The organism is Amycolatopsis anabasis, assembly GCF_009765355.1.
GTDB lineage: Bacteria > Actinomycetota > Actinomycetes > Mycobacteriales > Pseudonocardiaceae > Amycolatopsis > Amycolatopsis anabasis.
Window position 1 is genome coordinate 322347 of record NZ_VTHK01000003.1, and the last position, 57671, is coordinate 380017.

Annotated in this window: 50 protein-coding genes and 8 tRNA genes (1 of these 58 only partly in view); 29 read left to right on the forward strand and 29 right to left on the reverse strand. The window is 70.9% G+C overall.

All coding sequences use genetic code 11. The features are described 5' to 3' along the window. Both FXO23_RS05600 and FXO23_RS05605 read left to right on the forward strand, forming a co-directional pair. Positions 1-952, forward strand: the 3' portion of a protein-coding gene (locus FXO23_RS05600) for a FecCD family ABC transporter permease (protein ID WP_158881422.1). Its footprint begins 83 nt before the window's first position; 952 of the gene's 1035 nt are visible here — the last part of the coding sequence; the start codon falls outside the window, past its left edge; it ends in the stop codon at positions 950-952. Between the two features lie 5 nt (positions 953-957). Continuing rightward, entirely contained in the window at positions 958-1956 is a 999-nt protein-coding gene (locus FXO23_RS05605) for a FecCD family ABC transporter permease (RefSeq protein WP_246256934.1), read from the forward strand. Here the strand turns inward: FXO23_RS05605 and FXO23_RS05610 are convergent. Together FXO23_RS05610 and FXO23_RS05615 are read right to left on the reverse strand one after the other, a co-directional pair. Continuing rightward, positions 1944-3251, reverse strand: coding sequence for a salicylate synthase (locus tag FXO23_RS05610; RefSeq protein ID WP_281356475.1), 1308 nt, complete (start codon positions 3249-3251; stop codon positions 1944-1946). The genes FXO23_RS05605 and FXO23_RS05610 overlap by 13 nt on opposite strands. A gap of 17 nt (positions 3252-3268) precedes the next feature. Next, a complete protein-coding gene (locus FXO23_RS05615) occupies positions 3269-4600 on the reverse strand; it encodes a lysine N(6)-hydroxylase/L-ornithine N(5)-oxygenase family protein (protein WP_158881426.1) in 1332 nt (443 codons plus the stop codon). A gap of 107 nt (positions 4601-4707) precedes the next feature. On the opposite strand from FXO23_RS05615, the gene FXO23_RS05620 reads away from it, so the two are divergent. Beyond that, complete coding sequence (locus FXO23_RS05620; protein WP_158881428.1) at positions 4708-5646, forward strand: methionyl-tRNA formyltransferase; 939 nt, start codon at positions 4708-4710, stop codon at positions 5644-5646. Between the two features lie 4 nt (positions 5647-5650). Here the strand turns inward: FXO23_RS05620 and FXO23_RS05625 are convergent, their stop codons facing one another. The 11 genes from FXO23_RS05625 to FXO23_RS05675 form a co-directional block, all read right to left on the reverse strand. Then, positions 5651-7078: a hypothetical protein gene (locus tag FXO23_RS05625; protein ID WP_158881430.1), complete on the reverse strand. Its 1428-nt coding sequence runs from the start codon at positions 7076-7078 to the stop codon at positions 5651-5653. A gap of 18 nt (positions 7079-7096) precedes the next feature. Next, the gene (locus tag FXO23_RS05630; protein ID WP_246256968.1) at positions 7097-7555 is read right to left on the reverse strand and encodes a DUF3558 family protein; all 459 of its coding nucleotides are present in this window, start codon (positions 7553-7555) and stop codon (positions 7097-7099) included. A 77-nt stretch (positions 7556-7632) separates the two neighbouring features. Then, the gene (locus FXO23_RS05635; RefSeq protein ID WP_158881432.1) at positions 7633-8070 is read right to left on the reverse strand and encodes a hypothetical protein; all 438 of its coding nucleotides are present in this window, start codon (positions 8068-8070) and stop codon (positions 7633-7635) included. Positions 8071-8163: 93 nt separating this feature from the next. Next, complete coding sequence (locus FXO23_RS05640; RefSeq protein WP_158881434.1) at positions 8164-8910, reverse strand: ESX secretion-associated protein EspG; 747 nt, start codon at positions 8908-8910, stop codon at positions 8164-8166. Positions 8911-9134: 224 nt separating this feature from the next. After that, positions 9135-9206, reverse strand: a tRNA-Arg gene (locus FXO23_RS05645). Positions 9207-9216: 10 nt separating this feature from the next. Next, positions 9217-9289 (reverse strand) — tRNA-Gln (locus FXO23_RS05650). 7 nt (positions 9290-9296) lie between these two features. Further along, positions 9297-9367: transfer RNA gene (locus FXO23_RS05655), tRNA-Gln, on the reverse strand. A gap of 9 nt (positions 9368-9376) precedes the next feature. Beyond that, positions 9377-9450, reverse strand: a tRNA-Leu gene (locus tag FXO23_RS05660). 40 nt (positions 9451-9490) lie between these two features. After that, positions 9491-9562 (reverse strand) — tRNA-Glu (locus FXO23_RS05665). Between the two features lie 78 nt (positions 9563-9640). Continuing rightward, positions 9641-9713 (reverse strand) — tRNA-Glu (locus tag FXO23_RS05670). 13 nt (positions 9714-9726) lie between these two features. Then, positions 9727-9800: transfer RNA gene (locus FXO23_RS05675), tRNA-Arg, on the reverse strand. Between the two features lie 373 nt (positions 9801-10173). On the opposite strand from FXO23_RS05675, the gene FXO23_RS05680 reads away from it, so the two are divergent. After that, positions 10174-10518 (forward strand): hypothetical protein, encoded by a 345-nt coding sequence (locus FXO23_RS05680; protein WP_158881436.1) that lies wholly within the window; start codon positions 10174-10176, stop codon positions 10516-10518. Positions 10519-10578: 60 nt separating this feature from the next. Here the strand turns inward: FXO23_RS05680 and FXO23_RS05685 are convergent. After that, a tRNA-Tyr gene (locus tag FXO23_RS05685) sits at positions 10579-10660 on the reverse strand. A gap of 206 nt (positions 10661-10866) precedes the next feature. On the opposite strand from FXO23_RS05685, the gene FXO23_RS05690 reads away from it, so the two are divergent. Then, positions 10867-11358 carry a YajQ family cyclic di-GMP-binding protein gene (locus FXO23_RS05690; protein WP_158881438.1) on the forward strand — a complete coding sequence of 164 codons (492 nt, stop codon included), beginning with the start codon at positions 10867-10869 and terminating at the stop codon, positions 11356-11358. 6 nt (positions 11359-11364) lie between these two features. Here the strand turns inward: FXO23_RS05690 and FXO23_RS05695 are convergent, their stop codons facing one another. Next, positions 11365-13989, reverse strand: a complete 2625-nt coding sequence (locus FXO23_RS05695; protein ID WP_158881440.1) for a glycoside hydrolase family 84 protein — start codon at positions 13987-13989, stop codon at positions 11365-11367. A 185-nt stretch (positions 13990-14174) separates the two neighbouring features. Here FXO23_RS05695 and FXO23_RS05700 point away from each other — a divergent pair, with 185 nt between their 5' ends. Beyond that, a complete protein-coding gene (locus tag FXO23_RS05700) occupies positions 14175-15335 on the forward strand; it encodes a sialidase family protein (RefSeq protein WP_158881442.1) in 1161 nt (386 codons plus the stop codon). On the opposite strand, the gene FXO23_RS05705 is transcribed toward FXO23_RS05700, so the two are convergent. After that, positions 15336-15929, reverse strand: a complete 594-nt coding sequence (locus FXO23_RS05705) for a TetR/AcrR family transcriptional regulator (RefSeq protein ID WP_158881444.1) — start codon at positions 15927-15929, stop codon at positions 15336-15338. 6 nt (positions 15930-15935) lie between these two features. Further along, positions 15936-16799, reverse strand: a complete 864-nt coding sequence (locus tag FXO23_RS05710) for an alpha/beta fold hydrolase (RefSeq protein WP_158881446.1) — start codon at positions 16797-16799, stop codon at positions 15936-15938. A 107-nt stretch (positions 16800-16906) separates the two neighbouring features. Here FXO23_RS05710 and rfbA point away from each other — a divergent pair, with 107 nt between their 5' ends. After that, complete coding sequence (gene rfbA, locus FXO23_RS05715) at positions 16907-17788, forward strand: glucose-1-phosphate thymidylyltransferase RfbA (protein WP_158881448.1); 882 nt, start codon at positions 16907-16909, stop codon at positions 17786-17788. Between the two features lie 3 nt (positions 17789-17791). Here the strand turns inward: rfbA and FXO23_RS05720 are convergent, their stop codons facing one another. The 3 genes from FXO23_RS05720 to htpX are packed head-to-tail and all read right to left on the reverse strand — an operon-like array spanning position 17792 to position 21133. Then, positions 17792-19114 carry an NtaA/DmoA family FMN-dependent monooxygenase gene (locus tag FXO23_RS05720; protein ID WP_158881450.1) on the reverse strand — a complete coding sequence of 441 codons (1323 nt, stop codon included), beginning with the start codon at positions 19112-19114 and terminating at the stop codon, positions 17792-17794. After that, complete coding sequence (locus FXO23_RS05725; RefSeq protein WP_158881452.1) at positions 19111-20214, reverse strand: LLM class flavin-dependent oxidoreductase; 1104 nt, start codon at positions 20212-20214, stop codon at positions 19111-19113. Before FXO23_RS05725 ends, FXO23_RS05720 begins: the two co-directional genes overlap by 4 nt. Positions 20215-20269: 55 nt before the next feature. After that, the gene (gene htpX / locus FXO23_RS05730) at positions 20270-21133 is read right to left on the reverse strand and encodes a zinc metalloprotease HtpX (protein WP_158881454.1); all 864 of its coding nucleotides are present in this window, start codon (positions 21131-21133) and stop codon (positions 20270-20272) included. Between the two features lie 202 nt (positions 21134-21335). Between htpX and FXO23_RS05735 the strand changes: the two genes are divergently transcribed. The 12 genes from FXO23_RS05735 (at position 21336) to FXO23_RS05790 (ending at position 37420) form a co-directional block, all read left to right on the forward strand. Continuing rightward, the gene (locus FXO23_RS05735) at positions 21336-22307 is read left to right on the forward strand and encodes a YncE family protein (protein WP_179956691.1); all 972 of its coding nucleotides are present in this window, start codon (positions 21336-21338) and stop codon (positions 22305-22307) included. 125 nt (positions 22308-22432) lie between these two features. Further along, entirely contained in the window at positions 22433-23617 is a 1185-nt protein-coding gene (locus FXO23_RS05740; protein WP_158881456.1) for a BtrH N-terminal domain-containing protein, read from the forward strand. Positions 23618-23701: 84 nt separating this feature from the next. Beyond that, positions 23702-24751 (forward strand): Gfo/Idh/MocA family protein, encoded by a 1050-nt coding sequence (locus FXO23_RS05745; protein ID WP_158881458.1) that lies wholly within the window; start codon positions 23702-23704, stop codon positions 24749-24751. After that, positions 24748-25737 carry an NAD-dependent epimerase/dehydratase family protein gene (locus FXO23_RS05750; RefSeq protein WP_158881460.1) on the forward strand — a complete coding sequence of 330 codons (990 nt, stop codon included), beginning with the start codon at positions 24748-24750 and terminating at the stop codon, positions 25735-25737. The genes FXO23_RS05745 and FXO23_RS05750 overlap by 4 nt, the downstream gene beginning before the upstream one ends. Before the next feature lie 192 nt (positions 25738-25929). Next, a complete protein-coding gene (locus FXO23_RS05755) occupies positions 25930-29976 on the forward strand; it encodes a DUF4082 domain-containing protein (RefSeq protein ID WP_179956692.1) in 4047 nt (1348 codons plus the stop codon). Next, the gene (locus tag FXO23_RS05760; RefSeq protein WP_158881462.1) at positions 29969-31141 is read left to right on the forward strand and encodes a glycosyltransferase; all 1173 of its coding nucleotides are present in this window, start codon (positions 29969-29971) and stop codon (positions 31139-31141) included. The genes FXO23_RS05755 and FXO23_RS05760 overlap by 8 nt, the downstream gene beginning before the upstream one ends. 32 nt (positions 31142-31173) lie before the next feature. Continuing rightward, positions 31174-32307, forward strand: a complete 1134-nt coding sequence (locus FXO23_RS05765) for a DegT/DnrJ/EryC1/StrS family aminotransferase (protein ID WP_246256936.1) — start codon at positions 31174-31176, stop codon at positions 32305-32307. Continuing rightward, positions 32304-32942: a NeuD/PglB/VioB family sugar acetyltransferase gene (locus FXO23_RS05770; RefSeq protein WP_158881464.1), complete on the forward strand. Its 639-nt coding sequence runs from the start codon at positions 32304-32306 to the stop codon at positions 32940-32942. Before FXO23_RS05765 ends, FXO23_RS05770 begins: the two co-directional genes overlap by 4 nt. Further along, positions 32939-34192, forward strand: a complete 1254-nt coding sequence (locus tag FXO23_RS05775) for a glycosyltransferase family 4 protein (protein ID WP_158881466.1) — start codon at positions 32939-32941, stop codon at positions 34190-34192. Before FXO23_RS05770 ends, FXO23_RS05775 begins: the two co-directional genes overlap by 4 nt. Positions 34193-34195: 3 nt before the next feature. Continuing rightward, the gene (locus FXO23_RS05780; RefSeq protein WP_158881468.1) at positions 34196-35284 is read left to right on the forward strand and encodes a DegT/DnrJ/EryC1/StrS family aminotransferase; all 1089 of its coding nucleotides are present in this window, start codon (positions 34196-34198) and stop codon (positions 35282-35284) included. Next, positions 35284-35856, forward strand: a complete 573-nt coding sequence (locus FXO23_RS05785) for an acyltransferase (RefSeq protein ID WP_158881470.1) — start codon at positions 35284-35286, stop codon at positions 35854-35856. The genes FXO23_RS05780 and FXO23_RS05785 overlap by 1 nt, the downstream gene beginning before the upstream one ends. Positions 35857-35944: 88 nt before the next feature. Beyond that, positions 35945-37420 carry an alpha/beta hydrolase gene (locus FXO23_RS05790; RefSeq protein WP_158881472.1) on the forward strand — a complete coding sequence of 492 codons (1476 nt, stop codon included), beginning with the start codon at positions 35945-35947 and terminating at the stop codon, positions 37418-37420. A 386-nt stretch (positions 37421-37806) separates the two neighbouring features. Here FXO23_RS05790 and FXO23_RS05795 read toward each other — a convergent pair whose 3' ends face one another. Continuing rightward, positions 37807-38655 carry an SAM-dependent methyltransferase gene (locus FXO23_RS05795; protein WP_158881474.1) on the reverse strand — a complete coding sequence of 283 codons (849 nt, stop codon included), beginning with the start codon at positions 38653-38655 and terminating at the stop codon, positions 37807-37809. A gap of 169 nt (positions 38656-38824) precedes the next feature. Beyond that, positions 38825-39511, reverse strand: a complete 687-nt coding sequence (locus FXO23_RS05800; protein WP_158881476.1) for a glycoside hydrolase family 75 protein — start codon at positions 39509-39511, stop codon at positions 38825-38827. A gap of 218 nt (positions 39512-39729) precedes the next feature. On the opposite strand from FXO23_RS05800, the gene FXO23_RS05805 reads away from it, so the two are divergent. After that, positions 39730-40551 carry a class I SAM-dependent methyltransferase gene (locus tag FXO23_RS05805; protein ID WP_158881478.1) on the forward strand — a complete coding sequence of 274 codons (822 nt, stop codon included), beginning with the start codon at positions 39730-39732 and terminating at the stop codon, positions 40549-40551. Here the strand turns inward: FXO23_RS05805 and FXO23_RS05810 are convergent. The 4 genes from FXO23_RS05810 to FXO23_RS05825 form a co-directional block, all read right to left on the reverse strand. Then, on the reverse strand, positions 40535-41965 hold the full coding sequence (locus tag FXO23_RS05810; RefSeq protein ID WP_158881480.1) for a lipopolysaccharide biosynthesis protein: 1431 nt from the start codon (positions 41963-41965) through the stop codon (positions 40535-40537). The genes FXO23_RS05805 and FXO23_RS05810 overlap by 17 nt on opposite strands. Beyond that, positions 41962-43173 carry an ArnT family glycosyltransferase gene (locus tag FXO23_RS05815; protein WP_158881482.1) on the reverse strand — a complete coding sequence of 404 codons (1212 nt, stop codon included), beginning with the start codon at positions 43171-43173 and terminating at the stop codon, positions 41962-41964. The genes FXO23_RS05810 and FXO23_RS05815 overlap by 4 nt, the downstream gene beginning before the upstream one ends. After that, entirely contained in the window at positions 43170-44486 is a 1317-nt protein-coding gene (locus FXO23_RS05820) for an O-antigen ligase family protein (RefSeq protein WP_158881484.1), read from the reverse strand. The genes FXO23_RS05815 and FXO23_RS05820 overlap by 4 nt, the downstream gene beginning before the upstream one ends. A 167-nt stretch (positions 44487-44653) precedes the next feature. Next, positions 44654-45430, reverse strand: coding sequence for a YveK family protein (locus FXO23_RS05825; RefSeq protein ID WP_158881486.1), 777 nt, complete (start codon positions 45428-45430; stop codon positions 44654-44656). Between the two features lie 225 nt (positions 45431-45655). On the opposite strand from FXO23_RS05825, the gene FXO23_RS05830 reads away from it, so the two are divergent. From FXO23_RS05830 to FXO23_RS05870, 9 genes are all read left to right on the forward strand, one after another. Then, entirely contained in the window at positions 45656-46891 is a 1236-nt protein-coding gene (locus FXO23_RS05830) for an MFS transporter (RefSeq protein WP_158881663.1), read from the forward strand. Beyond that, positions 46888-47862, forward strand: a complete 975-nt coding sequence (locus tag FXO23_RS05835; protein ID WP_158881488.1) for a hypothetical protein — start codon at positions 46888-46890, stop codon at positions 47860-47862. Before FXO23_RS05830 ends, FXO23_RS05835 begins: the two co-directional genes overlap by 4 nt. 14 nt (positions 47863-47876) lie before the next feature. After that, entirely contained in the window at positions 47877-48833 is a 957-nt protein-coding gene (locus FXO23_RS05840; protein WP_158881490.1) for a right-handed parallel beta-helix repeat-containing protein, read from the forward strand. After that, positions 48830-49690: a glycosyltransferase family 2 protein gene (locus FXO23_RS05845; protein ID WP_158881492.1), complete on the forward strand. Its 861-nt coding sequence runs from the start codon at positions 48830-48832 to the stop codon at positions 49688-49690. The genes FXO23_RS05840 and FXO23_RS05845 overlap by 4 nt, the downstream gene beginning before the upstream one ends. Positions 49691-50032: 342 nt before the next feature. Then, positions 50033-51280 (forward strand): glycosyltransferase family 4 protein, encoded by a 1248-nt coding sequence (locus FXO23_RS05850; RefSeq protein WP_158881494.1) that lies wholly within the window; start codon positions 50033-50035, stop codon positions 51278-51280. 2 nt (positions 51281-51282) lie between these two features. Further along, the gene (locus FXO23_RS05855) at positions 51283-52599 is read left to right on the forward strand and encodes a UDP-glucose dehydrogenase family protein (protein ID WP_158881496.1); all 1317 of its coding nucleotides are present in this window, start codon (positions 51283-51285) and stop codon (positions 52597-52599) included. Between the two features lie 150 nt (positions 52600-52749). Continuing rightward, positions 52750-53232, forward strand: coding sequence for an RrF2 family transcriptional regulator (locus FXO23_RS05860; RefSeq protein WP_158881498.1), 483 nt, complete (start codon positions 52750-52752; stop codon positions 53230-53232). A gap of 80 nt (positions 53233-53312) precedes the next feature. After that, positions 53313-53720 (forward strand): RidA family protein, encoded by a 408-nt coding sequence (locus tag FXO23_RS05865; RefSeq protein ID WP_158881500.1) that lies wholly within the window; start codon positions 53313-53315, stop codon positions 53718-53720. 11 nt (positions 53721-53731) lie between these two features. After that, on the forward strand, positions 53732-54913 hold the full coding sequence (locus FXO23_RS05870) for an MFS transporter (RefSeq protein ID WP_158881502.1): 1182 nt from the start codon (positions 53732-53734) through the stop codon (positions 54911-54913). A gap of 43 nt (positions 54914-54956) precedes the next feature. Here the strand turns inward: FXO23_RS05870 and FXO23_RS05875 are convergent, their stop codons facing one another. From FXO23_RS05875 to FXO23_RS05885, 3 genes are all read right to left on the reverse strand, one after another. Next, entirely contained in the window at positions 54957-55997 is a 1041-nt protein-coding gene (locus FXO23_RS05875) for a GNAT family N-acetyltransferase (protein ID WP_158881504.1), read from the reverse strand. A 4-nt stretch (positions 55998-56001) separates the two neighbouring features. Beyond that, positions 56002-56925: a glycosyltransferase family 2 protein gene (locus tag FXO23_RS05880; protein ID WP_158881507.1), complete on the reverse strand. Its 924-nt coding sequence runs from the start codon at positions 56923-56925 to the stop codon at positions 56002-56004. A gap of 64 nt (positions 56926-56989) precedes the next feature. Then, positions 56990-57652, reverse strand: coding sequence for a polysaccharide deacetylase family protein (locus tag FXO23_RS05885; RefSeq protein ID WP_246256940.1), 663 nt, complete (start codon positions 57650-57652; stop codon positions 56990-56992). Between the last annotated feature and the right edge of the window lie 19 nt (positions 57653-57671).

The following is a 57671-nucleotide window of genomic DNA, read 5'->3' on the forward strand; positions in this document are numbered from 1 at the left end:
GGTGCTGATCGCGGTGTCGCTGGTCAGCATCGCCGTCGGCGCGCGGTCCGTATCACTGTCCACTGTGGTCGATGTGCTGTTCTCCGGCGGCCACTCGGACGCCGCCTACGTGGTCTGGGACCTGCGGGTTCCGCGCACGCTGATCGGGATCGCGGTCGGCGCCGCACTGGGTGTCGCCGGGGCGCTCATGCAGTCGCTGACCCGCAACCCGCTCGCCGATCCCGGCCTTTTGGGGGTCAACGCGGGCGCGTCCTCGGCCGCGGCGCTCGCGGTCAGCGTGTTCGGGCTGACCGATCTGCGCGCGTTCATCTGGTTCGCGTTCGCCGGGGCGGCGGTCGCGGGCGCGGTGCTGTACCTGATCGCCAGCGGCGGGCGGGGCGGCGCGTCCCCGGTGCGGCTCGCGCTGGCCGGGACCGCGGTGTCCGCCGCGCTCACCGGGATCACCCAGGGCGCGATGCTGCTGGATTCCCGGACGCTGGACCAGTTGCGGTTCTGGACGGTCGGTTCGCTGAACCGGATCGACGGGGCGACGCTGGCCCGGGTGGCCCCGTTCCTCGGCGCCGGGCTGATCCTCGCGCTGCTGCTCGCGCGCCCGCTCAACGCGATGGCGCTGGGCGACGACGCGGGCCGCGCGCTCGGCGCGCACCTCGGACGCACCCGAGTGCTGACCCTGGTCGCCATCACCCTCCTGGCCGGGGCGGCGACCGCAGCGGTCGGGCCGCTGGTGTTCGTCGGGCTCGCGGTGCCGCACATGGTCCGCGCGATCACCGGCCCGGACCAGCGCTGGGTGCTGCCCTACTGCGTGGTGCTCGCGCCGGTGCTGCTGCTCGCCGCGGACGTGCTCGGCCGGGTCGTGGCGAAACAGGAGATCGACGTGGGTGTGATCACCGCGCTGCTCGGCGCGCCGCTGTTCATCGTGCTGGTCCGCCGGAACCGGGCGGCGAAACCGTGACGGTCGTGCCGATCCGCCGCGTGCCGCGGCCGTTGCTGGTGAGCGTTTTCCTGGTCGCCGCGCTCGCCGTGGTCGCGGTGATAACCCTGGGCACCGGCCAGATTTCCGTGGCACCGCTGGACGTCGTGCGGACGCTGCTGGGCAACGGCAGCAAGCTGACCGATTTCGCGGTGCTCGAACTGCGGCTGCCGCGCGCGGTGACGGCCGTCCTGGTCGGCGCGGCACTCGGCATCAGCGGCGCGGTTTTCCAGAGCCTGTCCCGGAATCCGCTGGGCAGCCCGGACATCATCGGCTTCAACTACGGCGCGACCACCGGCGGGCTGATGGTCATCCTGCTGGCCGGGGGCAGCGCGGCCACGGTGTCGCTCGGCGCGCTCGGCGGCGGGCTGGTCACCGCGCTGCTGGTGTACCTGCTCGCCTGGCAACGCGGCGTGCGCGGGTACCGGCTGGTGCTCGTCGGCGTGGGCGTCAGCGCGATCCTGCAGTCGATCAACTTCTACCTGATCGTGAACGCCAACCTCGCCGACGCCTCGCGCGCCACCGTGTGGATCACCGGCAGCCTCAACAACCGCGGCTGGGAGCACGCCGTTCCGGTCGGGATCGCGCTGGCGGTCGTGCTGCCCGCGGTGCTGCTCGGCGGGAAGTGGCTGCGGATCCTGGAAATGGGCGACGAGCCCGCGCGTTCGCTGGGCGTCCCGGTCGAGGGCGCCCGGCTGTACCTGCTGATCACCGGGACCGCGGCGTGCGCGGTGGCGACCGCGGCGGCCGGGCCGATCGCGTTCGTCGCGCTCACCGCGCCGCAACTGGCCAAACGGCTCACCCGGTCGACCGGTCCCAACGTCCTGCCCGCCGCGTGGATGGGCGCGCTGCTCGTGCTGGCCGCGGACTTCGCCGCGCAGCGGGTCGGCGGTTCGGCCACGCTGCCGGTCGGGGTGGCCACCGCCGCGCTGGGCGGCGCCTACCTCGGCTGGTTGCTGTGGCGGCAGCGCGCTCAGTCGGCCTGAACCACAAAGGGCGCCACGCTGGAGAGTTTCTCGCAGGTCTCCTCGTACTCCCGGTCCGGCGTGGACTCCGCGACGATCCCCGCACCGGCGCGCAACCAGCCGCGCCCGTCGCGGGCGTAGACCGCGCGCAGCACGAGCGCCGCGTCGAGCGAACCGTCGTGCGAAGCGGCGACCACCGCGCCCGAGTACAGGCCGCGCGGCTCGTCCAGGCGGAAGATCGCGTCCAGCGACTCGCGTTTCGGGATGCCCGAGGCGGTGACCGCCGGGAACAGCGCCTCCAGCGCGTCCCACGCCGTGCGCCCCTCGTCCAGGGTGCCGCTGACCAGCGAGGCGAGGTGCTGCACGCTGCCGCGTTCGGAGATGCCCATGAAGTCGCCGACCCCGACCGAACCCGGGCGGCACACCCGGCGCAGCTCGTCCTGCGCGGTGCGCACCGAGACGGCGTGCTCGAAGATCTCCTTCGGATCGGATTCGAGTTCGCTGCGCGCGGCGGCGTCGGCCTCCGGGCCGCGGCCGAACGCGCGGGTCCCGGCGAGCGGCTGGGTGGTGACCTTGCGGTCCGCGCCGACCGTCACCACCACCTCCGGGCTGAAACCCGCCGCCTCGAGCCCGCCCTGGCGGAGCAGGAACGACCGCGCCGGGGTGTTGCCGCGGCGGCCGAGGACGTAGGTCGACACCAGGTCCGGCGGGTACGGGATCGGCACGGTCCGGGACAGGATGACCTTCTGGTACTCGCCCTTGTGGATCTCCTTGACCGCCTGCGCCACGCGTTCGCGGTAGTCGGCGCCGCCGGTGCGGATGTCGATCGGCGTGGCGGCGCACTCGCGGTTTTCCGGCTGTGCCAGGAGTTCGCGCACGCGCGCGGGAACGGCTCCGGCACCCCGGATCACCGCGCCCGCGGTGTCCAGGCGCACCTCGAGCCGCGGGATCATCAGCCGCGCCAGCTCGCCCCGGGGTGATTCGGCGCCGAGCGCGGCGAGCGCGGGGACCACCCCGGCGAAGCCGAATTCCACGCGGCCGTAGGCGTTCCAGCCGGTGATCGGCAAGGAATCGAGCGCCCGGTGCAGCGCCGCGCCCGGCGAACCGGACCACGGGGTCACGGATTCGGCGCCGTCGAAGCGGATCCGCACGTGCTCGGCGTCCAGCGACACGCTCGCCAGCTCACCGGCGGCGAAGACCCACCGGCCCGCGGTCTCGTACGCCAGGTGGTCACCGAAGTCACCGGCGCGGGCCAGCCGCGCCACCGCGAGCAGCGGATCGAGTGCCGCGCCGAAAGATTCCTCTTCGTAGGACACCAGGACTCCTCGCCGCTCTACTGGATTCCGTTGCCGCTCACGGCGTATTCACGCGGCGGCGCGACCTCGGCGCCGCGCCGGTCGAGGATCGACGCCAGGATCTCGCCGACCCGGATCGCGGTGTTGGACAGCAGGGAGGAGGTGATCCCGTGCGAATGCTCGGTGCCGCCCTGCAGGTAGAGCCCGCCGCGCACCTCGGGATCGGTGCGCAGCCGGTAGTCGCGTTCGATGCGCAGGCGTCCTTGCTCGTCGCGGCGGCACTTCCGGCCGAGCTCACCGAGCAGGTCGGTCGGATCGGCCGGGAGGTAACCGGTCGCGTAGACCACGACCTCGGCGTCCAGCACGGTTTTCTCGCCGGTGGTCAGGGATTCGATGGTCGCGCGCACCCCGTCGCCGGTCTCGGTGACGTCCATCGGCCGGGAGGTGTTGAACATCCGCAGGCGCTGGGCGCCGCGCACCCGCTCGGAGTACACGCGCCGGTACAGATCGTCGATCAGGTCGAGGTCGACGGCCGAGTAGTTGGTGTTGCCGTGGTAGTTCATCAGGCGCTGCTTGATGTCCTCGGGCGCGCCGTAGTACGCGTCGACCGCCTCCGGGTCGAAGATCCGGTTCGCGAACGAACTGTCGTCCGAGGGGCTGAAGCCGTAGCGGGCGAACACCGAACACACCTCGGCGCGCGGGTAGCGGTCGTGCAGGAACGCGGTGACCTCGGCGGCGCTCTGCCCGGCGCCGACCACGACCACTCGGGACGGATCCCGTTCGTCCAGCCGCTCGACCCGGTGCAGCAGTTCGCTGTTGTGCCAGATCCGCTCGCTCGGAGTAATCCCCTCGGGCAGGTTCGGCCGGAGGCCGGTGCCCAGCGCCAGGTTGCGCGCGTGCAGCGTCTCGCCCGCGGCGGTGCGCACCGCGAAGCAGGCGAAGTCACCGTCTTCGAACACCGGCTCGATCGCGGTGACGTCCTGGCCGTAGGTGACCAGGTCGTCCACTTTGGCGGCGGCCCACTCGAAGTAGTCGTGGAACTCGATGCGCAGCGGGAACAGGTTCTTGTGGTTGATGAAGTCGACCAGCCGGCCCTGACTGTGCAGGTAGTTCAGGAAGCTGAACTCGCTGGTCGGGTTCCGCATGGTCGCCAGGTCCTTGAGGAAGGACACCTGCATGGTCGCGTTCTCCAGCAGCATGCCGCGGTGCCAGCCGAACCGGGGCTGGCGCTCGAGGAACCGGGCCGTGACTGGCGTGCCGCCGCTCGCGTTGTGCTCGGTCAGCGCGATCGCGAGCGCGAGGTTCGAGGGGCCGAAGCCGACTCCGACGAGGTCGTGAACCGCGGGCGATGCGGGAAGTGCAAGCGACATACCTGTCCGATCCGTCGACGCGTGGGCAGAGGTGACCCTAACCTAACTTAGGGGAGGCTCAACTACTACATTCGATCGTGACGTTCATCCCTATGCGAGGAGGACCCATGCGGGTCGCGATGTTCGGCTACCAGACCTGGGGCCACCGCACGCTGCGGGCGCTGCTGGACTCGGAACACGAGGTGGTGCTGGTCGTCACGCATCCGAAGAGCGAGCACGCCTACGAGAAGATCTGGTCCGATTCGGTCGCCGAACTGGCCGAGGCGCACGGCGTGCCGGTGCTGATCCGCAACCGTCCCGACGATCAGGAACTGCTGTCCCGGCTCAAGGAAGCCGATCCGGACCTGATCGTCGCGAACAACTGGCGCACCTGGCTGCCGCCGGAGATCTACTCGCTGCCGCGGCTGGGCACGCTGAACGTGCACGACTCGCTGCTGCCCGCCTACGCCGGTTTCTCGCCGCTGATCTGGGCTTTGATCAACGGCGAGCCCGAGGTGGGCGTGACCGCGCACATGATGGACGAGGGGCTGGACGCCGGTGACATCGTGCTGCAGCGCGCGGTGCCGGTCGGTCCGCGCGACACGACCACGGACCTGTTCCACAAGACCGTCGACCTGATCGGCCCGATCACCGTGGACGCGCTGACGCTGCTCGCCTCGGGCGAGGCGAAACTCACCCCGCAGGACCGGTCCAAGGCCAGCTTCTTCCACAAACGGTCCATTGAGGACAGTCGGATCGACTGGACCTGGCCCGCCGAGGACCTCGACCGGCTCGTCCGCGCGCAGTCCGACCCGTACCCGAACGCGTTCACGGTCCACAAGGGCGAGCGGTTGCGCGTGGTCCGGGCTTCGGTGTCGAAGGGGCGCTACGGCGGCACACCCGGCCGGATCTTCATCCGCGAAGGCGACGGCGTGGTGATCGTCGCCGGCGCGGACGCGCGGCGGGGCCGCAACCACGGGCTGCTGCTCGAGCGGGTCCGCACCGAGGACGGTACGGAGTACCCGGCGACCGAGTACTTCCGCACCATGGGCGGGTATCTGGGGTAGGCGCTTACTGGCCGATCACCGGCGGGGTGGTCCGGTCCAGGCCCTCGGTGCCGAAGAACTCGTTGGGATCGTTCTCCTGGAGGAACCCGGCGCGCTTGTGCTCCTTGTCCTCCTCCTTGCCCTTGCCGCCCGCACCCGCGGCGCCGGCGGGCATCCCCGCGGCGCCCTTGGCCCCGGCCGCCGCCCCGCCCTTGGCCGCCACCTCGGCGGCCCCGCGGGCGCCGGGCGCGCCCGATCCGGTGCCCTTGCCCGCGTTCGGGCCCTCGGGTGTCCCGGGCTGGGCGCCGGGTTTGGCGCCGGGTTTGGCGCCACCGGCGAACCCGGAGATCCGCCCGCCCGCGGAGCGCGCCGCGCTGCCGGGGAACCCGCGCCGGTTGCCCTCGCGAACCTGCTCACTGCCCAACTGTCCGAGCCCGGGCGCGGGGACGCCCAGCGCGGCAGCGGGCCCGAGCCCGGGTGCCGGGGTCCTCGTCCAGCCCGGAGGGTTCTGGTAACCGGGCGGCGTGATGCCCGGAACCTGACCCCGGCCGGAGTCCACGCCCGGCCGGAGGTCGTTCGGGCGCCCCGGCGGGACGTCGCCGCCGATGAACCCCGGCGGCGTCACCGAACTGGTGCCCGGCGGTTTGGCGATGCCCGGATCCACCGAGGAAACCTGCGTCCGCCCGTCGATCGGCGTCTCGACCGCCCCGGAGAACGGGAGTTTGGGTGGCTGCGCGAACGAAGGCTGGGTGGACCCGGTGCTGAACAAGGTCTGATCCCGGCCACTGACCACCGCGGCGGCCTGATCGTGCGCCTGCCGCTGGAGCTGCGCCTGCTGGTTCATATCGGACCAGGTGCTCAGCGCGTCGAAGACCTTGCCACCCGCCATCTGCTCCTTGGCGAGATCCATGGACTCGTTGACACTCCGCCCGGCAGGCGGCGGCATCTGCTTCTGCGCCTCGACGAGCGCCGCGGACTGCTGGGAAAACCGGTTGGAGGCAAGGAAAGCGGAGTCACCGGAAGAGTCGGTCCACTTGGCCAACTCCCCGAAGAACCCGTGCGCCTGCTCGGCGGCCGGCCCCTGCCAGAGCGATTCCTCCTTCGCCGCGGCCTGCGTGAAGTTGAAGGACAATTCCTTCTGCGCGTTACCGAGATCGTTGAGGATCATCCCCTGCTCGTCCACGGCGTTCGGATCCACACCGTCGCGCACAAAGGAAACGAGCTGCTGATGCGGCACGGCACGATAATCCGCGTCCGACGGGTCAAGCCCCTCCCGAAATCCTTGGGCGAACGGCGACCCCACCTGAGCTTCGAGCCGCTGCCCTTCTTCGACCGAGTAACTACCCGCCACTCGGCCCGGGTCGCCACCGAACACGTTTCCGGACTCATCGGCATAGACCTCGGCTTCGTAGCGTCGGCGGCCGTACTTGGTCGGTCCATAAGGGTCAGTCATGGTCGAACCCTCCCCTGGTCACTGAACCTTCGGCAGTTTCGGTTCGAGCTTTTCCGCATATTGCTTGGCAATGGGGCATCCGTCGTCATGCACACCGGCGGTTACCCCAATGACGGCCCTCGCGTGCTCGGCGACCTCGATGGCGATGTCACAGTTACCGCCCGCCTTCGCCGACTGCAATGCGCGCCGACCGTTGATGTCGGTACTCGTCGCGTTAGGGTCGGTCTTGGTGAACTCCGCCAAACCTTGAACCGGATCGAGAGCAAGTCCGACGGCCCAGGCATCGATTTTCCCAGTATTGCATTCGTTGCGGGAAGTCTTGTTCACTCCCGGGTCAAAGCCCTGACCGGCGAGCAGATCATCGAGCACCTCGCAGGCATTCATTTCAGCAAAGACATCCTGGTTACCAGCGCTGGACGCCGCAGGCGTCGCAGCGGGCAGCGCCGTGCCAACCTGTTTGCTCGAACACCCCGCCATAGCCAGCACCGCACACACGGCAACAGACGCTCCAAGACAGTGGAGGGTACGGGCGCTGGTCATAATCACCTAGTCCTTTAGTCCTTGAAAACACCGAGGCGCTTGGTAGCGGCTTCGTCTGCGGCGTTGTAGTTCTTCTTCGCGGTCTCAATCGCTTCGCGAATGGCGTCCAGCCCTTCCCGGAACTTGAGCATCACCTGCACCAGGGACTGCTCATCCGAGTCCATCGCGGTCAACACATGACTGGCGACCGTCTGCGCGTACTGATCATTGCCCAGCATCGGCGCTTGCTGAAGCTGCCCCAATCTCTTCGAGATGTCCTGGTGCTGCTTCTCCGCCGCTTTCAAAGCGTTCAGGAAGTGGGCGCCGCCTTCTTCGCTGATGGCCCAGCCGCCGGCCTTGGCTTTGCCGAGGAGGTCCTTGGCCCCGTCGGCGAACGCGTTCACCTGCTTGGCATCGCCCAACCCGCCGACGACCGACTGCAGGAACGCGCTGCCCGAGTCTCCGTCCGCCACGTCATTCCTCCCCGAATGCCCGAATCCGCGTTACCAGATGTATACCTACGGTAGCAACGGCGCGGTGGCCGCGTCTGCCGTTTCGCACAGTGTTCAGCCTCCGAGCGCGCGGTTGAGCCGTTCCCGCAGCCACTGCGCGATCCGGGACCGGTCGGCCGGGGTGAACGTGTGCCGCCGGGCGCCGTCGGGCAGGTCCTCGGTCGCCACGAAGAACCGGCCCTCGGTGGTGTCGAACCAGTTCAAGGCCGCCACCGGGACCTCCTTACCGCGCCGCACCTGGGTGTCGGGCTCGCGCACCGAGCATTCGATCACGCCGTAGCGCAGCATGGGGGCCGCGAAGAAGTGCTCCACCGGCCGCATCGCTTGCATCCGGGGGTCGTCGGCGGGTTCGTCCACCCACGGGGTCGGCTCCGCCGGGCCGGTCTCCTTGGGCACCAGCACAGTGACCGGGCCGCCGAGCCGGGCGCGCCAGTCCGGCAGCACGGCGACCATTTCCGGCACGACGTGCTCCGGCCGCATCCGGTCGATCACCAGCCGCTCGCCGCGCTGGCTGCACAGGAAACCGAGGTCGCCCAGCCAGCCGCCGCGGTAGAGATAACGCGAATCGGTTTCCAGTACCTCCGCGACCTGGGTGAGCAGCACCCGCGGTGCGGACCAGGCCTTGAGCAGCTTCGCCAGGTCCTCGCGGGCCCCGTTCTGATCGGCAAGCCCGTCTTCGCGGAGCCGCCGCCAGGTGCGCGCCCGCTGCTCGGCGCGCTCGGTGAACGTCGGGCTCACGTACGGGATCTCGTACGGGTAGACCAACCGGCCGAGCCCGAGATCCTCGTCCAGAATGTCCATTTCTTCCAGAGTCGCACCGAACGACGCCAACCCGGAAACCCCCTGCCACCCACTCAAGAACCTGTCACGATCGGTAATCGGGACAGGACTCGACGGTAGCGCAATCCCCCGGCGAGGTCAGCCCCTCGGCCCAGTGGAGCTTCCCGGTCGCGCACCCTGGTGTCGAACCAGGCACCCCGGGGACATGAATCCCGGGTGGCCGCCGGACCGTGCGCGGTGGATCGTGCCCCTGCCAGGAGTCGAACCCGGATCTCCGGCTCCGGAAGCCGGCGTCGTGTCCGTTGGACCACAAGGGCGGAGTTCGTGCTGCCCGTCGAGGGTTCGAACCTCGGTCTCCGGACTCAGAATCCGGCGTCAGTGCCAGCTTGACCAACGGGCATCGGCGGCTCCCGGTCCAGGATTCGAACCTGGCTCCCCGGATCCAAAGTCCGGGATGCTGCCGCTACACCAACCGGGACTGCCGAAGTACCCCTGCCAGGAGTCGAACCTGGACTGGCCGGATCCTGAATCCGGTGCCTCTACCAGTTGGGCTACAGGGGCGGGTGGAGCCGGCACCCCCACGCGCGGGGGTGCCGGGGCGCAGCGCGTGCGGGGATCGAACCCGCGTCCCCGGATCGAGAGTCCGGTATCCGTTCCACTGGACCAACGCGCCCGGCGTCGGGAACCCCCGAGTCGAACGGGGTGTCTCCTGATCCCAAATCAGGCGGGTTGCCGTCTCCCTCGTTCCCGGCAGCGCAGACGGGATTCGAACCCGTGTCCCCGGGGCGAAAACCCGGAATCCTCGGCCACTGGACGACTGCGCCTCGCTCGTGTCAGCACCCCCGCGAGGATTTGAACCTCGGACCTCGGCGTTCGTAGCGCCGCGCTCTGTCCCACTGAGCTACGGGGGTCTGTGAAACCGCTCCACTGTGTAGTTCTCAAACAACCGCACCCGAAAAAGGGCGCGCGTGATCACCGCGAAAAGAATGGTTTTCCGGCACGGCGAATAAAGAAAGCCGCCCTGATCGGTTTCCCGACGGGCGGCTCCCTGATGTGCTGACGCGTTACGTCACACTCGGGGAGCCGAGCCCCTCAAGTCGCTGTTCTTGCAGGCGGAAGCCCCACGACCGCCCCATCATCGGGACGCGCGGCAGCGCCGCCACAGCCACCGGCTGTCGCGGGATCCGCACCCACCGCGTCGCGTTCATGGTCACTTCCCCTTCAATCGCGTGAACTGATACCAGTGTGCGTCACCGGCGATTCCTCGTCAACGCATTAATTGGGGTGATCGAGCCAATCGTCGGTCTCGCGGAATCGACCGAGTCCGACGGCATCGAACTCGTCGTGATGGTCGCGCTTGTCGACGCCGAGTCGCCGGAGCGCTTGGGAGATCGGACTGCCGTCGGCCGGCGGCGGCTCATTCTCGGCGAGGTGGAGCGGACCGAGGACAACGTGCCCGCCATCCCATACCTGCGCGGTCTCCGAGCTTGCCCCGCCGAAGTACTCGGCTTCGAGGTAGGCGACCGCGTCGGACAACGCGTCGGTTATCGGGAGCAGCGACAACTGCTGACCAAGAGGCACGATGTGCGCGGCCCCGTAGCCGCGGCCAGGTTCTGCAAAACCTGGTGAGCGGCTACGACCGCCTCGAGGCAGTACCTGAACCGTTCCGATTCGGTCGCTGGTTGTGGGTGGCAGGTGAGGGATTCGAACCCCCGAAGGCTGAGCCGTCTGATTTACAGTCAGATCCCTTTGGCCGCTTGGGTAACCTGCCGGGGCCGGACGAACCGGCCGACGAAGAGAGTACCTAACGCCGTGGCGGGGGCTGCAACCGGTATACCCGGCCGGGGGCGGCAGGGCCTTCCGGAGCCTTCCGCCGGGGACAGCTGCACGCGCCGGGGCACGCTTTTCGTCCCGGTGCCGATCGACAGGGCTAGGGTTGGGCAACCTGAACGAGCCGAGTGCGAGGTGTGAGGACACGTGGCGGATCCCTCTTTCGACGTGGTGAGCAAGGTCGACCGGCAGGAGGTGGACAACGCGCTGAACCAGGCCGGTAAGGAGCTCTCCACCCGCTTCGACTTCCGCGGCGTCAACGCCAAGGTCGCCTGGGCGGGTGAGGAAGCCATCACCATCGAGGCGGAGACCGAGGAGCGGGCGCTCGCGGCGGTCGAGGTGTTCAAGGAGAAGCTGATCAAGCGGGGCATCTCGCTCAAGGCGTTCGAGGCCGGGGAGCCCGCGGTTTCCGGGAAGATCTACAAGGTCAACGGCAAGATCATCCAGGGCATCGCCTCGGACAAGGCCAAGCAGATCGCCAAGTACATCCGCGACGAGGGCCCGAAGGGCGTCCAGGCGCAGATCCAGGGCGACCAGTTGCGGGTGTCCGGCAAGAAGAAGGACCACCTGCAGGACGTCATCGCGCTGCTGAAGAACAAGGACTTCGAGATCGCGCTGCAGTTCACCAACTACCGGTGAGCTTGGTCACCGGCTCAGCGGCACCACCTCGTGGATCCGCGGCGCCGGTGAGCCGGGGCGCCACAGCAGCCGGATCGAGCTGGTGACCGCGCCGCGGACCGGCAGCTCGGTGTAGCCGTCGCGCAGCCTGCCGATCGTGCGCCACCGGCCGTCGGCGAGTGCCTGCACGTCCGCCGCGCCGGAACCGAGCACCACCACGCGGTCCACGGGCCGGGTCGCGGTCACCACGAGCGCGTCGCCCGCCCGCGGGGTGGCCGCGGCGGTGTACACCGTGTCCGCGTCGCCGTCCGCGGCGGCGGGCAGGACCGAACCCGGGGCGGGCGCCGGGCCGCCGGTCACGGTAGCGCGGTGCTCGTCGGCCGTGGTCACCGTGAAGTCCCGGACGACCAGCCAGTTCGCCTGCTCCCCGGTCACCCGGATCCGGAGGTGGCGCGCCTGGGTGCCGGGCGGCAGGTCGGCGGCGACCTCCGGGCCGGTGACCTCGGCCACCTGGGTCCACTGGCGCCCGTCGGCGGACCGTTCGAGCACCCCCGCGTGCACGTAGTCGCCGGGGCTGCCGGGCTTGGCCATGGTCACCTCGACCCGGGTCACCGGCCGCACCGCGCCGAGGTCCACGCCCACCTGGTCACCCGGTTTCGGCGCGCGATCGCTCCAGTAGAACGTCGCCGGGTTCCGGTCGGTCATCCCCGCGGGCGGGTGGTCCTGGTAGGTCCCCATCGACGTGGTCGCCAGCACCCGGGGTGGCAGCCCGAACCCCTGGTCGACGGTGGCCAGGGCCCGGTCGAAGAACGGTTCGCACACGTCCACGCACACCTGCGGTTTCTTCGGCCCGTTCGCGGTCGGCGTGGTGATCGCGTCGGCCCGGGCGCGGGTGGCGACGAGTGCGGCGCGCTCGGCCCAGGCGGTGGCGCCGTCCCCGGCGCGCTGGGCGAGCAGCATGCGCACCGCGTGCCGCCCGGCCTGCCCGTAGAACCCGAGTTTGTCCAGCCAGGGCCCGACCTCGTCGAGGAACGCCGGGTTGGCCGCCATCCCGCGACGCAGTTCGTCCGGGTTCGCGGCCAGCCGCCGCAGGTACGCGTCGAGCCTGCCCGCCGCCTGCTCCGGCGCCGCCCAGAACCGGTCGAGCAGCGGGCGCAGCACCGGCGAGTCCTGGTCCTTCGCGCCGGTGTCCAACCGCTCCAGGACCCCGGCGAAGTTGTTCTCCGCGAACACCTTCAGCGCGCCCGCGCCCGGCCCGCCGAGATCGGCGACCGCGGCCGCCCAGGACGCGTCCGGGTCGTACCCGCTCGGGTTCCACAGGAAGTCGGCCGAGGTGAACTCGGCGATCTTGGACGCCTCCGCCTGCACCATCGGGTTCGCGGTCACCCCGGCCAGGGCGCCAGTGATCCCGGGTTCTCGGCCGACGTACGGCCCGAGCAGGAGCCGCGGGGTGACGTAGTCGTTGACCGGGTAGTTGTCCCAGACCAGGATGTCGTGCCCGAAGACCTGCTTCGCTTGGCGCGCCTGCGCTTCGGTGATCCGCGGGGCGATCACGCCGACCCCGGTCCATTCGACGAGCACCGCGGGATCGAGCTGCTCGCGCAGGGCCTTCTTGTATCCGGTGTCGGCGAGGTCGTAGTACTCGGTCGGGACCATCTGCAGCCGTTCGATCCCGGGATGGGTGGCGACGAAGTCCCCCTGGACCCGGTTGAGCAGGAACGACTGGGCGGCGCCCGCCGCGGCGCCGCCGGTGCCGAACTTCGCCTTGTCGGCGTCACAGTTCCACGTCGTGTACGAGATGTCGTCCAGCGGGATCGCGAAGGACCGCACGCCGATGTCCCACAGCGACTGGAACTTCGCGACCAGCGCGCGCTCGTCGTTGTCGGCGGAATAGCAGACCGACAGCCCCGGCGAGAGGGCGTAGGTGAACTCGACGTGGTTGGCGGCCGCGCGGCCGGCCAGTTCCTTGATCTCGGCGAGCTTGTCCGCCGGGTAGGCGTCCCGCCACCGCTCGCGCAGGTACGGATCGTCCTTGGGCGAGTAGACGTAGATGTTCTGCTTGGTGCGGCCGTAGAAGTCGAGCTGGGACAACCGGTCCGCGTGCGACCAGGGGGCGCCGTAGAAGCCCTCGATGACCCCGCGCAACGGCGTGGCCGGCCAGTCGCGCACGCTCACCGCGGGCACCTTGCGGCCGGTGACCAATTGGCGCAGGGTCTGCGCGGCGTAGAACGTGCCGGTGGCGTCCACTCCGGACAGTGCGAGCACGCCGCGCCCGGCGGCGAGCGCGTAGCCCCCGGCGGGCAGGCCGTCGGGTCCGCGGGCGCCGAGGCGCTCGAGCGCGCCCGCGGTCGCCGGGTTCTCCCGGGGCCCGCCGAGGTAGACGGTCAGCGCGGCCTCGCCCGGTACGAACCGTTCCGCCCCCGCGGCCTTCAGGACCTGTTCGACGACGGCCCGCGTGGCCGGATCGGTCCCCTCGCCGAGCACCTCGCCCACGGTCTTCGGCACGGTGACCGCACCGCGCTTCGGCTGCACCTCCTGCGGCGTCGGCCAGACCTTCGGCACCGTGACGGTCTCCGCACTCGCGGTGACCGGTATGGTGAGCGCCCCCGTCACCGCCAGCAGAGCCGCGAGAAAAAGCCTGGTAGATCGCATCCGCGCGCCCATCCGCCGCCTCCGAATCAGGTACCGGATCTTGCACGCTAACACTCGATCGAGTTAATGGACTAGACCAAAAAGAGGGTAATTCCCGCACTTGGAATGCCGCAAAACGAGTGAAAAACCACCCAAATCTGTCACCCCATGGTGTAATCACGACGTTGCCGTACGGGAGGAAGAGCATGCGCCGCCTGGGAACCAGCCTCGCGCTGCTGATGTCGTTGCTGGCGGTCGCCGGTCTGGTCGCGCCCGCCTCGGCGGCCCCGGCCACCGAACGCAAGCTGCTGACCGAGGGCATGGGGTCCTATCCGCGGCTGATCCGCCTCGAGCACTCCGGGCTGCGCAACGGCCGGATCGTCGCCGCGATCACCAGCGAAGACGCCCGCGGCCGGTTCGCGCCGATCTTCCAGAGCACCGACGAGGGCCGCAGCTTCAAGCAGATCGGCGAGGTCCGGGATCCCGAAGGCGGCCCCAACGGGATGTGCTGCGGCACGCTGTACGAGCTGCCGCGGCAGGTGGGGCGCCTGCGCGCGGGCACCCTGCTGTGGGCGGCCAGCTACGGCCAGAACGCCGGGGCGGCCCGCCGGATCGGGATCAAGGTGTGGGCCAGCCGGGACGGGGGCCGGTCCTGGTCGTTCCTGTCCGAGGCCGCGCGGTCGCACAACCGCGACGGCGTCTGGGAGCCGGAGCTGACCGTCGACGCCGGCGGCACGCTCTGGATGCACTACGCCGACGAGACCGAGGCCCCGCAGTTCGCGCAGGTGCTCAACCGGGTCGCCTCGACCGACGGCGTCACCTGGGGCACCAAGCAGCGCACGATGGCGATCCCGCCGCACCGGGTCCGGCCCGGGATGCCGCTCGTGCGGCGGCTGCCCGACGGCCGGTTCTACTTCGGGTACGAGATCTGCAACTACGGTCACCGGTTCTGCGACCCGTACTACAAGATCTCCCCGGACGGCGCGAACTTCGGCGACCCGGTCGCGCCGGGCAACCAGATCGCGACCGCCAACGGCAACCACTTCCAGCACGCGCAGACGGTCACCCTGTTCCCGGGCGGGCCGAACGGGACGCGGCTGCTGATGGTCGGCCAGATCTACGTCAACGACAAGGGCGTCCCGCTGCCGGGCAACGGGCGCACCCTGCTGGCGAACGACAACCTCGGCGCGGGCCCGTGGTACGAGGTCCCGGCGCCGGTGCACGTGGGGCGGCCCTACGACGACTGGTGCCCGAACTACAGCTCGACCCTGCTGCCGGTGGACGGCGGCGCGAACGTGCTGGAGATCGCCGCCGACTACGACAACGGCGTGTGCAAGGCCTACTTCGGCAAGGGCCCCTCCCGCTAGCTAGCCCGGGACGACCAGGGCGCCGAGCCAGGTGCCCAGGGCCTGTTCGGCTTCCGCGCGGGCCCGGGCCGGGTCCTCGGCGGAGGAGATCAGCAGGGCGGCCTCGATCACCGCGCTCAGCACCAGCCGGGCGAGCACGCCGACCGGCTGCGGGGTGACCAGGCCCGCCTCGATCGCCCGGTCGAACACCTCGGCCAGCAGGCCCAGGCCGTGTTCCGCCTCGATCTCGCGCCACACCTGCCAGCCGAGCACCGCGGGCGCGTCGATCAGCGCGATCTGGCGGATCTCCGGCCGCCCGCACTCGTCCAGGAACGCCCCGAGCGCGATCACCATGCCGGTCGCGAAGTCCGGGGCCCCGTCCAGCGCCGCCCGCACGGTGGCGGTCAGCTCCCGTTCGACCTGCTCGACCACGTCCCGGAACAACGCCTGCTTGTCCGCGTAGTGGTGGTACAGCGCGCCCCGGGTCACCCCGGCGGCCCGCACGATCTCGTCGGCGGGCACCGCGGAGTAGCCGCGTTCGGCGAACAGTTCGCGGGCGGCGGCCAGCAGCGCTGACTTGGTGGTGCTGGAGCGGTCGGACTGGGTGCGGCGCATAAGGCCTCAGTGTGCCAAGCGGAAAACTTCCTGGCGCGCGAACCTGATGATGTGCCCGCCGAGCGCCGCGGGCTGGTCCTCCGGCACGAACGTGTAGCTGTCCTCGATCTCCACCAGCCGCGCGTCCGGCAGCGCCTGGGCTAGCCGGTGGGCCAGCGACAGCGGGAACAGCTTGTCCTCGACGGCCCAGGCGAGCAGCACCGGGCGGTCGAAGGCGGGCAGTTTCCGGGCCGCGGCCAGGGTGTGCCGCCGGTCGACCGCGCGCAGGAACTTGCGCAGATCCCGCCGGACCCCGCGGTCGCGCCACACCGGATCGATGTACGAGCCGACCACCTCGCGCGGCACCCGCCGCTTGGCCACCCAGCCGAAGGCGATCGGCAACGGCTGGACGAACCGGCTGCGCAGGGCCGCGGCGAGCACCGACGTCGCCCCCGGCACCCGGGCGAGCCGCGGCAGCGGGGCGAAGATCGGCGGGAAGAAGCGCTCGAAGCTGTCCGACGGGGTGAGCACCACGCCCGCGATCCGCTCGGGGTGCTCGGCCATCAGGATCTGGGTGATCGCGCCGCCGGTGTCGTTCGCCACCACCAGCACGCCGGTCAGGTCGAGCGCCTCGAGGAACTCGGCGATCAGGCGCGCGATCCCGGGCGGGGTCAGGTCGGCGTCCGGGGCCATCGGCGTGCGGTGCGAGCCGAGCGGCCAGTCCGGGGCCAGGCAGCGGAATCCGGCGTCCGCGACCGCGGGCAGCACGTCGCGCCACAGATCGGCGTTGACCAGCAGGCCGTGCACGAACACCACCGGGCGCCCCGCGCCGCGTTCCGCGTAGTGCAGCATGCCCGCGGACAGGGTGACCTGACCGGACCGTTCCAGCATGACGTCCTCCTTCGTCGGGACTCCAGAGTTACATACATACAGTACGTATGTAAAGAACCGATACCCTGCTCCCCGGGACGCGACACAGGCGAGGACGGAGTTCGGGCATGAAGGGGATCGTGCTGGCGGGGGGCAGCGGAACGCGGCTGCACCCGATCACCCAGGCGGTGTCGAAACAACTGCTCCCGGTCTACGACAAACCGATGATCTACTACCCGATCTCGGTGCTGATGCTCGCCGGAATCCGGGAGATCCTGCTCATCACCACCCCCGCCGATCTGCCCAACTTCCGCCGCCTGCTCGGCAACGGCAACCAGTTCGGGCTGGCGATCTCCTACGCCGAGCAGCCCAGCCCGAACGGCCTGGCCGAGGCGTTCGTGATCGGCGCGGACTTCATCGGCGACGACGACGTGGCGCTGGTGCTGGGCGACAACATCTTCTACGGCCAGGGCTTCTCCGGCCGGATGCACGCCGAGGTATCCACTTTGGACGGTTGCGTGCTGTTCGGGTACCCGGTGAAGGATCCGCAGCGCTACGGCGTCGGCGAGGTGGATGCGGCCGGGCAGCTGGTCTCCATCGAGGAGAAACCGGCCAAGCCGCGGTCGAACAAGGCGATCACCGGGCTGTACTTCTACGACAACCAGGTGGTCGAGATCGCCCGCGGGCTCAAGCCCTCCCCGCGCGGTGAGCTGGAGATCACCGACGTGAACCTGACCTACCTGCGCGCGCGCCGGGCGAAACTGGTCGACCTCGGCCGCGGGTTCGCCTGGCTGGACACCGGCACGCACGATTCGCTGCTCGAGGCGGGCCAGTTCGTCCAGGTGCTGGAGCACCGCACCGGGGTCCGGATCGCGTGCCTCGAGGAGATCGCGCTGCGCATGGGGTACATCGACGCGGACCAGTGCTACGCCCTGGGCGGCAAACTCGCCAAATCCGGTTACGGCGACTACGTGATGTCGGTCGCCCTGGCCGCGGGCGCGACCGGCTGAGCGTCAGCCGAGGCCGAGGTGCTCGCGCAGGGTGGTTCCGGTGTAGTCGGCGCGGAACACGCCCAGTTCCTGCAGATGCGGCACCACGCCCTCGACGAACGGGTCGAGGCCGGTCGGGGTCAGGTGCGGCACCAGCACGAACCCGTCCGCCGCGTCGGACTGGACGTAGTCGTTGATCGTCTCGGCGACCTGGCGCGGGGTGCCGACGAACTGCTGCCGCGCGGTCACCTCGATCACCAGTTCGCGGATGGAGAGCTTCTTCTCCTCGGCGATCGCCCGCCACTTCGCGGCCAGGGCGACCTGGTCCCGCTCGTGCCGGACCCGGCCCCAGGTCAGCGGTTCGGCGTCCGGATCGGGGTCGAAGTCCGGTAGCGGGCCGTCCGGGTCGAAATCGGCCAGGTCCCGGCGCCAGACCTGCTCGAGGAACTGGATCGCGGTCGCCGGGCGGACCTGCTGGTAGCGGATCTCGCGCGCGTACTCGTGCGCCTCGGCCTCGGTGTCGCCGAGCACGAACGTGGCCGCGGGCATGATCAACAGCTCTCGTTCGGCGCGGCCGTACTTCGCCAACCGGCGTTTGACATCGGTGTAGAACCGCTGCCCGTCCTCCAGCGTGCCGTGCCGGGAGAAGATCACGTCCGCGGATTTCGCGGCGAACTCCCGGCCCTCGTCGGAATCCCCGGCCTGGATGACGATCGGCTGCCCCTGCGGCGAGCGGGGCACGGTGAACTCGCCCTCGATGTCGAACTGGGGTCCACTGTGGACGAAGTGGCCGATGCCGCCGTCCCGGACGAAGATCCCGCGCTCGCGGTCCCCGGTCACCGCGTCCGGCGCCCAGCTGTCCCACAGTTCGCGGACCGTGGTGAGGAACTCCTCCGCGCGCCGGTAGCGCTCCTCGCGCGGGAGGTAGCCGCCGCGGCGGAAGTTCTCCCCGGTCCACGCGTCCGGCGAGGTGACCACGTTCCACGCCGCCCGCCCGCCGGAGAGGTGGTCCACAGTGGACACCTTGCGCGCGATCTCGTACGGCTCGTTGTAGGTGGTGGACAGGGTTCCGGCGAGGCCGAGCCGGGTGGTGACCGCGGACAGCGCGGCGAGCACGGTTTCGGTGTTCGGGCGGCCCACCACGTCGAGTTCCAGGATCTTCCCGGCATGCTCGCGGAGGCGGAGTCCCTCGGCGAGGAAGAGGAAGTCGAACTTGCCGCGCTCGGCGGTCCGGGCGAAGTGTTCGAAGGACGCGAAGTCGATCTGGCTGCCCGCGCGCGGATCGCTCCACACGGTCGTGTTGTTCACCCCGGGGAAATGCGCGGCGAGCTTGATCTGCTTGGTCATCGGGAGGCCCCTGCGTACTGGTTGACGGCCACCGGCAGCCCGAGGTTCTCGCGCAGGGTGGCGGCGGGATAGGCATCGCGGAACGCACCGGCGCGCCGCAGGCGGGGCACGACGTCTTCGGCGAACCGGCGCAGGTCTTCGGGGAGCACCGCGGGCCGGACGAGGAACCCGTCGACGCCCGCGGCTTCGGCCCAGGCGGGCAGCGCCTCGGCGAGCCCGGCGGGGTCACCGGTGTACTCCAGCCCGTCCGGCCGCACCGCCTCCCCGTGCAGTTCGTCGAGTTCTTCCTTGCGCGCCAAGGCTTCCCGTTCGGTGTCGGCGAGCAGGACGGAGACGGTGGCGAAGACCTTCGCCCCGGGCGCGCGGTCGGCGACCCGGCGGATCGCGGCCGGATCGGCGGCCTCGGTGAGCACGACCTCGGCGGGCACCGCGTGCGGGGAGTCGCCGTAGACCGCGATCACCGGGTGGCCCTGCGGCGGCCGCGGCGTGATGGACGGTCCCTTGACCGCGAAGAACCGGCCCGCGAAGTCGACGTAGTGCAGCTTCGCGCGGTCGATGAACCGCCCGGTCGCCTCGTCGCGGATGATCGCGCCGTCCTCCCAGCTGTCCCAGAGGCGGGCGATGACGTCGGTGACCTCGGCGTTCTCGGCTTGCGCGGCGGCCTCGCCGGGCGCCGGGCGGCGGCCGAAGTGCCGGGTCTCGGCCTCGGTCACCGAGGGCACCGCGAGCACCCCGGCGCGGCCGCGGCTGGCGTAGTCGAGGGTGGCGACCGCGGTGGACACGTGGAACGGCTCGGTGTGCGTGGTCGTCACGGTCGGCATCAGGCCGATCGACCGGGTCAGCGGGGCGATCGCGGCGAAGGTGAGCAGCGGGTCCAGGCGGCCGCGGACCACGCCTTCGTCACCCGGCTGGATCGCGAGCGAATCGTCGAGCGTGACGAAGTCGAGCAGCGCCGACTCGGCGAGCCGGGCGTGGGCGAGGTAGTGCGCCGAGGTGAACAGCGCGGCGGGGTCGGCGGAGGAAACCCGCCAGGCGGCGGGATGGCGACCGGCACCGTCGAGGGCGGCGCCGAGGTGGAGCTGGGGACGTCCGGTGACCATGCCCCGCACAACCGGCGCCGCCGGTCGCGGATTCCGGGTTCCACGTGCTGGGAACTCAGCGGCCCTGGCGGGCCATTTCTTCCAGGCGGCGGATGCGGTCGGCGATCGGCGGGTGCGTGGAGAACAGCCTGGACAGGCCCGCGCCCGGGCGGAACGGGTTCGCGATCATCAGGTGCGACTGGGAGACGATCCGCGGCTCCGGCGCCAGCGGCGCGGCGCGCGTGCCGCGGTCGAGCTTGGCCAGCGCGGACGCCAGGCCCAGCGGGTCGCCGGTCAGCTCGGCGCCGGAGGCGTCGGCCTGGTACTCCCGCGAGCGGCTCACCGCCATCTTCACCACTCCGGCGGCGATCGGGCCGATCAGCACCAGCAGCAGCGCGACCAGCGGGTTCCCGCTCTCCCGGTTGTTGCCGCCGAACGCCCCGGCGAACATCGCGATGTTCGCGATCACGCTGACCACGCTGGCCAGGGCCCCGGCGACGCAGGAGATGAGGATGTCGCGGTTGTAGACGTGCGACAGTTCGTGGCCGAGGACCGCCCGCAGCTCGCGCTCGTCGAGCAGGTCCAGGATCCCGGTGGTGCAGCACACCGCGGCGTTGCGCGGGTTGCGGCCGGTGGCGAACGCGTTCGGCGCCTGCGTCGGGCTGACGTACAGGCTGGGCATCGGCTGCCGGGCGCTGGTGGCGAGCTCGCGCACGATCCGGTACATCGCGGGCTGCTCGGCCTCGGAGACCGGGCGGGCGTGCATGGCGCGCAGGGCGAGCTTGTCGGAGTTGAAGTAGGCGTACGCGTTCATCGCGAGCGCGACGACCAGCCCGATGATCAGCGCACCCCGGCCGAACAGGGAACTGATCCCGATGATGATGGCGCTGAGCAGGCCGAGCAGCAGCGCGGTCTTCAGCCCGTTCTGGTGCCTGTGCACGTGCGCTGTGCCTCCTTTCCCCGCTCGTCGTCTACCCGGTGAAACGTGTGCAGGGGACACGAAGTTCCTTCGTGATCTTCGTACGGCCGTGCGCACAACTCACTCCGATGCTCGTTTCACTCCACACGGCTCCCGGTGCCGGGTTAAGGTTTCACCAGAAGCCCCACGAAAGAGTGAGACGACGACCACTCGGGAGGCCGAGGTGCGCGGACCGATATTCCCTCGCCGGGCCTTGTTCGTCCTGTTCACCGCCCTGGTGGCCGGTGCGATCGGGGTGCTGCCCCCGGCCTCGGCCGCACAGGTCGTCAACGTCCGAGTCGGTGATCGGCCCGGCCCGATCGGGGTGAATTCGGCGACCGGCATGGTCTACGTGGCGAATACCGCCGCGGGCACGGTCTCGGTGGTCGACGGCCGGAAGAACGCCGTCACCGCGACCGTCCCGGTGGGCGAGGGGCCCAGCGCGGTCGCGGTGAACCAGTTCACCAACCGCGTCTACGTGGCGCTCCCGGCGGCGGGCACGGTGGCGGTGCTCGACGGCGCGAGCAACACGGTGGCCGGGACGGTCGCCGCGGGCCCGGGCACCGCGGTGCTCGGCGTCGACGAATCCGTCAACCAGATCTACGCGGGCAGCAAGGACGGCGGCGCGGTCGGCGTGATCGACGGGGTGAGCAGCACGCTGACCGCGACGATCCCGGGCCCGGGCAGCGGTTTCTCCGGCGTGCGCGTCGATCCGGGCCGGAGGCTGGCGTACTTCTCCAGCGTGAACACGGACACGGTCGAGGTCCTCGACGCGAACGCGAAGAAGTTCGTCGCGAGCATCAAGGTGGGCAAGGCCCCGGCCGGGCTGGACCTCCACCGCACGTCGAACACGATCTACGTGGCCAATGCCGGGATCCACCACCTCTCGGTCGTGGACGGCTGGACCCGGACCGAGCGCAAGACCGTGCTGCTGCGCAGCGAGGCGTCCTCGGCCGCGGTGTACCAGCGGACCAACACCGTGTACGCGAACGGCGGCCCGAACGGGATCGTGAAGATCGACGGCGCGAAGGGCGAACTCGCCGGGGAACTCTCGCTCGGCATCAACCCGGGCGAGGTCGCGGTGCACCAGCGGACCGGCGCGGTCTACGTCACCGATCCCCTGCACGACCTCGTCTCGGTGATCACCGGCTTCTGAGCCGCCCCCGGAGCGGCGCGAGGTGTCATGAGGGGACCCCTCCTGACGAATTTTGCCCGGAGGGGTCCCCTCATGAAACTCGGGCTTCACTTCGGGCGAACGGGGGCTGGGGGAGGCTGGGAAGCATGGGCGAGCGGCGGGAGTACCGGCTCCGGGGCGGGCGGCAGGCGGATGTCGCCGCGGTGCGGAACGTGCTCGCGCAGCGCGGGGTGACCGGGCCGGATGACGGGCCGATCGGCGAGCCGCTGGTGTTCCTCGCCTCGGGTGGCATCGGCGCCGGGTGCCTCCTGGCCGAGTTCGGCCACGGCGGGAGCAAACCGCTCCTGCTCGGGTTCCGGAGCCGCTGGCAGAGCCCGCGGGAGTGGATCCAGTCCACTGTGGACAGGCTGGGCGTCGAGGCCGCGGTGCGGACCGGCGGGGGTACCCGGAAGCGGCTGACCAAGGAGCTGGCCGCGGGGAATCCGGTGCTCGTGCTGCCGGACCGGTACACGCTCGGGTACTGGGAGCTGCCGGAGGCGTTCGACGGGGGTGGTGGGCACTTCGTAGTCGCCTACGCCGAAGAAAACGGCCGGGTGTTCGTCGACGATCGGAACCTCGCGCCGCTGACGGTCGAGCGGAAGGTGCTCGACCGGGCGCGCGGCCGGGTCGGGTCGTACAAGAACCTGCTGGTGTCGATCGGCGGCGGGCAGCCGCCGGACCTCGCCGGGTCGGTGCGGGCGGGGCTGGCCGATTGCGTCAGCCGGTTGTCGGACAAGTCCACGTCGTTCTCGGTTCCGGCCTGGGGGAAGTGGGCGAAGCTGCTCACCGACGAGCGGTCGGTCAAGGGCTGGCCCGCGGTGTTCGCCGACCGGCGCGGGCTGGTCGGCGCGCTGCTGTCGATCTGGGAGGGGGTCAGCCCGGACGGGATGACCGGCGGGCACCTGCGCGACCTGTTCGCCGACGGGCTCACCGAGGCCGCGCCGCTGCTGGAGTTGCCCGCGCTGGAGCGGAACGCGGGAAAGTGGCGGGAGATCGGCGAAAAGTGGCGGCGGCTCGGTGCGGCGGCGAGCACCGCGGAACTGCCGGAATTCGACTGGATGCGCGGGCTCACCGCGGCCGTGACCGCAGGGGTGCGCGCGGGGGACGAAGGGCGCGAACGCGTCGCCGAATCGGCCGCCGAGCTGTGGCGGCTGCGCAATTATTACGACGCGGAAACCCCGTTCACCGAAAAGCAGGCGCGTACGTTGTTCACCGACCTCGGCGAGCGCCTGCGTGACATTTACGCCGCCGAACGTGACGGGATCGCGGAACTGGCGGAGATAACCGCCTGATAACTCCTGTAACGACACCGGCGAAAACCGCGAATCAACGGGCGTGCCACGGCCATCGGAGAGCCGGCGGGAACGGGGAAGACGTTGAATCGCATCGGTCTCGCGGTGATCGGCGCCGGTTATTGGGGACCCAATCTGGTCCGCAACGCCCAGGCCACCCCGGCCCTGCGGCTGGAATACCTGTGCGACCTCGACATCACCCGCGCCCGCAAGGTGCTCGGCGGATACTCCACGGTCCGGGCCAGCGCCGCGCTGGACGAGGTCCTCGCCGACGAGAACGTGCACGCCGTCGCCATCGCCACCCCGGCCGGAACGCACCTCAAGGTCGCCATGGCCGCCCTGGAGGCGGGCAAGCACGTGCTGGTGGAGAAACCCCTGGCCGCCAACCTCGCCGAGGGGCGCCAACTGGTCGAAGCCGCCGAAGCGCGCGGGCTGGTGCTGATGCTCGACCACACCTACTGCTACACGCCCGCCGTGCGGGAACTGCGGAAACTCGTCCGCGGTGGCGGGCTCGGCGAGATCCAGTACCTCGATTCGGTGCGCATCAACCTCGGGCTGGTGCAACCGGACGTCGACGTGCTCTGGGACCTCGCGCCGCACGACCTGTCGGTGTTCGGCGCGATCCTGCCCGATGACGTGAAACCGGTCGCGGTCGCCGCGCACGGCAGCGACCCGATCGGCGCCGGGCGCGCCTGCGTGGCGCACCTCACCATCCGGCTCACCGGCGGCGCGATGGCGCACGTGCACGTGAACTGGTTGTCCCCCACCAAGATCCGCACCATGGTGATCGGCGGATCGGGCAGGACCGTGGTGTGGGACGACCTCAACCCGAGCCAGCGACTGTCCATTTACGACAGAGGCGTGGACCGGTGCGACCCGGAGGAACTGCCCGCGGAGAAACGCGAGCAGACGATCGTCTCCTACCGGGTCGGGGACATGGTCGCGCCCGCGCTCACCGAGCAGGAGGCGCTGCGCGCGGTGATGGCCGAATTCGCCGACTCGATCGTCCAGGGGCGCCGCCCGCTCACCGACGGCCGGTCCGGGCTGCGGGTGCTGGCGCTGCTGGAGGCGGCGACGCAAAGCTTGGCACAAGGGGGAATCTTCGTGAACGTCGAGCAGGGGGAAGGCGAGTGAGCAACGCGGCACAACCGATCGTGGGACAGCGGTTCCTGGTCACCGGGGGCGCCGGGACCATCGGTTCGGCGGTGGTGGACCAGCTGGTCGCCGCGGGCGCGGCCGAGATCGTCGTGCTGGACAACCTGGTGCGGGGCCGCCGGGAGAACCTGGCCGAAGCCCGGGACCGGGCCGGTGACGCGCTGCGACTGGTCGAGGGCGACATCAACGACGTCAAGCTGGTGCACGAGCTGACCGCGGGCAAGGACGTGGTCTTCCACCTCGCCGCGCTGCGCATCACCCAGTGCGCCGAACAGCCCCGGCTCGCGCTGGAATCCCTGGTGGACGGCAGTTTCACCGTGCTGGAGGCCGCGGCCGCGGCAGGGGTGCGCAAGGTCGTGGCCTCCTCCTCGGCGTCGGTCTACGGGCTCGCCGAGACCTTCCCCACCACCGAGCGGCACCACCCGTACAACAACGACACCTTCTACGGCGCCGCGAAGGCGTTCAACGAGGGCATGCTGCGCAGCTTCCACGCGATGTACGGCCTGGACTACGTGGCCCTGCGCTACTTCAACGTGTACGGGCCGCGAATGGACGTGCACGGGCTCTACACCGAGGTGCTGATCCGCTGGATGGAGCGCATCGGTCGTGGCGAACCGCCGCTGATCTTCGGCGACGGCGCGCAGACCATGGACTTCGTGCACGTCCACGACATCGCGCGGGCCAACATCCTGGCGGCGCGGGCCCCGGTCACCGACACCGTGTACAACATCGCCAGCGGAATCGAGACCAGCCTGCGCGGGCTCGCGCTCGACCTGCTCGCCGCGATGGACTCGGACCTCGAACCCGAGCACGGCCCGGAACGCAAGGTCAACGGGGTCACCCGCCGCCTCGCCGACATCGGCGCGGCCGCCCGGGACCTCGGCTGGCATCCGGAGATCAAACTGGCCGACGGCTTGCGCGACCTGGTTTCCTGGTGGCGGGGTCAAACCGCCGGTGCGCGATAACCGGGCAACGGAATGATCCAGTTTTCCGGCAACGAGAACGGTCAGTGAAGATCCGGTTGCCGAATCGGCCGTTATCCAACCGCGACGGTTTTTCGACTGTCTTTCCCGGAAGAAACCGTAACGGGGTGCGCCTGGCTGTCGATTCTGGAACCGACCAGATGCGGTAACCGAATACGGCGGGTGGAGCACCAGATGCGGTTCTTTTCGTTCGGGGGCGGCAGCGGACTCATCCGGCGCCGGCGCACTTTCTCGGTCCTGCTCCCCGTGGTGCTCTCGGTGGCCTCGCTCACCCTGGCCCCGCCGGCGGCCGCGGCCGGTCCGTGCGCGGTGCCGATCGTGAGCAAGGTGGCGTGCGAGAACACCAAACCCGGCAACCCGGACTGGGTGGTCGCCGCGATCGACGACTCGATCCTCGGCTTCACCCACGACATCAGCTACGCGCCGGGCAACACCGTCAACTTCAAGGTCAAAACCGACGCGAGCTCGTACGCGGTGAACATCTACCGGCTCGGCTACTACGGCGGCGCGGGCGCGCGGCTCGTGCAGTCGCTGACCCGGAGCACCCGCCAGACCCAGCCGAACTGCCTGGTCCCCGATCCCTCGACCCAGCTGCTGGACTGCGGCAACTGGGCGACCTCGGTGAGCTGGACCGTGCCCGCCGACGCGGTGTCCGGCCTCTACTACGCGGTGCTGCACCGCAACGACACCGGCGGCGAGAGCGAGATCGCGTTCGTCATCCGCGACGACACCAGCCAGTCCGACATCCTGTTCCAGACCTCGGACAGCACCTGGCAGGCCTACAACACCTACGGCAACGGCACGCAGCCCAGCGGCGGCAGCAGCCTCTACAGCGGCATCGGCCCGGGCAACGGCGGTTCGGCGTACAAGGTCAGCTACAACCGCCCGATCATCGGCGGCGAAACCGAGAACTTCATCTTCAACGCCGAGTACCCGATGCTGAAGTTCTTGGAAGCCAACGGATACGACCTCTCCTACACGACCGATGTGGACACCGCGCGGCGCGGCAACCTGATCACCAACCACAAGGTGTTCATGCCGGTCGGCCACGACGAGTACTGGTCGAACGAGCAGCGCACCAACGTGGAGAACGCGCGTAACGCCGGGGTGCACATGGCGTTCCTGACCGGAAACGACATCTTCTGGAAGACCCGGTGGGAGAACAGCGTCGACGGTTCGAACACCGCGTGGCGCACCCTGGTCTGCTACAAGGAGACCAAGGCCGGGCAGGTGGACCCGAACCCCGCGGAGTGGACCGGGACCTGGCGCGATCCGCGGTACAGCCCGCCGAAGGACGGCGGCCGCCCGGAGAACTCGTTGCTGGGCCAGATCTTCACGGTCAACGGCCGCCGCGACGACTCGCTGAGCGTGCCCGCCGCCTACGGCAAGATGCGGTTGTGGCGCAACACCCCGCTCGCCACCTCGAACACCGGCTACACGTTCCAGCCCGGCACCCTCGGCTACGAGTGGAACACCGTGGAGGAGAACGGTTTCCAGCCGCCGGGCGTGGCGCAGCTGTCCCGCACCACGGTCACCATGAGCGGCCAGTACGTGCTGCAGAACCACGGTGACGTCTACGGTTCGGGCACCAAGACGCACGCGCTCACGCTGTACCGGCACGCCGGCGGGGCGCTCGTGTTCGCCGCGGGAACCGTGCAGTGGGCGTGGGGCGTGGAGAACGAACACCTCTTCCGCACCGCCACCCCGACCGCGGACATCCGGATGCAGCAGGCGACGGTGAACCTGCTCGCCGATATGGACACCCAGCCGGTGACCCTCCAAACCGGACTGGTCCCGGCGACCAAGAGCACCGACCTCACCCCGCCGACGCTGAGCATCGGCGCCACGCCGTCGCCGACCGTGGCCGCGCCGTACACGATCACCGGGACGGTCGGCGATCTGGCCGGGAAGGTCGCCGGGGTCGAGGTCTCGGTGGACAACGGCGCCACCTGGCGCGCGGCGAACTGGCAGGCGGGCAGCGGGAACTGGAGCTACACCTACACGCCCGCGCGTTCCGGGCAGGCGACCTACCAGGTCCGCGCGGTGGACGATTCGGCGAACCTGTCCGCGCCGGTGACCCGCACGGTCACCGTGAACCCGCGGCCCTGCCCGTGCGGCATCTGGACCGACACCAGCGTCCCGGCGAACCCGTCGGCCAGCGACTCGGGCGCGCTGGAGCTGGGCGTGAAGTTCCAGGCCAACGCGAACGGGTACATCCGGGGCGTCAAGTTCTACAAGGGCCAGGGCAACACCGGCACGCACACCGGCAGCCTGTGGAAGGCGGACGGCACCAGGCTCGCCACCGGCACGTTCACCGGCGAGACCGTGAACGGCTGGCAGACGCTGACGTTCCCGACCTCGGTGCCGATCACCGCGAACACCACGTACGTCGCCTCGTACCACACCGACACCGGGCACTACGCGGCCGACGCGGACTACTTCGCCAACTCCCCCAGCGGCCTGGAGCCGCTGACCGCCCCGCGATCCACCACGACCGATCCGAACGGCGTGTTCAAGGTGGGCGCGAGCGGATTCCCGGACCGCAGCTACGGCAACACCAACTACTGGGTGGACGTCGTGTTCGGCTACGACCCCGGCCCGGACACCCGCGCGCCGGAGATCGCGTCGCTGTCGCCGGGCAACGGGCACACCAGCGCCGCGCTGAACGCGGTCCCGGCCGTGGTCTTCGACGAACCGATCGCGCCGAGTTCGCTGCAGCTCACCCTGACCGGGCCGGGCGGCGCGGTCACCGGCACCACCGCGCTGTCCGCGGACGGGCTGACCGCCACGTTCACCCCGAGCCAGCAACTGGCCGGCGGCACCAGCTACACCGCCTCGGTGCGGGCTTCGGACGGCGCGGGCAACGCGTTGCCGCACGCCCCGGTGACCTGGACGTTCAAAACCGGCAGCCCGCGGCCGGCGACCTGCCCGTGCACGATCTGGGACGACTTCGCCACCCCGGCGGTCGCCTCGGCGCCGGACAGCGCGGTCGAGGTCGGCACCAAGGTCCGGTTCGACAGCCGCGGCCAGGTGCTCGGCGTCCGGTTCTACAAGGGACCGGGCAACACCGGCACGCACACCGGTTCGCTGTGGAGCGCGTCCGGGACCCGGCTGGCCACCGGCACCTTCACCGGCGAATCGGCCAGCGGCTGGCAGACGCTGATGTTCGCCAATCCGGTGGACGTGCAGTCGGGCACCACGTACGTCGTGTCCTACTACGCGCCGAACGGCGGGTACGCGAACACCGCCGGCTACTTCGGTGGCGGCGGCGCGGACTACGGCGCGATGCACGCGCTGGCCAACGGGGCCGACGGCGGCAACGGCGTCTACCGGTACGGCGCGGGCGGCGGGTTCCCGGCCAGCACCTACAACGCCGGCAACTACTGGGTCGACGCGATCTGGCAGCCCGGCGCCAACGGGGACAGCACGCCGCCCGCGGTGACCTCGACCAACCCCGCGTCCGGCGCGGCGAACGTCTCGCTGACCGCACCGGTCACCATGACGTTCAACGAACCGGTCGACCTGGCCACCGCGCAGTTCTCGCTCGCCGATTCCGGCGGCGCGAAGCTGACCGGCACGGCGGCCCTGTCCACCGACAGGAAGACGCTCACCTGGACCCCGGCGGCCCGGCTGAACCCGGGCAACGCCTACACCGCGAGCATCAAGATCGCGGACGTGAACGGGAACCTGATGCCCGCGGCGACCACCTGGTCGTTCACCACGGCGGCGACGCAGACCTGCCCGTGCTCGCTGTTCAGCGCGGCGACCGTGCCCACGGTGACCTCGGCCGACGACGCGGGCAACTACGAGCTCGGGGTCCGGTTCACCACCTCGGCGAACGGATCGGTCACCGGCGTGAAGTTCTACAAGGGCGCCGGGAACACCGGTACGCACACCGGTTCGCTGTGGACCGCGGGCGGGCAGCTGCTGGCCACCGGGACGTTCACCGGGGAGACCGCGACCGGCTGGCAGACGCTGACCTTCGCGACCCCGGTGCCGGTGACCGCGGGCCAGAGCTACGTGGCCTCCTACACCGCGCCGAACGGGCGCTACGCGGCCGACGGCGGCTACTTCCAGCGGACCGCGGTGACCAGCGCGCCGCTGAGCGCGCCGGCGACCGCGCCCGGTACCGCCAACGGCGTCTACAAGGTGGGTCCGGGTTTCCCGGCCTCGACCTACCAGGGCGGGAACTACTGGGTCGATGTGGTGCTCGGTGGGTAAACGGCCGCTGGTGGTCATCGCCTCCGGCGTGAACTGGGACGGGGTCAAGGGCTCCGAGCGCCAGCTCGCCGAGGCGGTGACCCGGTACGCGGACGTGCTGTGGGTGGATCCGCCGGTGTCCCCGCTGACCCCGCGGCGTTTCCGCGGGATCGGCGGCCGCGGCCGCCACTGGTGGCCCCGGCTGCGGCCGATGTCCGCCGAACTGCGGCGGCTGACGCCGATCGGCCCGCCCGGCTGGACCCGGCCGGGCATCCGGTCGGTGACCTGGCCGCTGGTGCGGGCCCAGATCCGCTGGGCGCTGTACCAGGGCGCCCGCAGACCGGCCGCGTTCGTCGCCTGCTCCCAGCACGCGTTGCTCGGGTACTGGGGCGACGAGGTCGTGGACGTGCTCTACGGGACCGACGACTGGGTGGCCGGGGCGGAACTGATGCGCCAGGACCCGCGCCGGGTCGCCCGCCAGGAACGGGCCGCGCTGGCCCGGGCGGACCTCGTGCTGGCGGTCGGGCCCGAACTGGCCCGGCGCTGGCGCGACCTGGGCGCCGATCCGCGCGAGTTCCCCAACGGCTGCGATCCCGGCGCGTACCGGAACGTCCGCAGCGTCGAGCCCGCCCCGCTGCCCGACCTGGGCGGGCCGGTGGCCGGACTGGTCGGGCAGCTGACCGACCGGATCGAGATCGGCCTGCTCGAGGCGGTCGCCGACGCGGGGATCGGGCTGCTGCTGGTCGGCCCGCACGAACCGGGGTGGGAACCGGAACGCGTCGCGAACCTGCTGGCGCGGCCGAACGTGCACCACACCGGGCCGGTGCCGTTCGAGGAGCTGCCGCGCTGGATGGCACGGATGGACGTGGGCCTGACACCGTACGCGGACACCGCGTTCAACCGGGCGTCCTTTCCGTTGAAGACGCTGGAATACCTGGCCGCCGGGCTGCCCGTGGTGAGCACCGCGCTGCCCGCGAGCAGGCGGCTGCGCGCGGAGACCGAAGAGGTGGCGCTCGCGGCGGACGCGCCCGCGTTCGCCCGCGCGGTCCGGGAGGCGGCCGGGCGGGTGGGTGAACCCGAAAATGTTACGCAACGTTTGGCGGTGGCCCAGCGACATTCCTGGCAAGCGCGAGCCGCGGAGTTCGCCGAACTCGCCGGTTTGCCCGGAAGTGGCAGCATTTTCTGATTGTCGGGATGTTTACTTACTAGGAGCCAATCGTGATTCCCGTGATGCGACCGGTGCTGGGCGAAGAGGAGGCACTGGCCGTCGCCGAGGTGGTGCGGTCGGGCTGGGTCGCGCAGGGCCCGCGCGTGGCCGAGTTCGAGGCGGCGTTCGCCGAGCGGGTCGGCGCGGGGCACGGGGTCGCGGTGTCCTCCTGCACCACCGCGCTGCACCTGAGCCTGTACGCGCTCGGCGTGGGCCGGGGCGACGAGGTGGTGGTGCCGTCCTTCTCGTTCATCGCGACGGCGAACGCGGTCCGGTACTGCGGCGCGACCCCGGTCTTCGCGGATGTCGACGAGACCACCGGCAACCTGACCGCGGAAACCGTCGGCCGGGTCCTCACCGGGCGGACCAAGGCGGTCCTGCTCGTGCACCAGGGCGGGGTGCCCGCCGACGTGGACGCGATCCGCGACCGCTGCGGCGCGGTGCCGGTGCTGGAGGACGCGGCGTGCGCGGCGGGGTCGACCTACCGGGGCCGCCCGGTGGGCGCGGGCGCGCTGCTCGCGTCCTGGTCGTTCCACCCGCGCAAGCTGCTCACCACCGGCGAGGGCGGCATGATCACCACCGACCACGGCGAACTCGCGGCCCGGTTGCGGCGCCTGCGCGAGCACGGGATGAACGTGTCCGCGGCGGAGCGGCACGCCGCCGGGGGCGCGATCGTCGAGGCGTACACCGAGACCGGGTTCAACTTCCGGATGACCGACATCCAGGCGGCGATGGGCCTGGTGCAGCTCGGCCGGCTGGACGGGATCATCGCGCGGCGGCGGGAACTGGCCGCGCGCTACCACCGGCTGCTGTCCGATGTGGACGATGTGGCGCCGGTCCGGGATCCGGCGCACGGCACGACGAACTACCAGTCGTTCTGGGTGCTGCTGAGCGACCGGGTGGGGGTGCACCGCAACACCGTGCTCGCCGAACTGGCCGCGGCCGGGGTTTCCGCGCGGCGCGGGATCATGGCCGCGCATACCGAACCCGCCTATGCCGGGCATCCGCACACCGAACTGCCCGCGACCGAACTGCTGACCGAACGCTCCCTGATCCTGCCGCTGCACCACGAGATGACCGCCGCGGACCAGGAAACCGTGGTGCGCGCGCTGACTGACGCGATCGCCGTGGAAGCCGTGGCATGAGCCCACGACCGCTCTTGCTGCTCGGCGCGGGCGGCCTGGCCCGGGAAGCCCTGGCCACCGCGCGCACGATGCCCGGGGACTGGGCGCCGATCGGCGCGCTCGACGACGACCCCACCCAGCACGGCCGCGAGATCGACGGCATTCCCGTGCTCGGCGGGAGCGAACTCGTGCACGACCACCCCGAAGCCGCGGTGCTGGCCTGCATGGCCGGGGTGCGGCGGCCCGGCAGCCGGGCGCGGCTCGTCGCGCGGCTGGACCTGCCGGTGGAGCGCTGGGCGACCCTGGTGCACCCGGCGGCCTCGGTGGCGGCGGGCACCGAGATCGGGCCGGGCACGCTGCTGCTCGCCGGGGTGGTGGTCACCGCGCCGCAACGGATCGGGGCGCATGTGGTGGCCATGCCGCACGTCCTGCTCACCCACGACGATCAGGTCGACGACTTCGTCACCCTCGCCGGGCGGGCCACCCTGGCCGGGAGTGTCCACATCGGACAGAGTGCCTACCTCGGGCAGGGCGCGCTCGTCCGGGAGAACCTGAAGATCGGCGAATTCGCGGTGATCGGGATGGGGGCGGTCGTGCTGCGGGACGTACCGGCGGGCGAGATCTGGGTCGGCTCCCCCGCGCGGAGGCTGGCATGAGACTCCTGGTTTACCCGCACGCGATGGAGATCGGCGGCTCGCAGCTGAACGCGGTGCAGCTCGCCGGGGTGATGGCCGCACGCGGGCACCGGGTGCTGGTGGTCTCCGAACCGGGTCCGCTCGTGGACCGCGTGCGCGAACTCGGGCTCGAGCACGTCGAGATCCCGCTCGACCGCAGGCGCCCCTCCCCCGAGGTGCTGCGCACGCTGGCGCGGCTGGTCCGGGAACGCCGGATCGATCTCGTGCACGGCTACGAATGGCCGCCGGTCGTCGAGGCGCTGTTCGGCCCCGGACTGCTGGGCGCGGTTCCGGTGCTGGGCACGGTGATGTCGATGTCGGTGGTGCCGTTCTTCCCGCGCACGGTCCCGCTGATCGTGGGCACCGAGCGGATCCGCGAGGCCGCGGTCGCGGCCGGGCACCGCCGGGTCACGCTGCTCGAACCGTGGGTGGACACCGAATCCGACTCGCCGGTCGTCGACGGCCGGGGTTTCCGCGCCGCGCACGGGATCGCGCCGGACGAGATCGTGATCGCGATGGTGTGCCGCCTGGTGCCCGAGTTGAAACGGGAGGGCCTGCTCGCCGCGTGCGACGCGGTGGGCGAACTGGCCGCGTCCGGGCGGCGGGTGCGGCTGGCGATCGTCGGCGACGGCCGGTGCCGCGCGGAGATCGCCGAGCGGGCCGCGAAGGCGAACGCCCAGGCCGGGCGGGAAGCCGTGCTGCTGACCGGGGAGATCGCCGATCCCCGGCCCGCCTACGCGGCGGCGGACATCCTGGTGGGGATGGGCGGTTCCGCGTTGCGGGGCATGGCCTTCGGCGCGCCGCTGGTGGTCGTCGGGGAGGACGGGTTCAGCGAAACGCTGACCCGGGAGAGCACGCCGTTGTTCCTGCGGCAGGGCTGGTACGGGCTCGGGCCGGGCACGCTCGGCTCCGGCGCGCCCGCGTTGCGCCGCGCCCTGGAACGGCTCGCCGATTCCCCCGGCCTGCGGCGGGAACTGGGCGGGTACGCCCGGAAGCTGGTGACCGACCGGTTCAGCCTGGCGCGCGCCGCGGACGTACAGGAACACGAGTACCTGCGCGCACTGTCCGACCGGGTCGGCGAAGCCGCGCTGCTCGCCGACATCGCACGCAGCGGCGCCGGGATCGTCGGCAGCACGCTGGCCCGCAAGTACCGGCGGTGGCGCGGCGGCGCCGTCGCGACCGATGACGCCAATGCCCGTCCGCTCGCCGGACCGGCGCGGAGAGAGGGGTGAGGAATGCCGGGAATTCCACTGGTGGACCTGGCCGCGCAGCACGACCAGGTGGCCGACGAGGTCGCGGCGGGCTGGGCGGAGGTGCTCAAGGCGACCGCGTTCGTCGGCGGGCCGCAGGTGGCCGCGTTCGAAGCGGAGTTCGCCGAGTTCTGCGGGGTCGGGCACTGCGTCGGCGTCGCCAACGGCACCGACGCGCTGGAACTCGCGCTGCGCGCGCTCGGCGTCGGCCCCCGGGACGAATGCGTACTGCCCGCGAACACGTTCATCGCCACGGCCGAAGCGGTGGCGCGCGCCGGGGCGCGGGTCGTGCTCGCCGACTGCGACGCGGAAACCGGCCTGATCGACGTCGACGCCGTGCACGCGGTCACCGGCCCGCGGACCCGGGCGATCGTGCCGGTGCACCTGTACGGGCAGACCGCGCCGGTCGAGGCGCTGCCCGCGGGCGTGCCGATCCTCGAGGACGCCGCGCAGGCGCAGGGCGCCCGGCGGGACGGGGTGGCCGCGGGCGGGCTGGGCACGATCGCGGCGACCAGTTTCTACCCGGGCAAGAACCTCGGCGCGTACGGGGACGCCGGCGCCGTGGTCACCCGGAACCGGGAGCTGGCGGGGAAGGTGCGGCTGCTCCGGGAGCACGGGTCGCCGCGGAAGTACGAGCACACCGAACTCGGGTTCAACAGCAGGCTGGACACCCTGCAGGCGGTGGTGCTGTCCGCGAAACTGCGGCGGCTGGCGGACTGGAACGCGGCCCGGCGGGTCGCGGCGGCCCGGTACGACGCGTTGCTGAGCGGGCTGCCCGGGGTGCGAAGACCGGTCGTGCTGCCGGGCAACGAACCGGTGTGGCACCTGTACGTGGTGCGGGTCGACGAGCGGGACCGGGTGCTGGAGCAGTTGCGGGCCGAGGGAATCGGGGCGGGGATCCACTACCCCACCCCGGTCCACCTCACCGGGGCGTTCGCGCACCTCGGCTACCCGCGCGGCGCCTTTCCCCTCGCGGAGAAGATGGCGGACGAGATCCTGTCGCTGCCGTTGTTCCCGGAAATCACCGCCGCGCAACAGGAACGCGTGGTGGACGTACTCGCGGAGGCGATCTGATGTTGGCGACCGGGGTGCGGGTGCATCCGCGCGGGCTGTGCGAAAGCGACACCGTCGGCAAGGGCACCCGGGTGTGGGCGTTCGCGCACGTGCTGCCCGGCGCCCGGGTGGGCCAGGACTGCAACATCTGCGACGGGGCGTTCGTGGAAACCGGGGCGGTGCTCGGCGACCGGGTGACGGTCAAGAACGGGACCCTGGTGTTCACCGGGGTGACCTGCGAGGACGAGGTCTTCCTCGGGCCGAACGTGTTGTTCACCAACGATCTCCGGCCGCGTGCGCACATCAGGAAGGGGCCGGACGAGTTCCTGCCCACGGTGGTCCGGCGCGGGGCGTCGCTGGGCGCGGGAACCGTGGTGGTCTGCGGGATCGAGATCGGCGAATACGCGTTCGCGGGCGCGGGATCCGTGGTGACCCGGTCGGTTCCGGCGCACGCGTTCGTCGCGGGGAATCCCGCGGTGCGCAAGGGCTGGGTGTGCGCGTGCGGCTACCGCCTCGACGACACCCTGAACTGCGACGACTGCGGAACCGGCTACGAACGCTCCGGCGACGGCCTGAAGAGACGGGACGCGTAGGCGAGTTTCCCTTAGCGGCAAAGGAGTTCCCGCTCCCCGCCGGGTGAGTTCTACTGGCTACACTGGCCGTGGCGAACGAAAGAAGCGGATGAAAACTCTCCTCGCGGCCGTCCTCACCCTCCTCGCGGTGGCCGGTTTCACCTCGCCCGCGCGGGCGGACTCCGGCCTCGAGCGGTTCTACCGCCAGCAAGTGCGCTGGACCGGATGCGCCGACCCGGAGCTGGACCGAGCCGGGTTGCGCTGCGCGGAAATCACCGTGCCGCTGGACTACCGGGCGCCGCGGGGACGCACGATCACGGTGACCATCTCCCGGCTCGCGGCCACCGATCCGGCGCGGCGACGCGGCATCCTGCAGACCAACCCCGGTGGCCCGGGCGGATTCGGGCTGGACATGCCGATCCGCGTGCGGGCCGCGCTGACCCCCGAGGCGGCCGCGCGGTACGACCTGATCGGGATGGACACGCGGGGGCTCGGCCGGAGTTCGCCGCTGGACTGCGGTCTGCGGTCGAGTATCTGGCTGCGCTCGGCCGGGCTCGACCGGCGGGGATTCGACGAAACCGCCGCGCTCGCCCGGGACGAGGCCCGGCGGTGCCGGGAGAAGTACCCGGACTTGTTGCCCCACATCACTTCCCGGAACATCGCGCGCGATCTCGACCTTGTCCGAGGCGCGCTTCGCGAGCGGAAGACGTCGTTCCTCGGGCAGTCCTACGGGGCCTACCTCGGCGCGGTGTACGCCCAGCTGTTCGGCCGCAATCTTGATCGGCTGGTGCTGGACAGCGCACCGGATCCGCGGCGGGTCGGCGTCGGGCTGTTCCGGGACATGGGGCCCGCCAACGAGAAGGCGGTCGACGAGTTCGCGGCCTGGGCGGCTGGCCGCGATTCCCGGCTGGGGAGCACGCCCGATCAGGTCCGCGGCCTGCTCGAGCGGCTCGTCCGGGACGCGGCGGCGGAACCGCTGCGGATCGGCGGATACCGGGTGGACGAACACACGTTGCCGTACGTGTTCTACCTGCACACGACCGACGAGCGGCAGAACGAGCGGCTCGCCGAAACCGTGCGCACGCTGGCCGGCGCGGCGGCCGGGGAACCGGTGACGCCGTCGCCGGAACTGCTGGACCTGCTCGACTTCCTGGCCCGCCCGGTGCGCGGCGCCGCGCAGAACGCGGCCACGCTCGCGGTGCTCTGCGGGGATCAGGCGGCCCCGGCGGATCCGGAGTCCTCCTGGCACGCCGTCCAGCACGCCCGGGTGAGCCAGCCGCTGTTCGGCCCGCTGCTCAACTCGATCATGCCGTGCGCGTACTGGGGTCCCCCGGCCGAACGCGCCACCGAGATCGGCAACCGGGTGCCCGCGCTGCTGCTGCAGGCGACCCGGGACACCCGCACCCCCTACGCGGACGGGCTGGCCGCGCACCGCGCGCTAAGGGGTTCGCGGCTGGTCACCGTCGAGGCCCGGACGCACGCGATCTTCGCGAACTTTCCGAGCGACTGCGCGAACCGGGCGGTGAACCGGTACCTGGCCGACGGCACCCTGCCCGGCGGCGACCAGCACTGCACCGGGTCGTGAGTGTTCCGGCCGGTTAGAACCGGACTCTCATTTGGTCACCTACTTGTGACCTGGCGTTTCCGTTCGACGAGCCGCACTTGGCCGACAAAGTGCGACACCGCGCGGGTGGTGGTGCTCGGAGGTACCCAATGCGGCGTTCGGTACCTGCAACGCCCCGAAAGCCACATTGGTGTCCTCCGGGTACCCCATTTCGGTAGGTGCCCCGGGCACCCCCACGAGCGCGGCCTCGTTGCGGTCCCTCTTGGCCGACACAGTGCGACGAGCATCCGGGTGGCAGTCAGGCGGCGCCTGCACGCCCAGGCCGGTCACCGTCTCGTGTAGGGGAACCAAGTACTGGGGGTCGTGAGCGTTCCGGCCGGTTAGAACCGGCCGCACCACTCACGACCTCAGGGTTTGCGGCCTACGCCGAACAGGATGCGGGAGCGGCTCGGCGGGCCCTCCCATTCCGGTTCGTCCTCGGGGTCCGGGTGCCATTCCGGGGCGTAGACGATCCCGGGCGCGACGATCTCCAAGCCGCCGAAGAACTCGGTGAACTCGTCCCGGGTGCGCGTCTGCCCCGGATTCGTGGTGCGCTCGTACGCGTCCACCAGGCGCCGCTGATTCGCGGCCTCTTCCGGGGTGGCGATGCCGGTGTCGGTGAAATGACTCATCACCAGCAGCGAACCGGACGGGAGCGCGCGGCGGTAGAACCCGACCAGATCGCAGGGATCGCGGTCGTCCTTGATGAAGTGCAGCACCGCCACCAGCAGCAGGCAGATCGGCTGCTGTTTGATCACCCGGGTCGCCAGGACCCGTTCCCACAGCTTGTCCCGGTCCAGGATGTCGCCGTAGAGGGCGCGGTGCCGGCCGCTGTCCGCCCGCGCGTCGAGCAGGATCTCGGCGTGCGCCGCGGCGATCGGTTCGTTGTCGACGTACACCACGCGGGCGGCGCCGGGCGTGTGCTCGTCGGCCACCTCGTGCACGTGCCCGGCCGTGGGCAGGCCGCAGCCCAGATCGACGAACTGCCGGATGCCCTGGTCCATCGCGTACCGCACGGCCCGCCGCAGCGCCTTGCGGTTCTCCTGGGCGTAGATCCGGACGTCCGCGGTGATCGGTTCGAGCACGTTCCGGCTGTACTCGCGGTCGACCGCGTAGTTGTTGGAACCCCCGAGCCAGTAGTCGTAGAGCCGGGCGGCGGACGGCTTGTCGAGACTCCCCGCGACCGCGGCGGGCAGCACCGGCTCGGCATTCCTCATATTTCCGGCATCCTGCTCACCGCCGGAAGTGATCGCAAGGGGACGGCCCGGTACTGGGAACTACCCCAGTCTTCGCGCCCGGGCACTCCACTGTGGAGTCCGGGCGCGAAGAGACGGAAGCGGGACGGCCGCCGCCACGCCTCCGTCCCGCTTCCTGCCCGTGGGTTGGTTAGTTGCCCTGAACGAACTTCGCGGCCAGGCCCGCGCCGACCGAGGTCGCCTTGTCGTGGTTCTCGATCGGCGACACCTGCGAGTTCTTGAAGCAGATGTAGGTCACGCCGGAATCCGTGCCGCCGTTCGCCGGGTCCGGGTCGATGCCCAGCGCCTTCGCGGTCGCGTAGGACGCCTCGCCGATGATGTCGGCCGGTCCGGTGTCGCCGATCACCGTGTACAGCACCTTGTCCTGGTAGATCACCGCGCAGGAACCGGCGCCCTTGAGCCCGGACGAGGTGTACTTCCAGGTGCTGCTCGGGCTGGGCACCACGAGGTACGGGGTCTGGTCGGCGATCAGCGGTTTGCCGTCGGAGCGGTGGAACGCGGTGTCCGGCTGGAACCACGGGTCGGTGTTCTTGTTGCACCGGGCCGTGGGCTGGCCGTCGCAGTCGATGTCCATATCGGCTTTCCAGAAGACCGCGCCGTTCGCGTCGCACACCGGGATCGTGCGCCCGGCCTCGGCGTCGGTCTTGTACTTGCCGTTCGAGATCTGCTTGCAGCCCTGGGTCTTCGCGAGCAGTTCGGCCGCGGACGGCCCGGCCGCCGCGGCGGGCGCGGGAGGCTGGGGGCTGGCCGCGGCCACCGCCGAGGGGGCCAGGGCCAGGAGGAACAGCAGGGAAGCGAGCAGGGGTTGCTTCCGCATCACATCTCCTTAGTTAGGAAACTTTCCTTACTTTGACGATGCGCACCTAGGATGCTCCCGAGCGTGACCGAGTTCAAGCCCCTGCCGGAAATGTCCGGGTTCCTGTCCGGTGGACAATCCGGCACCCGGACGCATCGAATTGCGACAAACGCCTGGTAACCGCGTCGTCACGCCCCTCGACTAACAAGCGACACGACCATCGGACCCGTGGGGGCGTGGTGACGACCACCTGGCGATCGAAGGCGAGAACGGCACGCGACAAGGCCAACGACGTGGTGACCAGGGTGACCCGCCGGCCACCCCGGCGGATCCGGGGCGACATCTCCCCGCTCTGGCTGGACTTCGGGCGGACCGGCCGGGACCAGGTCGGGTTCCTGACCGAATTCTGCGGGCTCACCCCGAACCACCACGTGCTCGACATCGGATGCGGGGTCGGGCGGCTCGCGCTCCCGCTGACCCGGGTGCTCGGCCCGCTGGGCGGCTACCAGGGGTTCGACGTGCTGCCGTACCTGGTCGACTGGTGCGAGCGGAACATCGCCGCCCGGCATCCCCACTTCCACTTCACGCACGCCGACGTGCGGACCTCGATCGGCCACGATCCGGGCGTGGACGCGGCCGACTACGTCTTCCCGTACGCGGACGCCTCGTTCGATCTCGCGTACGCCGGATCGCTGTTCACCCACCTGACCCCGGACGCGGCGGCCAACTACCTCGCGCAGGTCGCGCGGGTGCTGCGCCCCGGCGGGGTGTTCGCGGCGACCTGGAACCTGTACAACCGCCGGTCCGAACAGGCGCTGCCCGGCCGCAGCCTGCGCAAGGCGTGGCCGTTCGCGCGGGACCACCACCGGCTCAAGGACGCCGAACATCCCGAGTCCAATGTGGCCTACGACGAACTCTGGCTGCGGCCCGCCTACCGGCAGGCCGGGTTGCGGATCCTCGATCCGCTCCGGCCGGACGCGACCTACTCGCCGCTGCGCGTTCCGCAGCGGGTCAGCGCCGCGCACCTCTGGTACACGAACACGGTCATCGCGCGGCTTTGAGTTCGTGCCGGAGCGGCCAGACCACCGCGAGGTAGGCCAGCGCACCGAGAGATCCGGCGATCAGCAGCTGCACGAATCCGGCCGGGGTGAGCAGCCGGACGGTCAGCACCACGGCGGTGAGCACCAGGCAGCCGAGCACCGGCCGGCACACCGCGCGCCACAGCCCGGCCACCCGCACCCCCGTGCCGCGGACGGCGAGCACGAACGCGGGCAGCACCAGCAGCACGGCGACCGCGGCGTGCGCGAGGCCGACGCCCTGGATGCCGCCGAGGCTCGCGCCGACCGGCAGCGCGACGGCGAGCGCGACCAGCCAGCCGCCCTGCAACCACAGCGTCGCGCGCGGTTTGCCCAGGGCGACCAGGAAGTCGTAACCCAGTTCGGCGGCGACCCGCACCAGGCCGAGGATCACCAGGAACTGCAGCACGGCCGCCGATTCCGACCACTTGGTGCCGTACAGCGTGGTCACCACCGGCAGCGCGAGCAGGCCGAGCAGCGCGCACACCGGCAACGTCGGCACCGCGAGCAGGGTGGCCATCCGCGCCAGCACGGATTCGCGTTCGTCCGGGTTCTCCTGCACCCGCGCGAACGCGGCGAGCGACACCCGGCGCACCACCACCGAGAACACGTTCACCGGCCAGCTCGCCAGGTTGAACGCCTGCAGGTAGAAGCCGAGCGCGACCGGGCCGAGCAGGCGGCCGGTCACCACGTAGTCGATGTTCAGCATGGCCACCACGAGCAGGCTCGACCCGGCGAGCGGGAGCCCGAACGCGAGCAGTTCGCGCGCCTGCCGCGGATCGAACCCGGGCCGGGGCCACCGCCGGGTCAGCGCGAACAGCGCCACCGCCATCGCCACGTTCCCCAGCAGCTGCCCGATCGCCAGGCTCCAGGCGCCGTGCCCGGTCGCCGCGAGGCTCACCGTCACCGCGGTGGTGACCACCAGGTTCGCCAGGTCGACGACCAGCCGCACGCCCTGCCGGAACTCGCGGTTCACCAGCTGCGCCACCGGTGCGGTGAGCCCGCCGACCACCATGGACAGGCACAGCACGCGCACCACGCCGGTCGCCGATTCCGCGCCCAGCGCGTGCGTGAACGAGGGCGCCGCGAAGAAGCACGCCACGTACAGCAGCGCGCTGGCGACGAACGAGATCGTGGTGACGGTCGGCAGGATCCGCTCCGGGTCCCCCGGCCAGCGCACCACGGCCAGGCTCACGCCCAGTTCGTTCAGCGACAGCAACGCGATCAACGCGACGAACGCGACCGCGTAGACGCCGAAATCCGCCGGGGTGAGCAACCGGGCCAGCACGATCCCGGTGAGGAACGTGCCGAGGCGGCCGACGACCGTGTTGAGGGCGCTCATGCTGAGCGCCCGCCGGATTGGCGAGGATGGTTTGCGGTGCTTGGCGGTCGTGGTCACCGGGCCTCCGTTCGCCCGCGCCACAGGTGCGCCACCGCCGACGCCGCGAGCACGATGGTCAGCGCGTCCAGCGGAACGCGGAACCGGACGCGGGTGAAGAACACGGCGAGCAGCAGCACGTTCAGCACGATGAACCACAACGCCAGCTTTTCCACCCGGTGCATCGGGAACCGCCGCACGAGCAGCAGCCGCAGCGCGGCCAGCGCCAGCACCGGGTAATAGGTCAGCGCGGCCAGTAGGTCCGAGGCGCCCTGGCCGGAGGTCTTGAGCGAATCGCTGTACGCGAAGGTGTGCGCCACCTTGCCGAGGTAGAGCGCCGCCGCGTCCCCGGGATGCGCGGTGATCCAGTCGACCGCCGCCTCCCGGTAGAAGCCGTCGATGCCGACCTCGTCCAGGCGCAGTTCCTTCGCCCGGCTATCCCACGCCGAGATGTCCACTGTGGTCCCGCTGCCCGGAGTGGCGCCGGGGTTGTTGCCCAGCAACAGGTTGACCCCGTTGTTCGTGGACACCGGCACGAACGCGTGCAGTTGCACGGCGTTGCGCACGCACCACAGCCCGGGCAGGACCGCGGCCACCGCGAACAGCAGCACGATCGACCGCCAGTTCTTCCGGAGCCCGAGGAACACCGCCAGGACGAGCAGGGACGGCGCGAACGAGGGCACGGTGAGGATGAGCGATCCCGCGCAGAGTCCGCTGAGGACTATCCATAGTGGACGACAGCGCAGGGCGAACTCGGTCATGGCGAGCAGCATCAGCAGCGCGGGAACCTGCGGGTAGAGTGCGGTCGCCGTGTAGACCAGCAGCGGGTAGCAGGCCAGGACCACCGCCGCGAGCGCACCGGCCGCCGGGGTGATCCGGCGCCCGAGCAGGTAGGCGAACCACACCGAACCGGCCAGGCACGCGACCCCGACCAGCCGCAACGCGAACACCGCGCCACCGCTGAGCAGGTACACCGGCAGCAGCAGGAACGGGTACCCGGGCGGGCGGTAGGCGGTGACGTTGCCGTCGGCCGAATACCCGTGCCCGTGCGCCATCGACCGGGTCAGTTCGGTGTAGACGTGCTCGTCGAGGTACCGCAGCTCGCCGCCGAGCACGATCGCGTACCCGGCCGACAGCACCACCGCGAGCCCGACCGCGGCCAGCGCGATCCGCCCCGCGTGCGCCTCGATCCGGTCCAGCAGCCTCGCGCGGGCGACAACGGCCGTCATCGGGGAACCTCCACTGTGGACACCCACTCGTTCTCGCGCACCGACCGCAGCAGCGCGCCGCTCGCGCCGATCAGGACGAAGGTCAGGCCGGTCGCCGTGGAGAACCACAGCAGGTCGAAGGTCGCCGCGCCGAGGATCACGATCGCCTGGCACGCGATCAGGGTCAGCGCGAGATCCTTCACCAGCGGGTCCTTGCTCAGGTAGTGCGCGCGGCCCGCGGCGTACAACCCGGCCAGGAACAGGAAGATCAGCGTGCCCAGGCCGATGTACCCGGTCTGCACCAGCGTGCCGAGGTACTGGTTGTCCAGCGGCCCGTACCGTTCCGCGAGGTAGGTGCCGTTCCCCCGGCCGAGCAGCGGGTGCTGCGCGATCTGCGCGCCCGCGCTGACGTAGTCGTCGGTGCGGCCCTTGATGCTCGGATCGGAGTCGATGTTGTTGAACAGGCTGTAGAGCGTGCCGACCAGGCCGGGCACCACCATCCGCAGCACGACCACGAACCCGGCCGCCGCGACGAACGCCTGCACCCGGCGGCGGCCGGGCCAGCCGACCAGCAGGATCAGGCCGCCGAGCGCGAGGCCGAGGATCGCCGACCGGGACAGCGAGGTCATCGCCCCGGCCGCGATCACCGCGAGGCAGGCCCACCAGCGCAGCGACGGCAGCCCGGCGTCCTTGGCGCGGTAGGCGTAGTGCGCGGCGAGCGGCACGCCGATCGCGCACACCACACCGAATTCGATCGGATGCCCGGCCGTGCCCGAGGGCCGCCGGAACTCCGAGCGCGCCAGGACGAACCCGTCCTGGGTCGCCGGGCGCAGGCCGGGGATCGCCAGGTACCGGGTGAGGTCGAGGTCGATCGCGAACTGCAGCACGCCCACCACGGCGACGAACGTGATCGCGCCGACCGTGACCTTCAGCAGCGTGTCCAGCCGGGCGAGGCCGCGAACCCCGTCGCAGACCGCGATGCCCACGCAGATCGTGGACAGGGTCACCACCAGCGTGCGGTCCGCGCTGTCGAGTTCGTCCGAGGGCAGGTAGTTGCGGGTGGCGTAGCCGTAGGTGGCCAGCTGCGAGATCGCGTAGAGGAACAGCGCCGTGCGCGCCACGTTCCGCCCTTTGGCGACGCCGAGCGTGGTGACCAGCTGGCAGCAGAACCAGACCAGGCCGAGCCCCAGCCCGAACAGCGTCGCCGGGGTGACCGAGAGCGGGATCCCGCTGAACACCAGCCGGGCCGGGATGATCAGCAGAATCAGCACGAACCCGCAGGCCAGCGTCGCCCCGTCCGCCCGCTGCCGCGCCGAGAACTCGACGGCCCGCACGCTAACCCCCCACCCCGAACGTGCGACTCGCTTCCCCGAACGTGCGACTCGCGTGCCCGAGCGTGTAACTCGGGAACCGCACACTCGGGCACGCGAACCGCACACTCAGGTAACCGAATTGCACACTCAGGTAAGCGAGTTCAACGCTGGGGACGGTGCGCACGGGGCTAGGTCCGGTCGCGGGAGACCGGGCGGAACCGGACCGTGGGGTGCGAACCGCTCGCGATCTCGTCGGCGCGGAGGGCGCCGTTCGACGCGGGTTTCTCCTCCGGTTTGTTCGCCGGGGCCGCCTTGGCGGCCTTGCGCTTGCGGGCTTCGGCGAAGCTCTCCCACGCGTAGGCGCCGCCGAGGCTGGCCACGAACCCGAGCACCAGGGCGACCGCGGCGAACCGGGTCTTGCCGCCGGTCTTCGCCTCCGCCGGGGTCGGGGCGACCACCTGCACGGGCGTGATGAACGTGGTCTCCGGGGCGTGCAGCGACTTCTGCCGGTCGGCCAGTTCGGCCTTGCCGCGGTCCAGGACCTTGGCCACGGTGTCCTTGGCCAGTTCCGGCGAACGCCCGGTGGCGACCACGACGATGAACGGACCGGACAGCTCGCCGTTGCCCACCTCGTACTTGACGCTGTCGCCCTCGCCGAGGATCTGCTTCTGGATCGCCGGGTCCTGCAGGGTCTGGATGATGATCTGCGCCGAGGTGTTGAGGCTGCCGTCGAAGGCGAGCATCGGGTTGACCCGGTCGGCGCTCGCGTTGTCCCCCGCCGACGCCCGCGCGCCCTCGGCCGAGGAAGCCAGCACGATCGTGCCGGTCGACTGGTAGTCGGTGTGCACGGAGAGGTAGACCCCGGCGGCCAAACCGAGCGACAGCACCAGCGTCGGCACCGCGACGTACCAGCGGCGCAACAAGACCGCGAGCGTCTTCCAGAAATCCATCTCGTCCCCGATCACCGAGCGCCCTGCGGCCCGTCAGCGTTGGAATCGCTCGAAAGGGTGCTTCGTTACGCCTGTTCACGCCGGGTGTGCCGGGGCCCACGACGCAAACGGGTGAGCTTGGCACCGCCAGTGGTAACAACTCGACATTGACGTTAACGACCCGGCCGCAAAGGCCGATGTGCAGGCAGCGGAAGCGATTTCCGCCCACCATTCTCGTTACTCGTTCCCAGGAGGTCCGTGTTGTACGTGGCCTCCACACGCATTCGTGGCGGTACCAAGCGCGAAGGTGACGGCAAAGGCCGGATTCCGGGAACCGTACTGGCATTGGGCACGGTCAGCCTGCTCACCGACGTCTCCGCGGAAATGGTCACCGCGTTCCTCCCGGTTTACCTGCTGTACACGCTCCAGGTGGGGTATGTCCAGTTTGGACTGCTCGACGGGTTGTACAACGGCGCCACCGCGATCCTGCGGCTGGTCGGCGGCTACGGTTCGGACCGGCTCGGGCGCCCGAAACTCGTGGCACTGTTCGGATACGGACTGTCGGCCGTGACCAAAGTGTTGTTCCCGCTCGCGGGCGCGTCCGCGGCGGGCATCGGCGGGATCCTGGCCGCCGACCGCGCGGGCAAGGGGATGCGCACCGCGCCCCGGGACGCGCTGATCTCGCTGGTGACCCCGCCGGACCGGCTCGGCCGGGCCTTCGGCGTGCACCGCGCGATGGACACCGTGGGCGCGCTGTTCGGCCCGCTGCTGACCTTCCTGATCCTGGCGAAGCTCGGCTCCTCGCCGGAACCGGTGTTCGTGGTCAGCTTCTGCTTCGCGGTGCTCGGACTCATCGTGCTCGCCGCGTTCGTGCGGGAACGGCCGGTCGAACCCGCGGCGCGTAAGAAGATATCGATCAGGCGCGGGCTGAACCTGTTGCGGGAACGCGCCTTCCGGCGCGCGACGATCGCCGCCACCCTGCTCGGCCTGGTCACCATCAGCGACGCGTTCGTGTTCGTCGTCCTGCAGAAGGCCGCGCACGTACCGATCGGCCTGCTGCCGCTGCTGCCGCTGGGCACCGCGCTGGTGTTCCTGCTCGCCGCGGCGCCGCTCGGGCGGCTGTCCGACCGGATCGGGCGGTGGCCGGTGTTCTTCGCCGGGCACGTGCTGCTCCTCGTGGTCTACGTGACCCTGCTGCTCCCCGGCGGCGGGTACCCGATGGTCGTCGTCGCGCTGCTCGCGCACGGCGCGTTCTACGCGTGCACCGACGGCGTGCTCATGGCGTACGCCGGCGGGATGCTGCCGGAATCGTTGCGCGGCACCGGAATGGCCACCATGCAGACCGGGCAGGCGGTGGCCCGGCTGGCCTCTTCGATGGTGTTCGGGTTCATGCTCGCCGGGATGGCGCTGACCTCGGCGGTGCTCGCGCTCGTGGTCGCGATGTTCGCGGCCCTGGTGGCGGTCGCCTTCCTCGTCCGAAAGCAGGCTTCCGCGTGAACCTCTCCCGCCGCAGGATCTGGCTCGGCGTCGCCGCGATCGTCGTGGTGGTGCTCGCGGGCGGCGGGTACGTCGGCTGGACGGCCAGTCGCCAGGCAGGCGTCGCCGACGCGAAACCGCCCGCCACCGGCGACCTGATGTTCGTCGACCTCGCCGACGGGCAGGACCGGGTCGAAACCACCCGGGTGGAACGCCCGGACGGCCCGCGCGGCGCGACCGGCCTGCGGTGCCAGCGGGTCTACCGGTCGGCCGGGACCACGGTGTGCCTGCGCCTGGCCGGGCCCGGCCCGTCCTACGAGGCCGCGGTGCTGGCCGCGGACGGCGGTGCGCGGCGAACCGTGGCGCTGCCGGGAATTCCCAGCCGCGCCCGGATTTCCGGCAGCGGCCAGGTGGTGTCCTGGACCTCGTTCGTCACCGGCGACTCGTACTCGACCCCGGGCGGGTTCTCCACCCGGACCGGGGCGCTCGACCTGCGCACCGGCGAACTGGCCGAATCGCTCGAGCACTTCACCGCGACGCTCGAGGGTTCGGCGTACCGCTCGGCCGACATCAACTACTGGGGGGTCACCGTCGCGGCGGACGACCGGACCTTCTACGCCACGCTCGCCTCGGGCGGCCGGACCTGGCTGGTGCGCGGCGATCTGGCCGCGAAGACGGTCGAAGGCCTGCGGCAGAACGCCGAATGCCCGTCGCTTTCCCCGGACGGCACGAAGGTCGCCTACAAGAAGCGGCTCAACCGGCTCGGGGTGTGGCAGCTCGCGGTGTACGACCTGAAGACCGGCGAGGAACGCGTGCTGCCGGAAACCACCGGGATCGACGACCAGGCCGCCTGGCTGGACGAGCACAACCTCGCCTACGCCGCGACCGCCGGCGGGCAGCAGAAGAGTTCGGTGTTCTTCGTGCCCGCGGACGGTTCCGCGCCCGCCCGCATGGTGATCCCGAACGCGGCGTCACCGGTACCCGTCCGATGAAGAAGGTGAGCAGGATGCACGCTCGCTCACGACGTCTCGCACTGGCCGCGGCGGGCTGCCTCGCCGCCGCCCCGCTGACCGGCTGCACCCCCGAGGGATCGGCGCGGGACAGCCAAACCTCCGGGCCGCCGAGCCCACCCCCCTCGGCGGCCCAGCCGGTGGTGCCCACGCCCCCGTCGAAATCCGATTCCACCGGCTGCATCGCCCAGCCCAGCCGCTGCGGGTACCCGGACGCCACCAACACCGGGTGGCGGCCGACCGGGGTGACGCCGACCGCGGACGGCGTCAAGCTGACCGAAGAGGGCGAGCTGATCATCACCGAACCGGGCACGGTCCTGGACGCGAAGGACATCCAGGGCTGCGTGTCGATCAAGGCGGACGACGTGACCATCAAGCGCAGCCGGATCCGGTGCGCGAGCTACTACCCGGTGCAGGTGTTCGCCGGGTTCAAGAACGTGCTGCTGGAGGACGTCGAGATCGACGGGCTGAACTCGCCGATCGGCAACGCGGCCGTCGGCTTCGACGGGTACACGTTGCGCCGCGCCGACATCCACCACGTGCAGGACGGCCCGCACCTCGGCGGCGACGTGCTCATCACCGATTCGTACGTGCACGATCTGGTCGGCTGCGACATCTGCCACAACGACGCCATCCAGTCCAACGGCGCGCGCAACGCGGTGCTGCGGCACAACACGTTCACCAACCAGGCGAGCGGGAAGAACGCGGCGGTCCGGATCGCGACCGAACAGGCGCCGGTGCACGACTTCACGGTCGAGGACAACCTGCTGGCCGGTGGCAACTTCGCGGTGCAGGTGCGCAGCCAGGGCCACGGTTTCCCGCAGAACGTCCGGGTGATCGGCAACCGGATCGTCCCCGACTGGCGGTTCGGCCCGTTCGACGTCACCGACGGCACGATCACCGCCGAGGGCAACTACCGCGACGACACGCTCGCCCCGGTCCGCCCCGCATGACCCCGATCGCGAGCGTGGTGATCGCCGCGCACAACGAGGAAGCGGTGATCGAACGGTGCCTGCGCACGCTGACCGCCGGGACCGCGCCGGACGAGATCGACGTGGTGGTGGTCGCGAACGGCTGCACCGACCGGACCGCGGCGCTCGCCCGTGCCGCCGGGGCCCGGGTGTACGAGACCCCGGTGCCCGGCAAGGCGAACGCCCTGGTGATCGGCGACCGCGAATGCCGGACGTTCCCCCGCGCGTACCTCGACGCCGACGTCGAACTGGACGCGGACTCGCTGCGCGCGCTCGTCCGCGCGCTGGACACCGTCCCGGGGCTGCTCGCGTGTTCCCCGGTGCCGCACTACGACTTGTCCGCGGTTTCCGCCTTGGCCGCACGGTTTCACCGGGTCGTGGAGCAGCTGCTCGCCGGCCGGCGCGGGCTCACCGGCGCCGGGGTCTACGTGCTCGGCGAAGCGGGCCACGCGCGGGTGTTCCCGCTGCCCTCGGTCATCTCCGACGACGGGTACGTGCACCGCGGCTTCACGCCCGAGGAACGCGCGCAGGTGCCCGGGGCCCGGTCCGCGGTGCGGCCCGCGCGCACGCTCGGCGCGGTGATCCGGCGGCGCGCCCGGGTGCGGCTGGGCAACCGGGAACTGGACCGGCTGGGCCGCCGGGCGGGCGAATCCGCGCTCTCCCCGAAGGATCTGGCCGCGCGGGTGCGGCGCGGGGAGGTCCCCATCTCCGACGCGGCGGTGTTCCTCGGAGTGCTCGCCGCCGAACGGCTGCTCAGCCGCTGGCGCGATCGGCACGGTTCGGCGTCCATCTGGGCAGCCGACCCGACCTCGCGCACCGAGAGTAGAGAAAATAGATGAACTCGTTATGCCCAGAACACGCCACGGGGCACTTGCTACGGGTATTACCGCCAAATTCGGTCGACCCCCGGTTCGGTTACGTTTCGATGAAAGATCATGCGAAACTGTCGGATCGAGGTAACGCTCCGCCGGTTGGCGGCTTTCCGTCATATCGCCCGGATGTGTTGCCCTGAAACAAGAGGTGACCACGACCGTCCTGTTCGGTCACTTCGCGTGAGGGGCGAAACACGTCACCTTCCACCGAATTTCGGCCAGTTTCCGGGGAACCATTTTCGTGCGTAATGAAATCGCACCTTTCCGCGAATAACGGACGTCAGCCCTACTCGCGAAAAGAGGCGCAGGGTGTCCAGATCTCCGAATGCTCGGCACGTGCTGATCATCGTGCAGAACCTCCCGGTACCGCTGGATCGCAGGGTGTGGCTGGAATGCCAGGCGCTCGCCGGCGCCGGGTACGAGGTTTCGGTGATCTGCCCGAAGGGCCCCGGCGATCCGGGGTACGAGTGGTTGGACGGCGTTCACCTGTACAAGTACTCGCCGCCGCCGCAGGCCGACGGGGCGCTCGGCTACCTGCGGGAGTTCGCCTACTGCTGGCTGCGCACCGCTTGGCTCACCCGCCGGATATGGCGACACAGGCGGTTCGACGTCATACAGGCGTGCAACCCGCCGGACACCTACTGGGCGCTCGCGCGGTTGTGGAAGGCCCGCGGGGTGCGGTTCGTCTTCGATCACCACGACCTCAACCCGGAGGTGTTCCGGTCGCGGTTCGGCGAGCCCTCGGGAGTCGCGGCGAAGGCTCAGCTCGCCGGGCTGTACTGGCTGGAGCGCAACACCTTCCGCACCGCGGACCGGGTCATCTCGACCAACGAGTCGTACCGGCGGATCGCACTGGAACGCGGTGGCGTGCCCGCCGAGCACACCACCGTGGTCCGCTCCGGGCCGGACACCTCGGTGATGCGCCCCGGCGAACCGAAGCCGGAACTGCGCCGCGGCAAGGCGCATCTGGTGGTGTGGCTGGGCATCATGGGGCCGCAGGACGGCGTCGACGGCGTGCTCGAAATCGCCCGGCGGGTCGTGCGCGAACACGGCCGGGACGACGTGGCCTTCGCGCTGCTCGGCTTCGGCGACTGCCTGGAAGACCTGAAACGGCAGTGCACCGAGATGGGCCTGGACGACGTCGTCGAGTTCACCGGCCGGGTCGGGCCGGAGCAGATCACCGACTACCTGTCCACCGCGTCGCTGGGCCTGTCCGCCGATCCGCTCAGCCCGCTCAACGACGTGTCCACGATGAACAAGACCATGGAGTACATGGCCTACGGCCTGCCGGTGCTGGCCTACCGGCTCACCGAAACCGTGGTCTCGGCCGGGGATTGCGCGGTGTACCGCGAACCCGGCGACACCGAGGGGTTCGCCGCCGCGCTGGTGGAGCTGCTGGACGACCCGCAACGGGCCGAACGGCTCGGGAAGGCGGGCCGCGTGCGCGCGGAACGCGAACTCGACTGGGCGCCGCAGTCGGCGGCCTACCTCTCCATTTACGCCGAGTTGCTGGGCGTGGCAACCGAATCGCCACGACACGCACTGACCGGGAAGTGATCATGTTCGCCAGACGCATTGTCGTAGTGGGCACGGGATATGTCGGCCTGACCACCGGGGCCTGCCTCGCCTCGCTGGGGCACCAGGTGGTCTGCGCCGACGTCGACGCGGCCAAGGTGGAGCGGCTGCGCCGGGGCGAGGTGGACATCCTGGAACCGGGGCTGCCCGAACTCGTCGCCGAGGGCGTCGCCGCCGGGCGGCTGTCCTTTGTGGTCGGTGCGGCGACCGCGCTGGGGATGTTCGAGAGCGGCGCCGAGGTGGTGTTCCTGTGCGTGCCGACCCCGATGGGCGTCGGCGGGGTCGCCGATCTGAGCACCGTGGAAGCCGTGCTGGACGAACTGCGGCCCCTGCTGCGCCCCGGTTCGGTCCTGGTCAACAAGTCGACCGTGCCGGTGGGCACCGCCGAGCGGACCAAGGAACTCATCGGCCGGGACGACGTGGCCGTGGTGAGCAATCCGGAGTTCCTGCGCGAGGGCTCGGCCGTCCAGGACTTCCTCAAACCCGACCGGATCGTGGTGGGCAGCGACGCGCAGGACGCCGCGGAACGCGTCGCGTCGCTCTACGCGCGGCTGGGCGCGCCGACCGTGCTCACCGACGCGGCCACCGCGGAACTGGTGAAGTACGCGGCGAACTGCTTCCTGGCGATGAAACTGTCCTATGTGAACGCGATGGCCGAACTGTGCGAGCGGCTGGGCGCGGACATCAACGACATCACCGAGGGAATGGGCTACGACCGCCGGATCGGGCAGTCGTTCCTCACCCCGGGGCCCGGCTGGGGCGGTTCCTGCCTGCCCAAGGACACGCACGCGATGCTGCAGATCGCGGACTCCGCCGACTTCGAGTTCCGGCTCCTGCGCGCCGCGATCGAGACGAACACCCGGCAACGGCAGCGGATCGTGGACAAGGTGCGGCTCGCGGTCACCGGGCGGCGCACCGGTTCGCTCTCGCACGTCCGGCTCGGCCTGCTCGGCCTGACGTTCAAGGCGAACACCGACGACCTGCGCGACTCGCCCGCCCTGGCGGTGGCCGCGCTGCTGCGGCAGGCGGGCGCGGAACTGGTCGCCTACGACCCGGTCGTCCCGCCGGACACCCTGCGCCCCGAACTCGGCTCGGTGAGCGTGGTCGACGATCCGTCCCTGGTCGCCAAGGACGTGGACGCCCTGGTGCTGCTCACCGAATGGCCGGAGTTCCGCACCCTCGACTGGCCCCGGCTGGCCGAGGCGGCCCGCCGGCCGATCGTGGTCGACACCCGCAACCTGCTCGACCCCGACGTCCTCCGCCGCGCGGGCTTCGACTGGATCGGCCTGGGCCGCCGCTGACCCCGATACCGAACTTCCCCCAATGTGGCATTGGGGGCGTTGAAGGTACCCAATGTGGCGTTCGGGGCGTTGAAGGTTCCGAAAGCCGCATTGGGGGCATCGCTGCGGGCGGGTGGACACGCCGAAACCTGGATGTGTAGTGTCCTGGTTATGCGGATGGGCGAAGGGGTCGAGTGGGGGCTGCACTGCTGCCTCACGCTGGCCTGGCTCCCGGGCGACGAACCGGTGCCGACCGCGAAACTCGCGGCGCGGTTCGACCTGCCCCCGGCCTACCTGAACAAGCGCCTGCAGGCGCTGGTGCGGGCCGGGATCCTGACCTCGACCGCGGGCGTCAAGGGCGGGTTCCGGCTGGCCCGGCGGCCCGAGAAGATCACCGTGATGGACGTCGTCGCGGCGATCGAGGGCCCGGAAGAGGCGTTCCGCTGCACCGAGATCCGGCAGCAGGGCACGGGCGCGGAGGGGACTCCGGCGCGGGAGTTCCAGCGGCCGTGCGCGGTCAGCACCGTGATGCGCAAGGCCGAGCTGGCGTGGCGGCGGGAGCTCGCCGCGCACACCCTGGCCGACGTGATGGCCGCGGCCCCGGCGACCGCCGGTGAGCGCACGCGGCGCTGGTACGACCGGGTGAGCAGCTGAATTCCGGCAGAACCACCGCCCGGACTGGCTTTTGTCATAAATCTGGATATTAGATGTCGTGATTCAAGGGAGAGTGTGCCATGGAGCGCGAGGAGATCGATCCGCCGGAGCTGTACCGGCACCCGATGTTCAAGCGGGTGGTGACCGTGCAGGGCGACCTGAAGCTGGTCTTCGTCGCGGGCCAGACCCCGACCGACGAGAACTACGAGTGCGTCGCCCCCGGTGACTACAAAGGACAGTACCGCCAGGTCATGGACAACCTGGACGTCCAGCTCTGCGCGGCCGGGGCGACCTGGGACGACGTGGTGTTCCGCCGGATGTTCGTGCGGGACGTCGACGAGTTCTTCAAGATCTTCGCCGACGGGGACCTGCCCGCCTACGGCGACGGGCGCCCGCCGAGCACGCTGATCGGGGTCACCCGGCTGTCCAAACCGGAGTTCCTGATCGAGGTCGATCTGATGGCGGTCACCGCCCCGGCCGCGGGCTGAGGCGAGCCGAGATGGTCTCGACGTACCCCGGAGCCGCCACCGAACCCCGCGGCCTGACCTCGACCCTCGTGCTCGGGCTGGGCACCTTCGCCGTGGGCACCGACGCCTTCGTGGTCGCCGGTTTTCTCCCGGACATGGCCACCGAACTGCACGTCACCACCGCGGCGGCCGGGCAGTCGGTCACCGTGTTCGCGGTCGCCTACGCCGTGCTCGCCCCGATCGTCGCGACCCTGACCGCGCGGCTGCCGCGCCGGACGCTGCTGGTCGGCGCGCTGCTCCTGCTCGGCCTGGCCAACCTCGGCTCGGCGCTGTCCCCCGGCCTGCCGGTGCTGATCGTGACCCGGGTGCTCGCCGCGGGTGGCGCGGCCGCGTTCACGCCGACGGCCGGGGCGGTGAGCGCGGCGCTGGTGCGCCCCGAACTCCGCGCGCGGGCGCTGGCCGTGGTCATCGGCGGCCTCACCATCGCGACCGCGCTGGGTGTTCCGCTGGGCGATCTGGCCAGCCACTGGACGAGCTGGCGGATGGCACTGGGCCTGGTCGCCGCGCTGTGCCTGCTGGTCGCGGGCGGCGTCTTCGCGATCATGCCCGCGCTGCCCGGCGGCCCGCGGGTCCGGTTGCGCGAGCGGCTCGCCGTGCTGCGGCATCCGGGCGTGCTGGCCGTGCTGCCGCTGACCGTGCTCGGCATGGGCGCGAGTTACACGGTGTACGCCTACAGCGTTCCGGCGCTGCACGCGGTGGGCATCCCGGAATCCGCCTCGGTGCTGCTGCTCTTCCTGTACGGGCTGGGCGCGGTGCTCGGCAACTTCGGCTCCGGTTACGCGACCGACCGCTGGACCCCGGTCCGGGTGCTGACCGTGGGCTACGCCGGGATGACCGTCGCGCTCGGCCTGCTCGGCTGGATCGCCGCGGCCGGGGCGTCCCCGGGGTTCGCGGTGGGCGCGCTGGTGCTGCTGTGGGGCGCGACCACTTGGACGCAGTCGGCCCCGCAGCAGCACCGGCTCATCGCGGCCGCCCCGCGCGAGGCGCCGCTCGTGGTGGCGCTCAACGCGTCCGCGATCTACCTGGGCATCGGCGCGGGCACCGCGCTCGGCGGGCTCGTCCTCACCCTGGGCGCACCCGCCCTGTACGGGATGAGCGCGGCCGTGGCCGCCCTGGCGCTGGTCTACCTTCTGCTCACGGGCAAGACGTCGTGAGTGTTCCGGCCGGTTCTAACCGGTCTGTCCACTCACGACCCCGTCAGGAGCGCAACCGGCGGGCGACCGCGCGCAGCTTCGGGGCGAGCGGGGAAGCCTTGACCGCGGCCACCGCCGACCGGCTCGCCCCGTGCAGCGCGCGGCGCACGCCCCCGGCGACCAGGCCCTCGCCCACCATGACCTGCCCGGTCATCGCCCGCCGCTTGTAGTCGTCCTCGCCGCGCCCGAGGTCGATCCGTTCCAGGCCGAGGCCCGGCGCCGCCCGGATCACCTCGCGCAGCAGGATCCAGCCCGGCGACAACCGCGCGAATTCCTTGTCGTACACCGGAAACCACCAGTGCAGCACATGGGAGGCCCGCATCCCGAAGTGCGCGGCCACCAGTTTTGGTCCGATGTGGACAGTGCACAGCAGACCGCCGAACGCGGGGTCGGTGGTGCGCAGCAACCGGTGCAGCCAGTCGGCCCGCGCGGGGTCGGCGAAGTAGTCCCGCGCCCCGGTCGCGGCATACTGGGTGCGTTTGAGTTCGATCACCCGGTCCAGCGCGGCGGGATCGCGGGAGTCGGCGGTGAACCGCACCGGCCCGTGCTCCCGTTCGATCTTCGCGGTCAGCCGCCGCGCCTCGCCCATCTTGTCCTTGCCGCTGCGCGAAACGCGGCCCAGGTAACCGTCCAGCCCACCGGAGACGTCGAGGAACGGGGACGGCCGCGAGTGCGCCACCCACGGCGCGAACTCGCCGTAACCTGCGGGCAGGTGGTCGAACGCGTAACCGCGCAAACCCGCGCCGAGCAGCGCGCGCGGTTCGAACCGCGTGCCCGGGGCGAGCACCGGGCCCTGGAAATCCGCCGCGGGCCAGCCCGCCGGGCGCGCCAGCCCGCCGTCGAGCTGCACCGGCAGCAGGGCCCGCACCACACCGTCCTCTTCGGACACCAGCACCCGCACCGGGCGCCCGCCCGCGTGCACCGAAGCGGCGAACCCGGGGTGGTAGCACGGGCTGTCCAAAGCGGAATTCGCGGCCAGGAATCCGTGCCACGCATCGAGTTCGCGGGTGGTGAGCGCGTCGAAGGAGACGAGTCGGTGGCGCATCGGCTCAGCCCGGGAGCGCGCGCAGGCGGCGGGACGGGCGGGCCAGCGCGACGACCGCGGCCCGCGCGGTGACCCGCCCGGCGAGCGCGCGCACGGCCTCGCCGAGCAGGACCGCGAGGTAGTAGGCGGCCCCGGCGACCGGACCGCGGCGGCGGGTGAACAACCGCACCCGGTTGACCGTCAGCAGCGCCCACAGCACCGGGTTCACCCCGGATTCGCCGCCTTCGTGCTCGACGACCGCGGCTGGTTCGTACCACAGCCGCCAGCCCCGGTCCCCGGCCCGCAGCGCGAATTCGGTTTCCTCGCCGTACAGCAGGAAGGACTCGTCCCACGGGCCGATGCCGCGCTGGGCTTCGGTGGAGATCAGCATCGCCGCCCCGGTGGCCCAGGCCGCGGCACACGGGCGGTGGTAAGCGGTTTCGTCGGTGATCAGCTCGCCGAGCGCGCCCAGGCGCCCCGCGCGGTTGCCGCCGATGACCGCTTCGGCGAGCGCGCGGACCACGGTCGGCGGGCGGCGCAGCGAAGGCTGCAGGGAACCGTCCGGGTTGAGCAGCCGCGGCACCACGATCCCGCGGCCCGGTTCACGCAGCGCCGCGGCCAGGACGGCGACCGAACCCGGAGTGAGCCGGGCGTCCGGGTTCAGCACCAGGTATCCGTCCACATCGGACTCTTGCCAGGACGCGACGGCCGCGTTGATCGCCGCCGCGTACCCGGCGTTGTGCGGCATCCGCAGCACCCGCACCGGGATCCCGTGCTCGCGCTGGGCGACCGCCACGGTGTCGTCGCGGGAGACGTTGTCCGCGACCACGACCTCGACCAGCCGCACGCCCCGCGTGCCGTCCGCCACGGACGCGAGCGCACCGGCGAGCACGTCCGCGCTGTTGTGCGTCACGATCACCACGGCCACCCGGAACCCCGCATCGGTCACGGTGCGGTCATCGCCGCGAGGCGTGCCCTCGTTACGTTTCCGTTGCCGCCCAACGGATTCCGCGTCAACCTCGGACACGTTTCACCAACTTGGCGCAAGCCCGCCGCGCCTGCCGCTTGAGCCCCGGCGCGCCCGCGAGCACGTCTTTGATCCACTGTGGACCAAGATCGTGCCGAAGGCTGGTGCGGGGCTGCAGCCAGGTGTGCTCGCGCGCCGGGCCGCCGTCGCTGGTGTAGGCCCGGGTGACCCCGGCGTGGCGGAGCCGGGTGAGCACGCGGCGGTCGTAGGACCCGAACGGCACCGCGACCCGGGTCACCGGCTGCCCGGTCAGCTCGGCGAGCGCCTTCGGGGCGTCCAGGAATTCCTGGAGGACCAGCTGGTGGTCCAGCCGCCGCCAGTCGCGGTGCGCCCAGCCGTGCGAACCGATCCGCATCCCGGCGGCGAGCAGGGCCCGAACGCCGTCGGCGTCCACACTGCCCGGTTGCCCGATCCGCCCGGCGAGCAGGAAGAACTCGGCGGTCAGCCCGCGCTCGACGAGGCGGGGCAGGGCGATCTCGACGTCGGAGGCGTTGCCGTCGTCGAACGTGATGCGCACCCGCTCGTCCCCGGCCACGGCGTCGAGCACCTGCTCGAACTGCCCGACGGTGACCCAGGTCCGGTCCTCCCCCGGCTCCAGCTCGCGCACCGGCGTGCCGATGCCGTGCACGGTCAGGTTGACGACGGTCACCGGGGCCTCCTCGAAGCGC

Bases quoted from the DNA above. Each gene is read 5' to 3' on its own strand.
- FXO23_RS05795 (WP_158881474.1), bottom strand. From the start codon at position 38,655: ATGAGGAATGCCGAGCCGGTGCTGCCCGCCGCGGTCGCGGGGAGTCTC.
- FXO23_RS05780 (WP_158881468.1), top strand. From the start codon at position 34,196: ATGCCGGGAATTCCACTGGTGGACCTGGCCGCGCAGCACGACCAGGTG.
- FXO23_RS05860 (WP_158881498.1), top strand. From the start codon at position 52,750: ATGCGGATGGGCGAAGGGGTCGAGTGGGGGCTGCACTGCTGCCTCACG.
- FXO23_RS05705 (WP_158881444.1), bottom strand. From the start codon at position 15,929: ATGCGCCGCACCCAGTCCGACCGCTCCAGCACCACCAAGTCAGCGCTG.
- FXO23_RS05740 (WP_158881456.1), top strand. From the start codon at position 22,433: ATGGGCGAGCGGCGGGAGTACCGGCTCCGGGGCGGGCGGCAGGCGGAT.
- FXO23_RS05755 (WP_179956692.1), top strand. From the start codon at position 25,930: ATGCGGTTCTTTTCGTTCGGGGGCGGCAGCGGACTCATCCGGCGCCGG.
- FXO23_RS05700 (WP_158881442.1), top strand. From the start codon at position 14,175: ATGCGCCGCCTGGGAACCAGCCTCGCGCTGCTGATGTCGTTGCTGGCG.
- FXO23_RS05620 (WP_158881428.1), top strand. From the start codon at position 4,708: ATGCGGGTCGCGATGTTCGGCTACCAGACCTGGGGCCACCGCACGCTG.
- FXO23_RS05845 (WP_158881492.1), top strand. From the start codon at position 48,830: ATGACCCCGATCGCGAGCGTGGTGATCGCCGCGCACAACGAGGAAGCG.
- FXO23_RS05695 (WP_158881440.1), bottom strand. From the start codon at position 13,989: ATGCGATCTACCAGGCTTTTTCTCGCGGCTCTGCTGGCGGTGACGGGG.
- FXO23_RS05800 (WP_158881476.1), bottom strand. From the start codon at position 39,511: ATGCGGAAGCAACCCCTGCTCGCTTCCCTGCTGTTCCTCCTGGCCCTG.
- rfbA (WP_158881448.1), top strand. From the start codon at position 16,907: ATGAAGGGGATCGTGCTGGCGGGGGGCAGCGGAACGCGGCTGCACCCG.
- FXO23_RS05790 (WP_158881472.1), top strand. From the start codon at position 35,945: ATGAAAACTCTCCTCGCGGCCGTCCTCACCCTCCTCGCGGTGGCCGGT.
- FXO23_RS05720 (WP_158881450.1), bottom strand. From the start codon at position 19,114: ATGACCAAGCAGATCAAGCTCGCCGCGCATTTCCCCGGGGTGAACAAC.
- FXO23_RS05775 (WP_158881466.1), top strand. From the start codon at position 32,939: ATGAGACTCCTGGTTTACCCGCACGCGATGGAGATCGGCGGCTCGCAG.
- FXO23_RS05770 (WP_158881464.1), top strand. From the start codon at position 32,304: ATGAGCCCACGACCGCTCTTGCTGCTCGGCGCGGGCGGCCTGGCCCGG.
- FXO23_RS05615 (WP_158881426.1), bottom strand. From the start codon at position 4,600: ATGTCGCTTGCACTTCCCGCATCGCCCGCGGTTCACGACCTCGTCGGA.
- FXO23_RS05815 (WP_158881482.1), bottom strand. From the start codon at position 43,173: ATGACGGCCGTTGTCGCCCGCGCGAGGCTGCTGGACCGGATCGAGGCG.
- FXO23_RS05725 (WP_158881452.1), bottom strand. From the start codon at position 20,214: ATGGTCACCGGACGTCCCCAGCTCCACCTCGGCGCCGCCCTCGACGGT.
- FXO23_RS05840 (WP_158881490.1), top strand. From the start codon at position 47,877: ATGCACGCTCGCTCACGACGTCTCGCACTGGCCGCGGCGGGCTGCCTC.
- FXO23_RS05855 (WP_158881496.1), top strand. From the start codon at position 51,283: ATGTTCGCCAGACGCATTGTCGTAGTGGGCACGGGATATGTCGGCCTG.
- FXO23_RS05630 (WP_246256968.1), bottom strand. From the start codon at position 7,555: ATGGCGGGGTGTTCGAGCAAACAGGTTGGCACGGCGCTGCCCGCTGCG.
- FXO23_RS05875 (WP_158881504.1), bottom strand. From the start codon at position 55,997: ATGCGCCACCGACTCGTCTCCTTCGACGCGCTCACCACCCGCGAACTC.
- FXO23_RS05785 (WP_158881470.1), top strand. From the start codon at position 35,284: ATGTTGGCGACCGGGGTGCGGGTGCATCCGCGCGGGCTGTGCGAAAGC.
- FXO23_RS05870 (WP_158881502.1), top strand. From the start codon at position 53,732: ATGGTCTCGACGTACCCCGGAGCCGCCACCGAACCCCGCGGCCTGACC.
- FXO23_RS05865 (WP_158881500.1), top strand. From the start codon at position 53,313: ATGGAGCGCGAGGAGATCGATCCGCCGGAGCTGTACCGGCACCCGATG.
- FXO23_RS05625 (WP_158881430.1), bottom strand. From the start codon at position 7,078: ATGACTGACCCTTATGGACCGACCAAGTACGGCCGCCGACGCTACGAA.
- FXO23_RS05640 (WP_158881434.1), bottom strand. From the start codon at position 8,910: ATGGACATTCTGGACGAGGATCTCGGGCTCGGCCGGTTGGTCTACCCG.
- FXO23_RS05710 (WP_158881446.1), bottom strand. From the start codon at position 16,799: ATGCTGGAACGGTCCGGTCAGGTCACCCTGTCCGCGGGCATGCTGCAC.